This window comes from Draconibacterium sp. IB214405 (assembly GCF_033963885.1).
Classification (GTDB): Bacteria; Bacteroidota; Bacteroidia; order Bacteroidales; family Prolixibacteraceae; genus Draconibacterium.
This window is the reverse complement of the sequence record NZ_JAXBMA010000001.1, coordinates 576,713-634,383: the sequence shown is the minus strand read 5'-3', so window position 1 is coordinate 634,383 and position 57,671 is coordinate 576,713. Positions and strand designations below refer to the sequence as shown.

Sequence of the window (57,671 nt, the reverse complement as noted above, 5' to 3'; positions counted from 1 at the left end):
CCCTGTCAACAGATCTATAAATTCAGATTCTTTCTTTGGTTTTACTTTTACTGCCGCCATCTCCGTTTTCAAGTCGGTTGAATCTTTTGACTGATTTAATGCCTCCACCAACATTGGAACATCAGCTTCAGCATCGCCTTTCGCTTCTTTCATCAAGGCCGGCAAATACAGATCAGAACGCAGCACTTTTATCTTTCCGCCAAATTCAGGATGATCCTTGTCAGACTTCACAAAAGTATTGGCGTCGATCAATACCTCGTAGTTTCGATGCCGGGTGAGGAAGAAATTTTTCGCATCAACCTCCACCGACGAACTACTGATATTGCCTTTTATTATCGTGGAATCAAATGCCAGTTCTCCATTTACCGAGATCAGGCCGTTCTTCTGTTTCACCAAAACCGTGTCGATACCTATTTCATTGCCATTAAAACTTACCGATGCAGCTATCTCGTTGTATTCAATTCCGTAGGTTTTATTGCTGTACATCCCATCTTTCAAATGAAGATTTCCAAAAAACTGGGGATTATCAAGCGTTCCCTTTGTTTCAATTCGGGCATCGATTAGTCCTCTAACACTATCGTAAGGAGCATAAGATTTAACGGCGCGGGTAATGTCAATTGAATCGAGAATAAACAAACCTTCATAAGTTTTTGGAGGATGAAAGCCGAGTTGAAGCGAATCGAGTGAGAGCGACAACGGAGCATTGATACCCGCAAAAATTGTATTGCCCATCTCAGGAATGGTTAATTCGATACTGCCTTTTTCGCGGGCATATGTAAAATCCGACCGCAGCGATTGAAGTGCATAATTCCCGTAACGAGGGTCTGTAATTTCCATCTGTCCCTCGATAAATGGATTATCTGAACGGCCATACAGTCGGAAGTTGGAATTTAGCTTTCCTCCCAAAACTAATTCCTCCCCAAGAAAACGGTTTAGCTCACCAACGTCTAGATCATTTATTTTAATTTCAAAATTCCCGGTATCGCTCGTCGAGATATTTCCATCTACGGCGATCTTAAAATCTTTCAAATTCCGATCCTTCAACGTCAGATCATGGATTTCCAAAAACTCATAATTATCGAGTGTTGCTGTCATGGTATCAACCAGGTAAACATCAGCCCATTTCGAATTCACCTCCAATTCGGGCACCGTCAAAAAAATGGTATCGCCCACAACAACCGTACTTTTCAGCTTTGCTTTTAACATATCTGTCCAACTGGCTTTGGCTTCCACCCCCATCTCCTCTCCGGCAAAACTGTAATCGATTTGAACGGTGTCTAACTCGATATTTCCTGATTTTACATTGTGAACATCTGCATGAACAGCAACATTAAAAGAATCACTGACAAGAGCAACCTGATAATTTGCCTGGGCATCATCTGCACTAACCGAATAACCTTCTGCATGAAACAGGTCGAGAACACCATCAATTTTTAAAGCGGCGACCGGTCCAGAAACCGTTGCAACCGTTAACACAGAATCGAAAGTAACAGGCAAATCAACTATCGAATTAATAAGCTGGAGCGAGGTGATGTTCCCGTTTAATTTTGAATTTACAAACATTGAATCGAGTTCAAACTGCCCGCTGCCCGAAACTTCAACTCCTGTTGCAAAGGCTTGTAAAGTATCTACCTTTATCGATGATCCGTTAACATGAGCTAACGCGCTTGCACCCTCTATAGGATATTCATAAACCATGCTAGGTGAAAGTGAGATAACGGCCGTAGCCAGCAGCTTTTCAGGATCAAAACCTTTGCCTTTGGCAACAACCTTTCCGTTAAGCATAGTATACGCCAATTCGGGCATTACCTTGCTGAGCTCAAATTTATCCATATCAATCTCAGCTTCATACTCCGGCTCTTCCCTTAAGGTCAGTTTTCCCTTCACAGCAGCTTTTCCAACTTCCGACTGCACAAGGATATCAGCTTGTAAACTATCGCCGTAGTATGTTCCACCCAATACTAAAGTCTTTAACCGAACCTCTTCAAAAGAAGAATTTTCAAACCGGACTTTAACGCTTGCTTCCGATTTAAAATCCTTCAGATTTACTCCTGCAAGATCCAGTTCCCCATCCAAATATGATTTCTTAATTCCCAGATCAGCCCAGTTCCCAACATTTACCCTGTCGAATTTTACATGAGCCTGATACGGCACAACTTTATCTTTCAACTGAAGGTTTGAAAAGGGTTGAAGCGAGAGCTTTGCGCTGAGTTGCTCTTTCCCGTTTTGTAGTACAACACTTGCTTTCAATGAATCATTCGACACCTTCAGGTCAGCATTTACGGAAGGAGAACAAAGCATTTTGAAGGAAGGAACAAAGAGGGCCAGATCATTTTTATCGACGATCCCTTCACTGATTTTCCCCTCCAGATTTTCGGGAGAAAAGTAGGTTCCCTGAAAATTAACACCGGAATTATTGGCAACCAGCAGCAGGCTGTCAACCATTATTCCCGAATCGTTTAGTTCGAGTTTACCACTCAGTTTCTTTAAAGCGACAGCAGGATCTTTGCTTTTCAGTTGAAAACTGTTTAGCCTGACCAAGGTTTCTGCCTCACTGTAATTTCCTCCGGCTAACAAATTGATATCATTAATCTTCGAAGGAATCCCATTTATTAGCGAGGCAATATCAATCCGTCCATATTCGATGGCAAGTTTACCTACCGCTATTGTGTACAGAAAAGGTTTGCTGTTTGATGTTGACGGCTCCGACTTCGGCAGGATGGTACTGAAATTCCAGGTACTGTCGGCGCTTTGCCACAGATTCACATAAGGTTCGCGTAAGACAATTGAGTCGATACTGATCGTTTTGGAGAGCAAAGGCCATAGTTTATAATTTACCTCTAAACCGCTGAACGATGCCAGCAGCGAATCTGCATCACGAAGTTCCACGTTTCGCAGCAATATATTGTTGTAAAAGTTACCGTCCAGTTCTTCAATGTTAAAGACTAAGTTCAGTTGTTTTTCTATCAGTTTAACAACTTGCGATTTCACCTGCTCTCTAAAAAAAGAAGTTTGAGTTAACAGCAAAGCACCGGTAATCAGCAGAATAACTCCTGCTAACACAATTGCCGTATATTTTATCAATTTCCTCATTTTTTAGAAAGAGTGACCAATATTAAAATGTATCTGCCATTTCGTGTCACTATCGAAAACCGGCCGTGCAAAATCAATTCCGGCAGGCCCCATTGGCGTTTTTATGCGTAAACCTGCTCCGGCAGAGTAGTGCAAATCAGTGATGTGATATTCAAAACTCTTTTGCCACACATTTCCGCCATCGATAAATACATTGAATTTCATCCTTCGCCCCAAATCGAACCTGAATTCGGTAGTGGCTTCCAGCAAACTGTTCCCTCCAACCGGAGTGCCATACTCGTTGTGCGGACCAAGATTTCCTCTCGACCAACCGCGCACCGAGTGACTTCCGCCTGCAAAAAACTTCTCTTCCACCGGAATAAAATCTGCATTGTCGGTTCGTTTAATTCCTCCGATTTTACCTTTCAGAGCCAGTACCACACCATGATGAATTCCGAAATACGTTTTGTATTCCGTCAGGATACGGTAAAACGGGATATTTCCCGCAAACATGATATCATTGGTTTTTATATTGAACGAAACCGAATACCCCTGAACCGGGTCAAGAATCGGATCGGAATTGTTATAAATGGCACCTAAAACGACTCCCATTTTACTGTAAATCGATTCATCATACAAATCACTACTTTCACCAAAATACACCGAAGTATCTTGCTCAACATCTTCGTAGATAAGCCCGATGGAAGTATTCAGTTCTTTCGAGAAATTTTGCAGAAATGTCAGACTAGCCCCCATTTTTTGAAGTTTATAACCGGGCTCATCCTGCTCCAGAATAAACGGATGAATAGTTAAAGTATTTATGGGAACAATAAACGAGGGTTGCGAAAATTTCAGGTAAACATTGTAGGGTTCCAGTCCCGAATGTTTGGCATACAAATTCAAACGGCCGGTATTCGTTAGAAAACCCAGGTATTGTACATCGGTATAAGCCCTGAGTTTATCTTCACGTCCGTAACCGGCACCAAAACGCACCGACCAACGTGGTGCTTCCCTGATATAAATTTGCAGCGGAATAGTATCAGCTTGTTCTTCACCCATTTTTGTGCGAATAGAGGCCACCCTGTAGTTCCCCTGCCCGTAGATCTGTTTCTGTGTTTGATCGATCTTCTTTTTACTCCAAACTTCTCCTTCTTCATAAGCAACCTGACGAAGTATACTTTTTGATGGCACCCGCTCGTTTCCGGTTATGGTTGTTTTGCCAATGTACGCCATTTTTCCGCGCACAATATTCCAGTTTACCGACGTCGTGTTTGTAGCCGTATCAACATCCAGCTGGTGCTCTACTGCGGTGTATGGGTAACCATAATCAAAAAATGTTTCAGCAATTAACTGCTTATCATTTATAACCGCCTCATCACGAAATATTTTAGTCGGATTGATCTGTGTTTGAAGTAAAAGTTTCCGTTTGTCTTTTGGCTGTAATACATTATCCAGTTTGTTAGTACTGTCAACGTTGTACGAAATATCAGAAATTGTAATTGGTTTACCTTCGCGGATAAAGATTGTTAGCTCAAGCCGGTCCTTTTTTGTAATCACAATCTCCGGTTCATCAAATTGTACATTTAAATAGCCTTCCTTTTGATAAAACACACGGAGCCTGGTTATGTCCTCATTATACAAGGTTCGGGAATAATAAACCGGTTCTTTCCCAATAAGTTTACGTTTAAACCAGGTGCTTCCTTCAATGGCAATTTCATCCTTCAGTTGCGAGCCAGACACATGTTTATTCCCCTGAAACTTTACTTTACTTATCATCAGGTTCTCCTGCGCGAAACAAAATAATGTGCCAAAAATGAATGCTATTGTTATCAGGACGTGTTTCAAGCCAACGTAATTAAGGTTTTACCAAAGATATAACATGGCAATTTCAAAATGCAACTATTCTGTAAAAAGTTGGGGCAATACAACAGCTTAATATTTTGGCAGAACCACTACAAATTCTAACTTTAGCCAACACTAAATCTAAACCAAATGGGTACACCTTTTCTCATTTTCATTGTGCTTTCTGCAGTTGGGGTACTTTTGTTTCTGGTACTAAAACTCAAAATTTCGGCATTTATCTCCTTGCTTATAACTGCCATTTATGTTGGTATTATTGCCGGAATGCCGCTAAAACAGGTCACTCAATCAATTCAAGATGGAATGGCCGGAACATTGGGATTTGTTGCTACGGTTGTAGGCCTCGGTGCAATTTTCGGGCAAATGTTGGAAAGTTCAGGAGGTGCCGAATCGCTGGCTCATTACCTGGTTAAAAAACTGGGAACCGACCGTGCTTCGTGGGCTATGGTAATTACTGGCTTTATTATTGCCATCCCGGTATTTTTCGATGTGGGATTTATTATCCTTGTACCGATTATTTATGCCCTTTCGCGCGACACCAAAAAATCGTTATTGTATTACGGAATTCCACTGTTGGCCGGATTGGCAGCTACACATAGTTTTATTCCTCCAACGCCGGGGCCGGTTGCTGTTGCCGACATAGTAAATGTACAACTGGGGTGGGTAATTTTGCTCGGATTTATCATTGGTTTGCCAACTGCAATTATTGCCGGACCTGTTTGGGGAAAGTATATTTCGAAGAAAATATACCTGACACCGCCCGAAGAATTTATTATTGATAATGTAAATGAATACGACGAAAATAACCTTCCCTCGTTTCGCCTGATCGCCATAATCATTGCGGTGCCGCTCTTTTTAATTCTTGTAAATACTTTTACGGGGCTGGCAGTCGCTAAAAATGTTGTGGAACAATCCATTTACACAGATATCCTTGAATTTCTTGGTCACCCCTTCTCTGCTCTGATTATCGCCACACTGATCGCCATTTATTTCCTGTGCCTGAAACGGGGCATGGACAAACAAAAAATCCTTGATCTATCAACCAAAGCACTTGGCCCTGCAGGTATTATTATTCTGATAACCGGTGCAGGCGGTGTGCTAAAACAAATTCTGGTAGACAGCGGAATCGGAAAAATTATGGCCGAATCGATGTCGAATTCGGCGCTTCCGCCTATTTTATTAGCCTGGATTTTGGCTGCAATTGTTCGGGTAACTCAGGGTTCGGCAACCGTTGCGATGATAACAGCTGCTGGAATTATTGCCCCGGTATTGAGCGAGTTTGGATTAAACGATCCGCAACGTGCACTGGTGGTACTTTCCATAGCATCAGGAGCAACTTTGTTGTCGCATGTTAACGACAGCGGATTTTGGCTGGTAGGTAAATATTTTGGCATGAATGAAAAACAAACGCTGCAAAGCTGGACGGTTATGGAATCGATAATTGCTGTTTGTGGACTGGCTTTTACGATGTTGGTTAGTTTGTTTTTTTGATTGTTTTTTAAATCCATACCCTTTTGTCTATCAACATTTTCCCTTAAAAGGGAAAACAGCAATGATGCCTGGCTGGCAAAGTGCCCAAACAACAGGCTCCCCTGCAAAGGGGAGCTCCCGAAAGGGTGAGGGGTAAAGAAGTCCTTTTCTAAAATCACGGCCATTATTCTTTCCTCTGCCCCAAAGTCCCCTTTGGGGATTTAGGGGTCAAAAACCAGCTCAAAGAGTTCTCAAAAATTACTATCATTGCATCACTATGACATTTACATTCAAACATTTTACAGAACTCACAACAAACGAATTGTACGATATTCTGAAACTTCGGTCCGAAATTTTTGTGGTGGAACAGGATTGCGTGTACAACGACTTGGACGATCTGGATAAAGATGCAATCCACCAGTTTTTGGTAAAAGATGGGCAAATCGTAGCTTATTCGCGTTTACTAAAACCGGGCACACGTTTTAACGATTATTCCATTGGACGGGTTGTGGTAAAAGAATCGGAACGAAGAACGGGTTTGGGAATTCTGATGATGGAAGAAGCCAAAAGCTATATTCTAAAGAACTGGAATCCGGATAAAATAAAGATAAGTGCACAAAAATATTTGCGTAAATTTTACGAAGATCTTGGATTTAAAATTGTGACCGACGAATACATGGAGGATGGTATTCCGCACTACGGAATGCTGTTTGAAAAACAAGCCGATTAAACGAATGCGAAAAATTGCAATTCTTCTTTTCCTCCTAATTAACATACAAGCCTTTGCATCGCCAAAGGACAGTATTGTTGAGCGCATTTTTAACGAAATGTACAATCAACATTACACGCAGGCTGAAGAAATGCTTCACGCGAACCAGAATAATATCGACTCCATTTTTTTTGCGGTGCTTTCGGTTGACATGAGCTACTGGAAAAATGTTACCGGTACCAACTCGCCCAATTACGAGACATTTGAGAACGATCTACAACGGTTTTCGCTCATTAACACAACAACAAGCACACAACAGGCCATTCATTTGGTTACGCTCTCGTACCAGTTACGCTACGAACTCAAACGCTTTAAACTCATAAAAGCCATATCCACACGGCAAGAAACAAAGGCACTTTTCACTTCGCTAAAAACCAACGAAGAATTACCGCCCGAACAACAGGAATTGTATCAGCTGTATTCCGCGTTATTTCAATATTTCGACAATTATTTAAAACCGTTTTTTGTTGCAAATAAAAAAGAGAATTGCAACGAAGCATTAACAAAAATGACCCAATTATACCAATCGGAAAACCGGATAACCAAAACACTGGTTGCTTATTTTCTGGGGAAAACATGGCTGAAATACGAGAACGATCCTGAAAATGCCATCGAATATTTTCAGTGGCTGCACAAAAGGTATCCTGAAAATATCAAATTCGAAGAACTACTGGCTGAGTGCAACGAGCAGTTAAACTAGGTTTTAAAACATTTCGCTCATTTTTCTCTTTCGTCCGGAAGTTTTGAAAAAAGAATCTTATTACTTTACGGAAAATTTGTGAGATGATTCAGAGGGTATTCTTTTTTATTTTTCTATTGACCACCTTAAACTCTTCAGGCAGCACTTTAAACAACGACAGCATTGCCAACCGGGTGTTTACTTTAATTTATGAGCAAAATCTTACCGAAGCCGAAAAGATTTACACATCAGGGAAAGACGAGCTGAACGAATTTTACCGCACTTTTTTAAACCTCGATTTGCACTGGTGGAAATACCGAACCACCTATTCAAAAGAAAACTCCGATAAGCTTGATCAACTGATCGATGCATCGATATTGCCCGAAACAGATACCTACGAGAAAAAAATGCGCCAGATTATTGTGCGCTCCTACCAGTTACGATATGACAAAAAGAAATTCAACATTTTTGGAATGCTTTCGGCCCGTTCCGATATCAGAGACCTGATTGCAGATATTGAAAAAGAAGCCCCGCCTTTTACCGGCGACGAACAAAAACTTTTCGAAAGTTATGTGATCATGTATCAATACATTGAAAACATTAACTTTTTTGCCAACGCCAAAAAGTCGGAAGCGCGTGAGAAAAAACTAAAACGAATGGAAAAGTTCGCCGAAGAGGATAACGTTATTCTGAATACTGTGGCTGATTTCTTTTTAGCCCGGATGTACCAAAAAATTGAGGACAAGCCGGAAGTGGGGCTGGAGCATTTTAAAATACTCACCAGAAAATACCCGACAAACAAAACCTTTGCAGAGTACCAGGCCGAGTGCGAAGAAAACATTTAATCCCAAAGCTGATGCTGAACAGTATCACGATGAAAAGTACGCTTTTTACATCTCGGGCAGATAGCCTTTTTTAAACGGTGAATATTGGTGAGTTTTAACCGCGATCGGCAATCTTTACACCTGAATTCACTTTTATGAATCACCTTTTCGTTTTCATAAACAGTCACTTCTATCTTGTCGAATAAGGTTTTGCACTTGGGGCATTTATAAATCTGGAAGCCTGCTTTCAGGTGAGGATTGTTGGAAGTTTGCACCAAGGCTTTGAGTAGGTTGTGCGTTTTATAATGAAAAATGCGGGTGCGCTGTCCAAGGTAATCGCTAACTTCTTGCGAATGAACAAGAAAACCATGGCCCTGGTTAAAACTTTCGGTAAAGCCGCAATGATCACAACGATATAAATAGGCATGTCCCATTGCTTAAAATTATAAATTTTAAAACGGCTGGTAGATGTTATAAAGTATCATTCAAACATTTTTTAATTTTATCTGTATTACTGTCATACATAAACAAATAAATTATGAAACACATTGTAATCGCCACATTATTCGTTGTATTTACTTTGAGTGCATTTGCACAGGAATTAAAAGTTGGCGACAAAGCACCAACTTTTTCCACAAAAGCCGACGATGGTTCAATCTGGAATGTAAAGGACTACCTGGGCAACAAGTTTATTGTTGTATATTTTTACCCGGCAGCAATGACCGGCGGCTGCACAAAACAAGCCTGTGCTTACCGCGACATGAAAACAGAAATTGATGCGGCAAACGCTGTGGTTGTTGGAATTAGTGGCGACAATGTTGATGGCCTTCAACTTTTCAAAAAGGCAAACGACCTTAATTTCCCCCTATTATCGGATGCCAGTGGTGAAATTGCCAAAAAATTTGGAGTTCCTGTGCGCGATGGCGGAACAATAACACGTGAAATTGACGGGAAAGAATTCGATCTCACCCGTGGTGCAACTACTTCGCGCTGGACTTTCATAATCGACAAAAAAGGCAACATTGTGTATAAGAATACAGACGTTGATGTTAGTAAAGACTCAGAGGAAATTTTGGACTTTATCAAAAACAATTCTTAAATTGCATTGATTTACAAACCCATAAATAAGTGAAGATGATAAAATTAAGAGCAATTTTAATTATTAGCCTGCTGTGTTTTTTACTTCCGGTGAAAAACAGTTTCGCCCAGGCCGAAGTAGTAAAAAACGGCGACAATTATGTATTTGTGTATAACGAGGTAGGATCAAGCGACGATACCACTCGTTGGGAAACAGTAAACTATGCTTCGAAAAGCACAATCTCAGCATCCGGAAACATCGTAAAAACGCTTTATTACCAGTTACAGGACGACCATCCTCTATTGGGATACACGTTTGTGTTTGGTGCCAGCTTTAATATTGGTGATGCAAAATTGGTAGATGAGAGAGTCTTGATGAAAAAAGACGGAAGCTTTAAAGTTACCATTCATAGTAATGGTGCTGGAACTCGTCTTCCCATTGGATGGATATTGGAATAATAACAAATTTCGTGTTCTTTTTTACCGCCCAAAAAGGTTAAAAACTATCTTTGCGCAAAACTCAGGTTTTGGAAACAACCACGTTTCTAAAATATTTCGAGGGGCACAGTGCTACTGCCAAGGTGGTGAAAAAAGCCGCTGCCCCCCCGGGTGAAAAAATTCACCTGCACGGGCTTATTGGCTCTGCCAAAACCGTATTACTCGCCAATGTATTTCAGAAAGTTCAGCAAAACTGTGTTGTTTTATTAAACGATCGCGAAGAAGCAGCCTATTTTTACGACGATCTGAACAACCTTGGATTTGCCGAAAACACCTTATTTCTTCCATCGTCGTATAAACGATCGGTGCAGTACGATAATCCGGAGCAGGAAAATATTGTTCAGCGAACCGAAGTGTTGAACCTGCTTTCGTCGGCCGACAAACCGTATTTTGTTATATCGTATCCCGAGGCAATAATCGAGAAAGTAATCTCAAACGATAGTTTGGAGACGAACACCTTACAGGTAAAAAACGGCGACAAGATTTCGATTGATTTTATCAACGAATTCTTATACGAATATGGTTTCGAACGGGTTGATTTTGTGTATGAACCCGGACAATTTTCGGTGCGCGGAAGTATCGTCGATATCTTTTCGTTTTCGCACGAAGACCCATTTCGTATCGACTTCTTTGGCGATGAAATTGACTCCATCCGAAGTTTCGACATTGAAAACCAATTATCGAAAGATCGCTTAAACAAGATCACTATTGTTCCGAATATTCAGAATAGTTCGGTTGAAGGAGAGCGCGTTTCATTTGTTAATTTTCAGGAGAAAGATAGCCTGTGGTTTAGCAATAACTCGAACCAGTTTGTTGATCGGATTGCAGAATTGCACCGTCAAACCATTATCGCGCGCGAAGACGAAGATATTGTAGACTTGCTTTTAACTGCCGGCGAATTAGAAATGCAACTAAAAGCAAAAACAGTATTTGATTTTGGTAACGACCTGGCTTTTTCTCCCGATGAAAAAATAGAGTTTGCCAACTCGAGCCAACCGATATTTAATAAGAATTTCGAACTGCTTGGATCAAACCTGACCGAACACCGAAAAAACGGTTACGAGCTGTTTATTCTTTCCGGCCAGGAGAAACAAATCGAACGTCTGCAAACAATATTTAAAGATTCGAATGTCAAAGTCAGCTTCAATCCGGTAAATTTTGTGTTGCACGAAGGCTTTATCGATCACGAATTAAAAGCCTGTTTTTATACCGACCACCAGATTTTTGAGCGCTACCACCGCTTTAAACTGAAAAACCGAAAAGCGCAACGCGAAGCCATTTCTTTGAAAGAACTTAATAAACTGCACCCGGGTGATTATGTGGTTCACATCGATCATGGAATCGGAAAATTCGCAGGACTGGCACGCACCGAGGTAAACGGGAAAATGCAGGAAGCCATTCGTTTGGTTTATAAAGATAACGACTCGCTGTTGGTGAGTATTCACTCGCTTCACCGCATTTCGAAATACAAAGGAAAAGACGGTGGCGAACCTAAAATTAACAAACTGGGCACGGGTGCATGGCAAAAAATCAAGAGCCGCACCAAGTCGAAGGTGAAGGATATTGCCAAAGAGTTGATTGCGCTTTATGCAAAACGACGCGCTGAAAAAGGTTATGCTTTTTCGCATGACTCGTATTTGCAAACCGAGCTGGAAGCATCGTTCATTTACGAAGACACTCCCGACCAGGAAAAGTCGACCGCAGCCGTTAAAGAGGACATGGAAAAAACCATGCCGATGGACCGTTTGGTTTGTGGCGACGTTGGTTTTGGGAAAACTGAAATTGCTATCCGGGCAGCTTTTAAAGCCGTTGCCGACAGTAAACAGGTGGCTGTTCTGGTACCAACTACCATTCTGGCTTTTCAGCATTTTAAAACCTTTAGCGAACGACTGAAAGATTTTCCGGTAAAAATTGACTACGTCAGCCGCCTGAAATCAACCGCCCAGGTAAAAGCTGCATTAAAAGATGTTGCCGACGGAAAAACCGATATTATTATTGGTACACACCGTTTGGTGAGCAAGGATGTAAAGTTTAAAGACCTCGGTTTGCTGATTATTGATGAAGAGCAGAAATTTGGTGTTTCCGTTAAGGAAAAACTAAAGCAGTTTAAGGTTAATGTCGACACCTTGACATTAACCGCAACGCCAATTCCGCGTACTTTGCAGTTCTCGCTGATGGGTGCCCGCGACCTGTCAATCATTCAAACGCCTCCGCCAAACCGCTACCCAATTGTTACCGAGGTGCACGGCCTGAACGAGCAAATGATAAAAGAAGCCATTCTATACGAAATGGATCGAAACGGGCAGGTATTCTTTATCCACAACCGCGTTCAGAATATTTATGAGGTTGAAGACATGATAAAGCGTATTGTTCCGGGTGTAAAAACGGTGGTTGGCCACGGACAAATGGAAGGCCCGAAACTGGAAAAAGTGATGCTCGATTTTATCGATGCGAAATTTGATGTGCTGATTGCCACAACGATCATCGAATCGGGTCTTGACATACCAAATGCCAACACCATTATAATTAACCACGCGCAAAATTTTGGCTTAAGCGACCTTCACCAGTTGCGTGGACGTGTTGGACGCTCGAATAAAAAAGCGTTCTGTTACCTTATTGCTCCGCCACTTTCAACGGTTAGTGCCGAAGCTCGCCGGCGTTTGCAGGCCATCGAGCAGTTTTCGGAACTCGGAAGCGGTTTTAATATTGCCATGCAAGACCTCGATATTCGTGGTGCCGGAAATATGCTGGGTGCCGAACAGAGTGGTTTTATTGCCGACATTGGTTTCGAAACCTATCACCGAATTTTAAACGAGGCGATTCAGGAATTAAAACAAGATGAATTTAAAGACTTGTTTGCCGAAGAAGACAAGGCACAATCTCAGGCTTTCCTGAATATAAAATACGTTAACGACTGCACCATCGACACCGATATGGAACTGCTGTTCCCAAGTGATTATATTCCGGGAAACTCGGAGCGAATGATGCTTTACCGCGAACTCGACAATATTGAAAGTAAAGAAGAACTCGAAAGTTTTACCAAAGGATTGTTAGACCGTTTTGGCGAACTTCCGAGCGAAAGTCGTGAGCTGATAGATATCCTGCCGCTTCGCTGGAAAGCCATCGAACTGAGCATGGAAAAGATCATTCTGAAAAACAAAAAAATGATCTGTTATTTTGTTGCCGATCAGAAATCGTCGTTCTACCAATCGGGCGACTTTATTAAAATTGTACAGTACGTTCAGAAAGGAAAAACCAAAGGACGGATGAAGGAAACCAATGGGAAGCTAACCCTCAGTTTTTCGAATGTTCCGAATGTTGAAACCGCCGATTATATTTTGCGTGAAATTGTTGAGGACCTTAAAAGCTGAAGATTCAACAACTAATTTCCTGATAATAAGAAACTGCCACACAAATGCCAATTCTCTCAATTCTATACATTTAGAAAATGTCAATTAAAAAAAAATCACGATATTGGCATTCAAAGACAACCAAATAATAAAAAACAGCGTCTATTAAAAGTACTTCCGAAAAAACTATTAAAAATTAGAAATATGGACACAATGATGAAATTTGGAAAAATCCTGACAATTATTTTAGTGTTTGCCGGGTTATTTGCCTGTAACAAGGACGATAACTCAGTGCCGTTTGAAGTAATTGGCGATGTTTTTGTAATTAAACGCACCATCGGCGAAGAGGTTAAATACGCAAATTCGTATGTTGCATGGGGTAACCAGCCAATGAGCCATGCCGAAGTTACAACTCCGGGCGGGGCCAATATGACTTTATACCCTACTTCAGGCGAACAGAATATTTATGCAAAAGAACCCGCTTTAAATGAATATTATGCGTCGGCTCCGGTTGAAGGAAACTACCAGTTTCTGGTTATTAACGAGGACATTACACATCAGTCGGTTGATTTGCTCGACTTTGATGACATTGCTTTTACAACCCTTACTTCGGCAGAAATGGTAGATGGCGTTTTAAGCGTGCAGTGGGAAACCAACAGTATTGCCGAAGGATATCGAATCAGACTGATTAACCAAAGCAACGCTGTAGCGTTTTTAAGCCAACCTTTACCATCACAAATGGTACGTTTAGATATTGGTGCTGCAACAGCTTCTGGCTCATGGAGCGAAACCCCGGAAGCAGGTAATGTTTATACTGTTGAATTTCTTACAATCAGATACGAAGATGATGCCACCAGTAACGATGCAACCAAACATATTCAGGAAATTGCGGTGACAGAACAAGATATCACCTGGGAATAAGACCTTTTTAAACAATAGCTCAACCGTCTGAATTTCAGGCGGTTTTTTTATGCCCTAAATTTGCTTTACTATTTTTGTAGTAGTTTTTCTATTAAAATAGTTTTGTTTCTAAATTAATAGTACTATGTTTGTAGTAGAATATAATTTGGCACGATAATAGAACCGATAAATAAGATGAAGACATTAACAAAAGCAGAAGAACAGGTAATGCATATTCTCTGGGATTTACAAGAAGGAGTTGTTAAAGATGTGGTTGACGGAATTGGCGAAAATAAGCCGGCATACACTACCGTAGCAACTGTTTTAAATGTGCTGGAAAAAAAGGGATTTGTTACCCACAAAAAAATTGGCAACACAAACCTTTTTTCGCCTGCTGTTACTAAAAAGGAATATACTAAAGTCCAGTTTTCATCTTTGCTGAAAAACTATTTCAACGGCTCGTTCCCGAAAATGGCCACCTTTTTTGCCAAAGAAAACAACCTGGGAATGGAAGAGCTGGAAGAAATGCTAAAGATTACAGAAAACGAATTAAACAAAGAAAAGAAAGACTAGCCATGGAAACTTCGCTGTTTTATCTATTAAACGCATCCGGAGGAATTGTTCTTTTCTACCTGGTGTACTGGATGTTTCTTCGCAAAGAAACGTTTCATGTGGCCAACCGCTGGTTTTTATTGGGCTCATTGCTCCTGGCCATTCTGCTTCCAATGGTTCCGGTTCGTTACGAAGTTTTGCTTGAGGCCAGCAAAGAAGCAAAAACCGGTGCGCATACTATCGCCGATACTTTCAAAAACATTCCTGTTTTTAACGGAACAGAGGATAGTACCATAGCGTTTGGTTGGCAACAAGCCATTTTGCTGGTATACCTTACTGGAGCTGCTATTTTTCTGCTTCGCTTACTCACTCAAACTGCCATTCTTATTCATTTAATGATAAAATACCGCGTTAAATCGCTGCAGGGCATGCGCGTGGTTGAAAACGAAAAATACGGACTCCCCTTCTCATTTTTCAACGTTGTATTTATAAATCCGAAATTTCATACACAGGACGACCTGCCGGAAATTCTGGCTCACGAAAAAGTGCACATTCGTGAGAATCACTGGTTCGACCTGCTAATGATAGAGCTGTTAACAGTCATCTTTTGGTTCAACCCATTTATTTGGATGTTTGAACGAGCAATTAAACAAAACCATGAGTACCTGGCCGACAAAGGTGTTCTTGCGCAGGGACACACTGTAGGCCGCTACCAGGCTTTATTAGTAAACCAGCTGATGGGCATGCAAATTATTGGCATCACCAATAACCTGAATTTTGCCCTTAGCACAAATCGATTAAAAATGATGACGAAAAAGAAAACATCGGCCCGCCGGCTGATACGATTTACCTGGGCACTACCCGCTCTTGCGCTGTTGTTGTTCGCTTTTGCCGAACCGGAATACCGGATGCAGGAATTAAATGAACCAGAAATAGCCGATCTGCAAACTTCAGCCACAAAAACACTGAAAATTTCGGGTTTGGTTGTTGATGAAAACGACGAACCTTTACCCGGAACCTCCGTGGTTGTTAAAGGCGGAACTACGGGATGTGTTAGCGACATGCGAGGCAAGTTCATACTCGAAGTCCCTGAAAAGACAGCAATCGTACTTTCCTTTGTGGGTAAAAAAACCGTTGTTGACGATTACATGGGAATTCTGTCGGGAAAAGATGGTGAAGAGTACAAACGCACCTACAAAATGAATGACGAAATAATTGGTATTGGACTTGCCACCGAACTGCTTGCTGTAAACAATAACGACAAGATCGCTCCTCCTCCTCCGCCGCCACCACCACCACCATCAGACGCTGAAGTATTTTACGTTGTTGAAGACATGCCCGAATATCCGGGAGGTTCGGAGGCATTAAATAATTATGCCTACAAAATGCAACAGAAACTTGCTCAGGCAAAAGGAATAAAAGGAAAAGCTAAAGTATTGTTTACCGTAAATGCAAAAGGAAAAGTAACCGATATTAAAGTGGTAGAAAAAGAAAACGATGGTGCCGCAAAAGGCGCTTATGCTATTGCCAGCCAACTCGAAGATTGGAAACCCGGTAAACAACGAGGGAAAGCTGTTCCGGTAAAATACATGCTTCCTGTGGAGTTTAAATAAACAGAAGACAAGAATAAACATTTTTGATTCACCCGCTTTTCGTTATGGAAAGCGGGTGTTTTTATATAACTTGTTGGTATACAAATTCGACATGAAAAAGCAATACTTTAAAACATATAAAGATTGGGAAAAATGGCTCGATAAAAACCACAAGAAAGAAAATGAATTGTGGCTGATCTATTATAAGAAACACACAGGGAAACCTTGCATTGCTTACAACGATTCGGTAAAAACAGCACTGTGTTACGGCTGGATCGACGGTTTGGTAAAACGTATTGATGATGAATGTTACGCACGGAAATTCACTCCACGAAATGCTAAAAGTCTTTGGTCGGAATCCAATAAAAAACGTGTCACGGAATTATTAAAAGAAGGCAAAATGAAACCGCCGGGTTTAAAGTTGGTTGAAGCAGCAAAACAGAACGGAAACTGGGATAAAGTAATTGCACCTCCTGAAGTTAATACCGTACCGTCTGCCGAGTTTAAATCTGCCCTTAGCGAAAATCCTGAAGCCAAGGCCTATTTCGAGTCATTGGCTATCAACCAAAAAAACCAGTTTATTATCTGGATTAATATGGCTAAACGTGACGAGACAAAAGCGAAGCGGATAAAGGAATCGATTGATTTGCTGAAGGATAAAAAGAAGTTGGGATTGAAATAAAACCTTTATAAAAAACGAAAGGCCGGTTCAATAACCAGCCCTTTCTCAATCAACCTAAACCTAAACTAAACCAAAAACCAAACCATCTTTTATGGTATGTAAATCTTTATGAAGAAAGATTTGTAACAGTAAAACACAAACTGGTTAAAAAGGTTTACCGAATTGTGATTTTTTTTATTTGAACGTAAAATTTTCTCGCGGATCACGCTGATATCCGCAGATTTCGTCCTGTTATCTCAGTCCGATTTTATGCGTTATTCGGAGACATCTGAAAGCACATCCATTTTAAAAATGAACGATTCCAATCCTGCTAATGCCAGTTCAACCTCACCCTTTCCATTTTTCACTTCCAGTACAAATTCATCTTCACTTGCCAGTTGGTCAGTTAGTTTATACAAACCGTCCGTTAAATGCAGAGATTTCACTGTTTCCTCATCCAGTTTTAATTGAAATTTGTACGGTACTTCCTCGAAATTGCTCACCACAATCAAACGATTGTCGCCCTTCCAACGCACAAACGAAAATATTTTATCGGTGTATCCTTCCGTGTTATGTCGATTGTATGAATGAATCTCTTTGTACTCGCCCATTAAAGCAGAAGATTTTGCGGAGAAGCTCAGCAGGTTTTTATAAAACGCATTTAGTTCCTTCTCTGCATCAGTTGACTGCCCGCCATCAAATTTCCCATTGTTCATCCAACGTTGATGTGCCGGCACACCGCAGTAATCAAAAATAGAAGTTCGTGTTTCATCTCCAAATCCCATGTCGCCATCGCCCGGTTCGCCAACATTTTGACCAAAATAAATCATGGTTGGCGAAGTGCTCAAGCAGGTAGAAACTACCATTGCCGGTTTTCCTCTTTCTGCACTTCCGGCAAAACCGGCGCTGGCAATACGCTGCTCGTCGTGGTTTTCCAAAAAGTGCAACATATGGTGTTCTATATCTTTCAGTCCATCATAAATTGCCGGAAGATTATCAGTACTTCCGTGCCCCTGCATAATGTGTTTCAGCGTATCATACAGTTCCACTTTGTCGTACAGGTAATCCATTTTCCCTTTCTGAATATAATCGCGGTAAAGAGCCGGATTATAAACTTCAGCCAACAGAAAAGCATCCGGATTTTTCATCTTTATAGCAGAGTTCATGTAACTCCAGAATTCAACCGGAACCATTTCTGCCATATCATAACGGAAACCATCCACACCTTTTTCCAGCCAATAAATCGCTATATCCCTGAATTTCGTCCACGAATCCGGCACATCCTTATCTTGCCAGAATTCAAAATGTGCCTCGTAATCTTCTCTGTCAAAACCTTCGGGTAGCAAATCAAAATCGTAAGTTCCATCGGGCTTAACACCGTAATTTACTTTTACGGTTTCGTACCAGTCATAAAATCCGGGCTGTGCTAAGCGTGCTCCGTTACCAGTCCATTTGGCCGGATTCTCATCAAAATTTCCATCCGAAAGCGGATTTGGATCGCCTCCCAGAGGTTGGTAACCATTCAAAAATTCTGGTACCTGAAAAGCCTCATCGGGTATGTAATAGAAATTATTATCACGTATATATTCCACCGAAGTATCATCGTTTTCTCCAAAATCGGAAAAACCTTCAGGTTTCGAGATCGACTGGTAATTCCGCGCAACATGATTGGGAACAATGTCGATTATTACTTTCATTCCATGATTGTGAGTTCGCTCGATCAAAGCTTCAAATTCCTGCAATCGATTGGCAGGATCAACTGCCAGATCAGGATTGACATTGTAATAGTCTTTCACCGCATAAGGTGAGCCGGCGCGGCCTTTTACCACATCGGGATCGTCGTTTGAAATGCCGTATTCAGTGTAATCAGTTATCACATCATGATGCGGAACACCGGTGTACCAAATGTGCGTAACGCCCATCGATTTAATCTCGTCGAGTGCCCGGTCGGTAAAATCACTGAACTTACCAACACCATTTTCTTCAATGGTTCCCCACGGTTTATTAGTGGTGTAGGTATTTCCAAACAAACGGGTAAACACCTGATAAACCACAAATTTTCCTTCGGGCGCATCTGTTTTTGCAGGGCCTTTCTTTTGGGTAGGTTGACAGGCAAAAAGTGCCAGCACTAAAAAAAAGATGGAAACAAGATTTTTCATGGTTTAATGATTTGATGTGTATGCGGCGCATGGAACGGCATCATTTCATAAAACCGAGTGAATGCGCCTTTTCTTATGTATGTTAAAAACCCAGGGCGCTGCCCCGGGTTATACTATTTCTCCCTTACAGGGCTTTGTCTCTATTTACTCAACTCAACAATAATTGCTGATTTTGCAGGAACTGTAACTTCCGAAATATCCGAAATTGTGTTTCCTGAGATAATTTCTTTACCCGACTTATAACCGTCAATAACTTCACTAAAACGTTTGGTTTTAACGGTTGCTGCCCTGGTGTTTTTATTCAGAATAACCATTATTGCTCCATCGTCAGTGTAGCGGAAATAGGTGTAAGTGCCTTCCTGTGGAACAAAGTGCATCAGTTTACCGTTGTGAATTACTTCGGCATCTTTACGCCAGTTCTGAATTTTTGAAACGTATTGCTGCATATCTTTTGCAGCATCGCTCATTCCTTCCCCGGTAAAAGCATTTACTTTGTCGCCTTCCCAACCGCCGGGATAATCAGCACGAATATCGCCGTGTTCGCTTCCGTCGTGACGCATCAATATTTCGGTACCGTAATAGATCTGCGGAATTCCCCGTGTAGTCAAAAAGAAAGCCACACCCATTTTCAGCAGATCAACATCTTCACCAACCTGCACGAAAAAGCGCGACATATCGTGGTTATCCGGGAAAATGGTCAGATCGTACGGATTTGGATACAAAAAATCGTTGGCCAGAGCATTGTAAATCTGAATCAACCCAAAGTCGAAACTTTCTTCGTTACGTAAACCTTCAGCTGCTGCGCTCTGCAACGGAAAATCCATCATACTCGGGGCATAATTTTTATAGCCGTCCTGATTGAGTTTTCCTTTTTGCCAATACGATACAATCGCCGGATTTGTGGTCCACTCTTCGCCAACCACATTAAAATTCGGATATTCTTCCAACAATTCTTTTGTCCACTCACTCATCATATCTTTGTCGGGATATGGCCAGGTATCCTGACGAATTCCCTCCAGTCCAACATACTCTGTCCACCAAATACTGTTCTGAATAAGGTATTTTGCCAGAAATTGATTTTTCTGGTTCATGTCGGGCATTTCTTTAACAAACCAACCATCTACCATTGCTTTTTTATCTGCTTCCGAAACATGTGGATCTTCATTCACCGTACGGCGGTGACTGGTAATTTTTATATCGGGATAATTGTTGATCCAGTCGTTCATTGGCATATCGTGCATCCACCAGTGTTCCGATCCACAATGATTGAATATCAAATCCATGATCAGTTTCATGCCTCGTTTATCCAATTCTTCATTCAGTTCGCGGTATTCATCATTCGAACCATAACGTCTGTCAACCTGGTAAAAATCGGTACAGGCATAACCGTGGTACGACGATTCGGGCATATCGTTTTCTAAAACAGGATTTAACCAAACAGCAGTAAAACCCATTTCTTGAAGGTAATCCAGCGAATTGATAATCCCGCGAATGTCGCCTCCATGTCGGCCATAATTATAATCACGGTCAAGGCCTTCTTTCATTCCTTCAACCTCGTCGTTGCTTGTATCGCCATTTACAAAGCGGTCGGGGGTAATCAGGTAAATCACATCAGATGAATTAAAACCTTCCCGTTCTGAAGAACCTTTTTCACGATCCCACAATTGGTAGTTATAACTATCAACAACTTTTTTGCCCTGTTTAAATTGAATTTCGAATTCACCGGCTTTTACATCTTTTGCCAGTTTCAGATCGACAAAAAGATAGTTCGGATTTTCCACCTTTGTAGTCGCCTCCAGGGTAACTCCCGGGTAATCAATCACCACATCGGTTGTTGAAATATCCTCGCCGTATATCAGCAATTGCAAATCGGTACTTTTCATTCCGGCCCACCAGTTTGGCGGCTCAACACGTTCCACTTCCTGCCCCACAACATTCAGGGTAAGCAGGATAATAAACAAAGTGATTAGTTTCTTCATTTTATTGGATTTGTTTTTTCGACTACTTTTTAATTTCCAGCGTTGATTTTCCGGCAATTTTGTGTTCGGTTCCCCAAACCGTTGCTGCAACATCAACAGCAGAATGATTAATGATAACAAACTCCCCATGTTTCATTTTAACCTCGAGATGTGCACCACCAAAATCAATTCGGAATCCGTATGATTTCCACGATTCCGGCAGGAATGGATTAAATGTGAGTTTATTTTTTACCACACGCATTCCTCCGAATGCCATTACAAACGACATCCAGGTTCCACCCATACTGGTGATGTGCAAACCGTCTTCTGTGTCGTTATTGTAATCATCCAAGTCGAGGCGCGAAGTACGCAGATACATTTCGTAAGCCTTATCCTGATACCCGATCTTTGCAGCCAAAATTGAATGTACACACGGCGACAACGACGATTCGTGAACGGTCAAGGGCTCATAAAAATCGAAATGCTGCTTTAATTCTTCCGTGGTAAAATTCTCCTGGAACAGGTACAAACTCTGCAAAGTATCGGCCTGTTTAATGTATGGCGAACGCAAAATGCGGTCCCACGACCAATTCTGGTTAATCGGTAAATCTTCCGACGGAAGTTCTGCCACCGGTGTCAGGTCCTTATCCAAAAATCCATCCTGCTGCAGGTAAATTCCCCGCTTCTCGTCTCTCGGATAATACATCTTCTCAACAATATCCGTCCAGCGCGCAGTTTCTTGTAACTCGTTGAATTTCCACTTTTTTACCATTTCTTCAAACAGAAACGGGAATTCCTTTTTCAGGTATTCAATAACTTCGAGCGTGTATTTCAACGTCCACACAGCCATGTAGCTGGTGTGGAAATTATTGTTTACGTTGTTCTCGTATTCGTTCGGACCGGTAACGCCAAGCATGACATATTTTTCTTTGTCGGCCGACCAGTTTACGCGCTGGCTCCAAAAACGACTAATCCCAAGCAACACCTCAAAACCCATTGGTGCGAGGTATTCTTTATCGCCAGTATAATTTATATAGTCGAAAATGGCATAAGCAATGGCACCGTTACGATGAATTTCTTCGAAGGTAATTTCCCACTCGTTGTGGCACTCTTCGCCGTTAATGGTAACCATCGGATACAAGGCAGCACCATTTTTAAAACCAAGTTTTTCAGCATTCTCAATGGCTTTTTCCAGATGTTTGCGACGGTAAACCAATAAGTTCCGCGAAACTTTTTGCGGTGCTGTACTCAGGTAAAAAGGCAAACAATACGCCTCTGTATCCCAATAAGTTACACCTCCGTATTTTTCTCCGGTAAATCCTTTTGGCCCGATGTTCAGTCGCTCATCCTCGCCCGAATAGGTTTGATTGAGCTGAAAGATGTTAAAGCGAATTCCTTGCTGAGCAGCTACATCGCCTTCAATTTTAATATCGCTGGTTTCCCACTTTTGTAACCAGCAGTTTTTATGACTTTCGAACAGGGTATCGAAACCGGCTTCAACAGCCAGATCGACAGCTTCTTTTGCTTTTTGGGGCAGTAATTCTTTATCGTAATCGAGGGAAGAAACAGTAGAAGAGTATTTCTCAACTACTATTTCATCACCTGTCATTACCGAAACACATTGAGTTGCCTCAACATACTTCTCCCTTTCCCTATTAGTAATATCTGATTCTACTTTATTTCCATTTTTTGTTAGCTGAAACCACATTCCGGTACTTAACTGAAAGCCGGTTTTTAAGGTTTCAACTGTGAGATAACCTTCCGGTCCTCCGACAGCACGGGCCACTTCCACCCAAAATTTCTCGTCGTAGTTGGAGTCTTCATTCTCCACATCACCATCGAGATAAGGTGTAACTTTAATCTCACCTTCGAAATTCAGCGCTTTTATCGTGTATCTGATTGCGCCAATTTCGGTAGCAGTCGTACTTACAAAACGGTGCGAGCAGACTTCTACCTGGTTTCCGTTTTGTAACTCGGCAACAAAACTTCGCGTTAGCAAACCGTGTTGCATATCGAGTTCTCGCCTGAATGAAAGCACTTTTGCTTTTGCCAGATCGAGTTCTTCACCATTAATATTAACTCCAATTCCAATCCAGTTGGTTGAATTAATGATCTTGGCAAAATATTCCGGATAGCCGTTTTTCCACCATCCCACGCGGGTTCTATCGGGGTAATAAATACCGGCCACGTATGTTCCGTTCAGCGTATCGCCTGAATACTTTTCCTCGAAATTGGCGCGCTGGCCCATCTTACCGTTTCCGATACTAAAAATGCTCTCAGAAATTCGGTTGTGTTCCGGAACAAAATCCTCTTCAACTATTTTCCAGTCGTGATGAATGATATAATTCTTCATCTCAGTGTTTTTAATTTTTTAATTTTCTGTTGCAACGTCTTTTACAAAAAGTACCAGCACGGCAGCAATTACCATTGATACTCCGCCAAAAACGAGTGCTAAAATCGACTCTCCGCCAAACAAATCTTTCACCATAAAACCTAAAATGGTTGCCGCCAGAATTTGCGGTATTACAATAAAGAAGTTGAATATTCCCATGTAAATCCCCATTTTGTTCGATGGCAACGATCCGGTAAGAATAGCATACGGCATAGACAGAATACTTGCCCAGCCAATGCCGACACCAATCATTGGCAAAATCAGCCAGATTGGATCGTTAAACAGGTAAATGGAAGCGAGTCCTACTCCACCAATTACTAAACTGATGAAGTGTGTGATTTTTCGGTTGGTATATTTTGCCACAACCGGCAAAGCAAATGCCATTAGCGCAGCAACGCCGTTATAAACGCCAAAAAGAACAGTAACCCAGTCGGCACCGTCGTTATATAACTGCGATTGCGGATCGGTGGTTCCGTAAATATGACTGGTAATTCCCGACACAGAATAAATCCACAGCGAAAACAAACCAACCCAGGTAAAGAATTGCACCAACGCCAGTTGTTTCATGGTAAGCGGCATTCGGAGTAAATCGCTGAAAATCTCCACCAGGGCATTTTCGTCTTTCTTTTGTGATTTTAACCATGCTGCCATCATCATTAGTAAAAAGAACAGCATAAGAATACCTCCGAGAATGTACAGCTCTTTTTCCAGCTTCATCAATTTTGTAACAACAATAATTAGCAAACCAAGTAAGCCCAATATTCCGCCAACTTTGGCAAATCGGCTACTGACCACTTCTTCTTCGTTAACTACCTCCGCTTTATTTGTAGTTTGCCTTTCGTTTTCTTCAAACGCTTTCAGGTCTTCGGGCGGGTATTCTTTGGTTGAAAAAATAGTCCAGAGAATGGCCAAAAAGAAAACAATGCCACCAATATAAAACGACCACTGTACGGAAGGAGGAATGACTCCTTCGGGAGCTGTATTCGGAATGTTCAGCCAGTTGGTCATTGCATACGGAAGCACCGAGCCCACAACTGCACCGGTACCAATAAAAAAGCTTTGCATGGCAAAACCCCGGGTTCGTTGTTCGTTGGGCAACATGTCGCCAACAAAAGCACGAAACGGTTCCATCGAAATATTTATGGAAGCATCCATAATCCAAAGCGTTCCGGCAGCTACCCAAAGCGCCGGCGAGTTCGGCATTAAGAATAATGCCAGCGAAGCGAAAATGGCTCCAAACAAAAAGTAAGGCCTTCTTCTTCCCAGTCGGTTCCAGGTTTTATCGCTCATGTGCCCGATGATGGGCTGAACTATTAAACCGGTAACCGGAGCTGCAATCCACAGAATCGGGATATCCTCAACATTGGCCCCAAGTGTTTCGAAAATACGGCTAACATTGGCATTCTGAAGAGCAAATCCAAACTGGATACCCAGAAAACCAAAGCTCATATTCCAAATCTGCCAAAAACTTAGCGTAGGTTTTTTGCGCATAATTGTAATTTTTATTTCTAATATGGCTTTATGTATACAAAAGAAACAACAGCAAAAGAACTTTTGCCGTTAAACACGAAGTATGTACAAGTTGAAATTGCCAGTACAAATATAAAACAGAATCGAACTAAAATGCAAACCACGAATCTCTGCATCGGCTGCAAACAGGCGTTTTCGACCGAAAAAATCAATTTCAAACGTTTGCGGAAAGTGAAAATATATTCTACAACATGTTTTTGTGTAATTGCCGAAATTGGCAACCAATTACATAAAATCAGTAAAATCGGACTGGAATATTAGATAATGGATGATCCTCTCACAATCAGATTCGCGTTCAACACTTTGGTCTCAGCAGGATATTCATCGTCTTCCGAAAGAATTCGTTTGAGCAGCATTCGGGTTGCCAGTGTACCCATCTCGTAACCATGCTGATCGACCGAAGTTAGCGTAGGATCAGTTATGCCTGAAAAACGGCCATCGGAAAAGCCAACAACGGCAATCTCATCGGGTATTTTGTAGCCTTTTTTCTGGATGGTTTGCATGGCACCAATTGCCGTAAGATCGTTGGTAGCGAATACACCGTCGAACGTTATCTTCTGATTAATCAGTTTCATGATCGCCATCCGGGCTTTTTCAAACGAGTCGGCTTCCAGGATCAAATCGTCATCAGCAGGAATTCCGGCTTCGCTTAAAGCTTTTAAGTAACCATTTTTTCGATTTTGACCTATCAACAATGCCATTGGCCCGCCCAAGTGAGCAATCCGAGTTCTCCCGCTATCGATTAAATGACGGGTTGCACGGTAAGCTGCATCAAAATCGTCGATAATAACCTGATCGGCAGCAATATCCGGAACAATTCGGTCGTAAAATACCATGGGCACTTCGTTGTTCTGGAAATTATTGAGGTGTTTATAGTCGAAGGTTTCTTTCGATATCGATACCAAAACACCGTCGACGCGACTTGCCAGCAGGGTTTTTGCATTGGCTACTTCGCGCTCGTAACGCTCGTTGCTTTGGCAAATAATTACATTGAAACCTGCATCGTAGGCAACATCTTCAATTCCGCTAATCACCGATGAAAAGAAGTAGTGCACAATTTCGGGAATAATAACACCGATAGTGTTACTGCGCCGTTGCTTGAGGCTAAGTGCAACAGCGTTTGGCTGATAATTCAACTTTTTGGCCAGTTCCTGCACCGCGCGCTTTGTTTCTTTGCTGATATCGGGGTGGTCTTTTAACGCACGCGACACTGTTGATGCAGAAATATTAAGCTCACGAGCCAAATCCTTTATGGTTATCAGTCCACTTTTCATTTTAAAATAAGTACCCCTTGTGATTAATTAAAGAATTCAGTTTTGAATTGATCAAGGTTTATCACAAATGTAAACATTTAGCAGTAATCTGCACACAATTTTGGCCCGATTAACGAGCCCACCTGTTACCACCTGTTTTATAACATGTTGGGCGCAAACGACACCGCAAACGTTTGCATTAACCCGAGTGTTAAAAAACGTAATTTTTTCTTAACAATTATTATACATTCGCCCCAAGAATTAATTATTTGTTAAACACGAATCTCTGTAACAAGTTGATGTATTGCCAATTAAAGACAAGTTAAAGAGGATTTAACAAGAAAAAATTCATAAACTAATAACATGTAAAATGAGGATTATTCGTAAAAACCTTAAAGTAGTCTTGTTTTTGTTTGCAATGCTGAGCTTTAGTCTTGGTTATGCGCAGGTAAAAACAGTTACAGGTACTGTTAGCGACGCCGGCAACGACGAGCCTTTACCTGGTGTTACCATTGTAGTTAAAGGAACTACACAAGGAACAATTACCGATTTTGACGGAAATTTCAGCATCGATGTTGAAGAAGGACAAACTATTGTTCTTTCGTACATTGGCTACACTCCGCAGGAAGTACTTATTTCAGCTTCGAATCAGGTAAATGTTAAGTTGGAACAATCAATGGAAAACCTCGATGAGGTTGTAGTAATTGGTTACGGACAAGTTAAAAAGGAAGATGCTACCGGTTCGGTATCGGCAGTAAGTTCTGATGATTTTAACCAGGGTGCTATTACTTCGCCACAAGAATTGGTAACCGGTAAAATTGCCGGTGTGCAAATTACCAATGGCGGTGGTGCTCCGGGAGAGGGATCAACAATCCGTATCCGTGGTGGTTCTTCGCTTTCGGCAAGTAACGACCCGCTAATTGTAATTGATGGTGTACCTATTTCAAGCGAAGGTGTTTCAGGAATGAGAAACCCGCTGAACATGATTCACCCAAGCGATATTGAAACAATGACCGTACTAAAAGATGCATCGGCAACTGCCATTTACGGTTCGCGTGCATCAAACGGTGTTATTCTTATTACCACTAAAAAAGGCCGCAAAGGTGCCGGTTTAAAACTTAGCTACAACGGATTTAGTTCGTACAGCACTCCGTCGGGTAAAGTTGATATTTTATCAACCGACGATTTCAGACAAACAATTATCGACCAAAACGGAGCCGGTTCTAACGCAGCCAGCCTAATGGGTGGTGCCGATACCGACTGGCAAGATGTTGTTTTCGATCCATCGGTGAGCCACGACCACAACTTTAGCGTTACCGGGAATATTGCAGATATGCCTTTCCGTGCGTCAATTGGTTATTCCGATCAAAACGGTATTTTACTAAAATCGAGCATGGAGCGCTGGACCGGAACAGTTGGTTTAAATCCAAGCTTTTTCGATGATCATTTAAAACTGAACCTGAACTTTAAAGGAATGTTGATCGACAACAATTTCTCAAATCAGGGTGCCATCGGAACTGCAGTTAGCTTCGATCCAACACAATGGGTTTATTCTGACAGCGATCGTTACGGAGGTTATTTTACTTGGTTACAAGGCAACGGAAATCCAAACACCTTGGCTCCAACCAACCCACTGGCAATGATTATGATGCACGACGATACTTCAACCGCAAAACGCGCAGTATCGAATGCACAGTTTGATTATAATTTCCATTTTCTGCCTGATTTAAGAGCTACTCTTAACCTGGGTTACGAGTACACCAACTCTGAAGGAACAACAATAGACGACGACGATGCACCATGGACAATTGGTAACGGCGGCGGTTATTACGGCGAATATTCGCAGGAGAAGAAAAATAAATTGTTGGATTTCTACCTGACTTACGACAAAGATCTGGAATCAATTGAAAGCAGACTTAGCGTTATGGGTGGTTACTCGTGGCAACATTTCTGGAGCGAAAACTACAACTTCGCCAGAAGTGGTATTACCAACGAAATTATCAATCCTGAAAACTGGGACCCAACAGAATACTACCTGGTATCGTTCTTCGGACGTTTGAACTACTCGTTAAAAGACAAATACCTGCTTACATTAACTGTTCGTCAGGACGGAACTTCACGTTTCTCGCCTGACACACGTTGGGGACTTTTCCCATCTGCAGCTTTTGCATGGCGAATTAAAGAAGAAGAATTCCTGAAAAACAGTGCTGTTGTTTCTGACCTGAAACTGCGTTTAGGATACGGTATTACCGGTCAGCAAAACATTGGTAGCGGCGATTACCCATATTTGGCGCGCTACACTTACAGTCAGGAAAATGCACAGTACCAGTTTGGCGATACTTACTACACAACTATCCGCCCTGAAGGTTACGACTCTAATATTAAGTGGGAAGAAACCACAACGTACAATATTGGTGTAGATTACGGTTTTGTAAATGATCGTATTACCGGTACAGTTGACGTTTACAAACGTGTTACCAACGACTTGCTGAACTTTATTCCTGTTCCTGCAGGTACCAACCTTACCAATATGTTGTTAACCAACGTAGGTGACCTGGAGAACCGCGGTTTTGAGTTCTCAATTTTAGGTCGCGTTATCTCTAAACAAGATCTTTCGTGGGAAGTTGGTTTTAACGCCACCTACAACGAAAACGAAATTACCAAACTTACTGCAACCCAAATGTCGCTTGAAGAATATCCGGGTGTAGAAACAGGAGGTATTTCAGGTGCTGTAGGTAACAACATTCAAATTCACTCGGTAGGTTATCCGGCCAACTCGTTCTATGTATACGAGCAGGTTTACGACGACGCAGGAAAACCAATCCAGGGACTTTATGTTGACCGCAACGGCGACGGACAGATTAACAGCGAAGATAAATACCGCTACGAAAAATCGGCTCCCGACTGGTTTATGGGTTTCAACTCGAAACTGTACTGGAAGAACTGGGACTTCGGTTTTGCAGGAAGAATTAGCTTAGGCAACTACGTTTACAACAACGTTTGGTCGTCGAGCGGTTCGCTAAACAACCTGTACTGGTCGTCGAACTACCTGTTAAATGTAAACCAAAATGCACTTACTACAGGATTCGAAAATCCTGAATATTTCTCTGATTACTATGTGAAAAATGCGTCGTTCCTGCGTTTAGACAACATTTCGTTGGGACACACATTTAAAAATCTGAATTCAGACAAAATGAGTCTTCGCCTGTACGGTACGGTTCAAAACGTGTTTGTAGTTACAGATTACGAAGGTCTTGACCCAGAGGTTAGTAATGGAATCGACAACAACATTTATCCACGTCCACGCGTGTTTATGATGGGCTTAAGCATTGATTATTAATCTCTAAAAATGATAACCATGATAATAAAGAAATTTAAATATTTAAGCATAATCGTACTTGCAGCACTGCTTGCAATTACATCATGTACCAACGATTTGGACACCGTGCCAATCGATGAAGATGTGGTTACCTCGGAAAGTGTATACGAAAATCCGGAGAACTACATCCACGTTCTGGCAAAACTTTATGCAGGTTTGGCAGTTAGTGGCCAGCAAGGACCAAGCGGAAACAACGACCTTAGTGGTTTGGACGAAGGTTTCGGTCAGTACCTGCGTGCCTACTGGTATGCACAGGAGCTTCCTACCGATGAAGCAGTTATTGGATGGAACGATGCTACTTTACGCGATTTCCACGATATGGATTGGTCGGCCGACGACGGTTTTATTACCAACCTGTATTACCGTATTTTTTACCAGGTTTCGTTGTGTAACGAGTTTATTCGCGAAACAACTGCCGAAAAACTTGACGGACGCGGAATCGACGGATCTATCCGTACTGATATTGAATTGTACCGTGCCGAGGCTCGTTTCCTGCGTGCACTGAGTTACTACCACGCTGTTGACTTATTTGGTAGCGTACCATTTGTTACCGAAGAAGATAACGTTGGTGCATTCTTCCCTGAGCAGATTTCAAGAACCGACCTGTTTAACTATGTTGAATCGGAGTTATTGGCTATTGAAAGCGAACTTGCAACTCCCGGAAGTGCCGAGTACGGAAGAGTAGATCAGGCAGCGCTTTGGATGGTACTGGCAAAAATGTACCTGAATGCCGAGGTTTACACCGGAACAGGAAGATACAGCGATGCACTTACTTATTCGGAAAAAGTAATTACCGCAGGTTATTCACTTAATCCGGAATATTCGCACATGTTCCTTGCGGACAACCATACATCAAGCGAAACCATTTTCCCAATTATTCAGGACGGAACCAACATTCGTACCTGGGGTGGAACAACTTTCCTTGTTCACGCACCTGTAGGAGGAACAATGGATCCTGCTGAATTTGGAATCGACGGTGGTTGGAGTGGTTTAAGAACTACCAAAGAGTTTGTGGGCAAATTCCTTGATTTGGAAACTTTGGCTCCAAAACTGAAAAGTGTTAATGCAACTACTGATTATCCGGTAATTTATGTTCCGGGTGGTTACCAAAGTGCAGCCGGTTACAGCGAAGGCGACTGGGCTCCGGATGTAGCACCAACACTGGCTTCGGTTAATTCTGACGACAACTACGAAGGTTATATCTATTTTGCCGATGCAGGTGAGTTTAAATTCACTGCCGGACCAAACTGGGATGTAAACTGGGGAGGTTCTAACGGAGTTTTGGAATCTGGTGGCGCAAACCTGACAGTTGACGAAGCCGGATACTACAAAATGAATGTAAATACAGCCGATCTAACCTATTCAATCACTAAAACTGACTGGGGAATTATCGGATCAGCTACTGCCGGAGGTTGGGACTCTGACCAAAACATGGAGTTTGATGTTGCCAGCAAAACATGGGTTGCAGAAATCGACCTTGCTGCAGGCGAAATTAAGTTCCGCGCTAACGACGGTTGGGATCTGAACTATGGTGATGCGGGTACAGACGGTATTCTTGAAGCAGGTGCCGACAACATTGCAATTGCAGAAGGTGGTAGCTACAAAATTACCATGAAACTGGAATCTCCTGATTATACTTACACGGTTGAGAAATTCAGCTCTGATGGCCGCGCCTTGTTCTTCACCGACGGGCAAACACTTGAGATTGACGACCTGTTTGAATTTACAAACGGTTATGCAATTACCAAGTGGAAAAACGTAACTTCTACCGGCGTAACCGGATCGGATTTAACACATCCTGACACTGATTTCCCAATGTTCCGTTTGGCTGATGCTTACCTGATGTATGCCGAGGCTGTTTTACGCGGCGGTGGCGGAAGCATGAGCACTGCGCTATCGTACGTAAACGAATTGCGCGAAAGAGCTTATGGCGACGACTTTGGAAACATGACCGAAGCCGATCTTACACTCGACTTTATTTTGGATGAACGTGCACGTGAATTGTACTGGGAAGGACACCGCAGAACCGACCTTATTCGTTTTGACAAGTTCACCGGTTCAAACTACGTTTGGGCATGGAAAGGAGCTGAAAAAGAGGGTATTGGTGTTGATGCGAAATACAACTTGTATCCACTTCCTTCTTCAGATGTAAGTGCCAATCCAAATTTAACTCAAAACTCAGGATATTAACCACTTGCAAAAATTTAGATCATGAAAAAGATAAATTATATATTAAGTATTCTGGCTGCTTTGCTGGTGTTTGTTTCTTGCGAGGACGAGACATTCGACCCGGTGATTAGTTATGGAAACAGCCCGATTCTTACCGCCTCAGAGGCTTCGGGTGGCACTTATTTGCTTACTGAAGAAGAAGTAGACAATGTGTTATTCTCCTTTGACTGGACGGAAGCTGACTTTGGTTTTCAGGCAGCAATTTCTTACTCGCTAAAAATTGACGATGCCGGTAACGACTTCGCAAATTCTTCAATCATTGTTTCTTCAGCTGAATTAGGCTACGAAATCACAGTTGGTGAATTGAACTCGTTGTTAACATCGATGGAATATCCAACTGGTGTTGAAACTCCGCTTGAAATCAGAGTTGAAGCATCGGTTAGCGATTATGCTCAGGCATTATCATCGGAAGCATTCAGTTTTAATGTAATTACTTATTCTGTAAAATTGCCTCCAATTTATTTATTGGGTGATGCAACCGATGCAGGATGGGATAACAATACTACACTAGAAGCACCTTACATGTCGAGTGGCAAATACGGAATTGCAGCACATTTAGTTCCTGACGCATGGTTGAAGTTCATCAAAACTCAAGGCCAGTGGGCTCCGATGTGGGGTTCTGATGGTACAGGTGACGCTTATAGCGGTGTTCTGGCTTATAGACCTACCGAGGACGATGACGACCCTGCTTCTATTCCATCTCCTTCGGTTGAAGGCGACTACCGCATTGATGTAGACATTACCAACCTTACCTACGCGGTTTATCCAATTCCGGATGAAATTTACCTGGTAGGAGGTGCAACAACAGTTGGCTGGGATCCGGCAAACGGAATTGCATTCACCAAAGACGGTGTTGGTATGTACTCAGTGGTAACCGATCTTTCTGTTGGTAACGGCGGAATGAAAATTATGGCTACCAACAGCGGTGCATGGGCTCCACAATGGGGTTCTGACGGAAACGGAAACAGCTTGTTGGGTAAACTTGCTTACCGTTCGGGCGACGCTGATCCTGATCCGGCAGAAATTCCGGAACCGGCTACAGCAGGCACCTATAAAATCGAGATCAATTTCTCGGAATATACCTATAAAATTACAGCACAATAACTGTAAGCTATAATACAACAGGTAGTGCTTTTTAGTAGGCACTACCTGTTTTTTTTATTCTAAAACAATTACAATGTACAAGTCGTTTTTCTTTCTGATAAGCCTGATCGTTTTTGTTCTAAATGCATCGGCACAAGTTACCACCGACCCTGAATTTCCGGTGGCCAGCCAATCTGTAAAAATTACGTTTAACTCGGCTGAAGACAGCCGGCTAAATTATTTTACCGGAGATTTGTACGCACACACCGGAGTCACAATTGGTGAAGACCGTTGGCAATATGTAATTGAATCGTGGGGAAACAACGAAACTCAGCCTCAGCTGACTTACATTGGCGATGGTATTTATGAACTGGAAATTACTCCAAACATCAACAGTTTTTATGGAGTTGAAACCGGTGATGTTGTCACTGAACTTTGTATGGTTTTTCGCTCATCAGATGGTAGTCAGCAAACAAACGACATTTTTATAACGATTTTCGAAGAGGGACTGGTTGTAAATATTACGGAACCTTCCGGCTCTTCAATTCTCAACACCAACGAGGAAGTAACTTTCTCGGCTCAATCATCGGTAGAAGCCGATTTAAAACTCAGCCTCGACGAAACGTTTTTAACCGAAACCACAGGCACCGGAATTACCACCACACACACTTTTACCGAGAGCGGAAACTATTGGCTGATTGCAGAAGCCACCGCTGATGGCGAAACAGTTTACGATTCGCTGAATATTTTTGTGGGCAGCGAAGTGATTAACGAACCGCTACCCGCCGGATACAAAAAAGGAATCAACTACATCGACGACAACACCGCAGCACTGGTACTGTGGGCACCCCTAAAAGAATTTGTGTACGTACAGGGCGATTTTAACAACTGGGAACTTTCCGACGACTACCTGATGAAAAAAGACGGCGATTATTTCTGGCTCGAACTTACAGGTTTGGAAGCCGGAACTGAGTACGCCTACCAATACCTCATCGACGGAAACATTCGCATTGCCGACCCGTACAGCGAAAAAATATTAGATCCTTGGAACGACAGCTACATCGACGAAGCAACTTACCCCAATCTGAAAGCTTATCCCGAAGGTTTAACCGAAGGAATTGTTTCGGTGTTGCAAACTGCTCAAACCGCTTACAACTGGCAGATTACCGATTTTGAAACTCCCGACAAAAACAAACTGGTGATTTACGAACTACTGGTTCGCGATTTTATGACCGAGCACACTTACCAGTCTGTTATTGATCAACTGGATTACCTGGAAGACCTGCGCATAAATGTGCTGGAACTAATGCCGGTAAACGAGTTCGAAGGAAACAGCAGTTGGGGTTACAACCCATCGTTTTACTTTGCGCCCGATAAGTATTACGGGCCAAAAGAGAAACTGAAAGAATTGATAGATGAATGCCACCAGCGTGGAATTGCTGTGGTAATTGATATGGTCTTGAACCACAGTTACGGGCAAAGTCCGTTTGTTCAAATGTACATGGACAACTGGACCATTACATCTGATAATCCGTGGTACAATGAAGAAAGCAACTTCCAGAATCCGGATGCGCAATGGGGCTATGATTTTAACCACGAAAGCGACGCAACAAAAGAGTTGGTAGACAGTGTTTCTGCCTTCTGGATGAACGAATACAAGGTCGACGGTTTCCGTTTCGACTTTACAAAAGGATTTTCGAATACGCCTTACAGTTCTTCGAGCTGGGGTAGCGATTACGATGCCGATCGCATCGACAACCTAAAACGAATGAGTGACGAGATTTGGAAACGCAATCCGGATGCACTGGTAATTTTCGAGCATCTGTCCGATAATTCGGAAGAAACAGAACTGGCCAACCACGGCATTCTTCTTTGGGGAAACATGCACGGTAACTACCAAAATGCAGCAGCCGGACAAACCGGTGATTCAGACCTTAGTTGGGCTGTGTATTCGGAAAGAAACTGGGATGAGCCGAACCTGGTTTCGTACCCTGAAAGCCACGACGAAGAGCGTATTATGTACACCATTAAAAACTCGGGGCTTAGCAACGATGATTACAACATAAAAAACCAGACAACCGCCTTACAACGAATTGAGCTGAATTCACTTTTTCATTTGTTGTTGCCCGGTCCAAAAATGATCTGGCAATTTGGGGAGCGCGGTTACGACCTGTCGATAAACCGCTGCACCGATGGTTCGATCAGTAACGATTGTCGCCTGTCGGAAAAACCTCCGTACTGGCAGTACCTGAATAATACCGATCGTACGGACCTGTTTCAGGTGATGGCAAAACTGAACGAGTTAAAACAAAACTATGATGAGTTTTCGCCTGAGACTTTCACGCACAGTCTTTCTGGTACAACAAAATGGTTTATTTCAAGTAGTGCCGGTAATCACGCAATTGCACTGGGGAACTTTGGTATAACAGAAAACGATATCACTGTTGATTTTCCGGAAACAGGAAAATACTACGAATTTTTTAGTGGTGATTCAATTGATGTAACAAGTGCAAATCAAACATTTACATTTGCTCCTGGCGAGTACCGCCTGTATTCAAACCAGCAGTTTGAAGAGCCGAGCATTGTAACTGATATTGATGAGATTGAAAACTATTCCGATAATTTGCAGGTTTATCCGAATCCGGTTACCTCAACATTAACAGTAGCCTCGGATAGAATCATTTCTTCCGTTCAGCTCTATTCGGTTACTGGAACTTTGCAATATGCAACTACTGATGTTCGCGAAAACAAAGTGGAAATTGATGTGCAGAATTTTACTCCGGGTGTTTATTTAGTCCGCGTTGTAGAAAACGGGAGCAGCACTACAAAAAAGGTTTTGGTCAAATAAATTATAGAAAAGGTAAAGATGGGCCGGGGTAACACCCGGCTTTTTTTATGCCGAAAAGTTACTTCTCAGCAGTTTCCGGTTCACGGCTACGGCCAAACAAGTCGAGATCGTAGCTGAACATGATCTCGTGTGTGCCGCTGTTAAAAGCACCCAACTCCGAAATGGTAATATCGTACGAATATCCGATCGTCAATTTTGGCGTAGGTTTAAATTGAGTCAGTAAACCCAAGGCATCATCAAAACGGTACATGGCACCCACCCAGAATTTATCACGGAAACCACCCAAAACAGTCATGTCGAACGAAACCGGTGCACCACTTACCCAACGCATCATTCCATTTGTTTTAAACTGAAAATCTTCGCTTAAGGCAAAACGGTGGCCCGCCACAAAATAAAGGTGCATCAGCTGTTTATTGATGTAATCAACTGTAACATCCTCGTGTGTAATTGTATTTTCGATAAGCTTTGGAACTGACAAGCCGAAATAAGTGTCTTCTGAATACAAAAACATTCCCACTCCAACATTCGGTAAAAAGTTCTCGTAAATATCGCGGCTAAATACCGGGTCGGAGTCCACGGTCTTCAGTGCTACAAGATTCGCCCGGTAAAAACTCACTCCTCCTTTTAGTCCGAGTCCGAGCTTAAATTTTTCCGATACCCGCAAAAAGTAAGAATAATCAGCATAAAAACCGGTCTGTTTCAGTGGCCCGATTTTGTCAGACATCAGCGAAAAACCAATTCCAACATTTTTATTGTCGTCGCCAACATTGTACGTAAACGAACGTGTAGCAGGAGCGCCATCAAACTCCACCCACTGACTGCGTGCCACCATTAAAACGTTACCAACACCTTCGGAACCTGCATACCCTGGATTGATTACCTGCAAATTATCCATGTACTGCGTGTACAACGGATCTTGCTGGGCACTGGCCTCTTTTCCCTGCAATAAAACCACAAGGAGAAGAATCAAAAATGCTGCTATTTTTATTCGTCTTCCCATTATCTGTCAATATATACCGAGCCGGCAATTGGCTGTTCTCCATTTCCTAAGTCGAGCACATAAAAGTAAGTCCCGGTTGGCAGGTCGTTGTTTCCGCCACCCTGATTCGATTTACCGTCCCAAAATTGAGGAGAGGTTGAAACGCCATAACCATGGGCTTTGTACACTTTTTTTCCCCAGCGGTTTATTATTGTTATTGAATTCTGCTCGAATAACTCAATTCCCTTAATTTCAAAATAATCGTTTACGTTATCGCCGTTTGGTGTAAAAGCTTCCGGAATGAAGAAATCGGCCGCGGTTACATACACAAAAACATTGGCGTTGTCGCATTTTTCGTAATAGTTACAAATGCGATACTGAAATACATCACCACCCAAAAAGCCATCGTTTGGTGTGTAAGTCACTGTACCGTCGCCATTCAAATCCACATAACCATTTGCCGGGTCTTGCAAAATCTGTAACGACGCCTGATCCAAATCTCCCTGTTGATCCTCATCGTTGGCTAGCAAATCGATTGTTACCGAAGTTTTATATTCTGTGGTATCGTAATCATCCCGGGCAATTGGCGCTGTAATTAAACGGCTAACCACAACCGAATCGATTGAAGTACATCCATAACTATCGGTTATTGTAAGTACATAGGTACCCGGACCATCAATTTCGGGAGTTGCTGTTTGCGCTCCAGCAACAAAATTCCCATTTTCAGTTGTCCAGCTGTATTCAATCTGCTCTCCAAAACTACCCGATCCGTTTAACAGGGCTGTCGATTCATATTCCAGCATAAAATCCTCACCGGCATCGGCCACCAGCTCCGACACATTAATTGTTAGCGTATCGGAATAAGCTTTTCCCTGCGAAGTTGTTACAGTTAAAATATATGACGTAGTTTCACCTGGCGTAAACACAGGGTTTGCGATGGTTGGGTTATCCAACCCTGTAGTTGGTTCCCACTGATAAGTGTATGTATTTTCGGTAGGATAAACCGTACTAAACAGGTAAGGTTGACAGCCTCCGATTAAAGTATCGGGACCGGCATAAACACTAATTTCTTTCGGATGAATAGTTGCAACCTCAACTTCCTTGCTTATGGTTTCAGCCACACATCCGTTTCCGTCGGTGGCAGTAGCGTAAAGCGTATAAGTTCCTTCCGGTCCGTCCCATAAAATATTTGCAGTCGATCCACCAATCGCCTGCAAATCGGTACTGGTTCCGTTTGTAGGCTCCACGCTCCAACTGTAAACAGCCCCCGCAGAATTTCCCTGGGTCATTTCAAGCTCATAAAAGCCAGCTTCCTGATTGTCAACCGAATCATCGGCATAGATGTAGCTAATTTCAGGTTGAGCATAAACAGTAATAAGGTGCACATCGTTTCCGTCGAGCGGCTTAATACTTTGCCCTTTTGCATCGATTGCCTCCAAAATTTTTAGCTCAATTTCCTGATCTCTTTCCGGCGAAGCCACCATAAAACTATCGGGCATGGCAATTCCCTGATCATCAAAATTTAGTTGAAATATAAATTCCGATCCGTTAATTTCAGTTTTTATAGTAACAGGAAACCTCGAAGGATCAAGTTCGGTTCCGCCATTTTCAACAAGTTGTAATAACCTGGATTCATTTGGGTCTGGATTAAAACATACTGAACTTGACCTGTTGGCAAAAGCGACACTCCGGGTATTGGCTAAAACAGTAATAGCTACTGCTTTTCGGTTAAAACTTCCTTCAACATCGGTCTCTATTACATTCAGATAGTACAAACCTGCCTTGTTCCAACGGATGCCAACTTTGCTTGTTTGTGCTGTCGTAAAAGTATAATCGCCCGGATCTGCTTCTATGTCGGGAAGAAACCCGGTTAAAACTTTCCAGGAATAACTATTCCCGGGATGATCATCTACAAAATAGTTGTGTTCGGCACCTTCATAAATGACAAAGTCCTCCTGTGCCGCCCCGCAAAGGGCAGCCAGAAGGGTTATTATCATTATAAAAAATGCCTTGATGCTCAACTAGCTGAGTTTAATCAGTACTAATGTCAGAAGTTGCAGGACGCGCCTTAACAATCTGAGTTCTGGTGTCGTTTCCTGTTGACGTTACATCGTTTCCATTCTCATCCTCACCAGATTGATTGGAATTGTCGACAGCATCATCCGGATCTTCTACCAGGTTAACGACAATACTATTCGCAACCAAACCTTCGTTTAGTGTTGAGTTGTCGACAACCACTTTAATCCAGATTTCACCGTTGGTAGTTGCTGAAGTTTCAACAACAAGGTCATTCACACCGCCATCGGTATCCAATCCCATTGTATAGGTTCCATCGATTGCAGTGGCCCAACCTGCAGAAACAACTGTTCCTGTAATGTCCTCGTGCGAGATTGTAAATTGAGGACTCCAGTCGGTAGTCGCCAAATCAATACCGGCAGCTGTAATCTTGTAAAATACCGAGTCTTTATGGTAATTATAGGTGAATGTACTTGCGGCTGCATCGTAACCATCTATTGAGATACTTGACGGAACAATTGCGTAGTTATCTTCGTTGTCTGTGTCTGCATCGTCTAGATCTACACTAACAATATCCAGGGTAAAATTATTTACAGGTGTTACAGCCAATACTTTTCGGTTCGAACAGTCGTCAGCTGTTTCCGTTACATGAACAAAATAGGTTGTTCCGGGAACCGCGTTATTCCATGTTACATCAATATTTGCGTCGTCGGTTCCTGCAGTAATCGTAACAAGAGTTCCAACCACAGTAGTATTTCCTGCAAAATCACTGGTTACGTCCCAAACATAAGAGTTACCAGCAGTATATGTTACCGCGTAATTGTGTTTACTACCCACTTGCGGGGCAGTTCCCGATCCTTGTGCAAAAACACCCGATCCGGCTGCGGACATTAAAACCGCTATTAAAAGAATGACTCGTTTTTTCATAATGATAAATTTTATTGTATGATTGAAGTATTAATCTGTAGTTATATCTGTAGTATTTGGTAGTGGATTCAGCGTTAGTATCTGTGTTTTATCACCCGATCCGTTATCTGGGGTTACAACCACTCCTTTTATAGCCTCTCCATTGCTGATAGTAACCGTCACATTAGTTCCGGCGGTAACCGGGCCATCAATAACTACAGCAATTTCCGAGGTACTTTCTGTGCCGGTCACTGAAATATCTGAATAGGAGCCTCCTGTTCCCAGCTCGGCGCCATCATCAACTTTAACAGATGATAGTGAGTAGTCTGAACCATCAACAGAAACCGAAAAATCGTATTCCCAGGTATCAATTGACCAAGCGTTGTCTTTATTTAAATTCACCGTAAAGTACAGGGTTGTTGGTCCTGATGCTCCTGAAGCCAATATCAGTCCGGTTGAATCGTGACAAGCCGATGCATCGGAAAACATGTTCAGATAAAAAGTGTTTGAAATAACTTCAACTTCCAATTCTCTGATCGTTGAACATGATGTACTTTCATCCTTTTCGGTAAACGTAACTGTGTAAGTTCCAAGAGTTGTTCCCCAATCAATAGTAACAGAGGTACCATCAGCAGCTCCGTTAATTGTACCTCCTCCGGATACTGACCATAAATATGTCTTGTTTGTTGCATCCGCATCGGGTGTTACCGAATAGTTGTGAGAAGTTCCAGCATAAGGACTTTTCCCATCCTGTGCCATTGCCACACTACTGATAGCCAGAAACGCAATGGTCGTAAGTAAATAAGTTAATTTGTTTTTCATCTTTTTGTTTTTTTATCTTGTTTGTTTTTTGTTAGTCGGGTTCTATGTCGCCGGTGATTGGAACAGGATTTACCACCACCGTTCTTGTTTCGTTTAAAATTTGGGTGCAGCTTCCATTAATGACAGAAACCAGTGTAACCAGCTGGTCTTCGATTGGATCTTCGACATTTATCACACCTGATCCTCCATCGAGTTCCAATGTTTCATTGGCACCGCCATTAATTGTGTAAGTAAGCGTGGCTCCTGCGGTACCAGTCAAACTAAAAATGACCTCATCTCCTTCGCAAACCGGTCCGTTATCTGCTGAGATTGTCGCCGTTGGAATAGCGTTAACAGTAATTGAAGATGTGAGGTTGATTTCGCAGGCCACTGAGTCAGTTTCGGCGGATATGATGGTTAACGTTTGATCAGTTTCCACATTTGACACCGAAACGGTTGTCGTGCCACCGCCTAATACAACAGACTGACTACTGCCTCCGTTGATATGATAAAATACGGTTGCTCCGTCTGTTCCAACCAGTGTAAACTCCGCAGTTGCATCGTAACAAACGGAAGTCTCATTCTCAACTATATCTACATTTAAAGATGTGCCCACTACCTTTGCCCGGTGTGAGATGGTTGGGTCTTCATCTAACGAGGCAAGATAGATTTTTACGAAATATTCGCCAGCTTCAGTAGTTGTATAGTTAACACCTGTTGCTCCATCAATTTCGACGCCACTTGAATCGCACCATTGATAAGCAAAAGCCGTGTCGTAGACTGCAGAAAGAACAGCAGCTCCACCGGCACATAATTCGGAATATACAGGATACACACCTTTTTCGGCATCGCCTAAAACAAACAAATCGTAAATACCGGTGCTGTCGTTTTCATTGTCTTCCAGCGAAATTATATCTCCGTAAGTACATTCTTCTTCTCCTGTATAGGGAATATAATCTTCTGTATTTGGACAATTAAATCCTTCAATTTGAGCGGTATCTACTTCACCTAACACATAAACAGCGGCAGTAGAATCGATTGTTGCTACAATTTTGTCGCTGTTGGCGGTTGATGTTAAATCTCCTCCAACAATTAAATGGGCGCCAATACTTAAGCTAACTTTGTTGTTGAGATATAAATCGCCGTATATAATACACAAAGCGTTCTCATAAATATTTAGCAAGCCATCCGTACCAATATCAAGGTTTCCATGAATGATACATACTGCATTTTCATTAATGTTTAATACGGCACCCTGACTTAGCGTTAAATCTCCTTCTACAACCAAAGTGTCATTAACCGAAAGGGTATCTTTATTACTAATTGTTGTGGCCGGCCAAGTGGTATAAATATCGATTATATAGTTGTCGTTTGCCTTTTGGGCGTGTGAATGGCTGAAAGTAAAGAAACTAAAGACAAAAGTCAGTGTTAGAAACACCAACCTATGCTTTAGAATTTTTCTTAAACTAAACGGGAGTTCATGCCATATATCATGGGCATGGGGAATAGTCAATATGTCCCTACAGCACACTGTCCTCACAATTCTTTTACTCTTACTTTTCTATCTTTTTGTTCGTGTTGCTACTCCCTGCACATGAGAATAGTAACATTGCAGCTCTTGTGGTAAAATATTACTTTACCATTTTGGGTCATTTCAAATAAAGACCTCCAGCCTATTCTTCCGAAATTTTTGAAATAACCTTTCCCAAGATGTTACAACCATTCCAAATATAACGAATCCAAGCTCTTAAGCTGCAGTCGCCAAAAATAAAGAATTAACATAAACGTGTGAATTCAAAACCCTTTATTTTAGCGGGTTGTTTCATTATGGGACAAAATTTAACATTAAAACAAGGTAGAAAAGTACAGTTATTCACAAAACAAAGAGGTCGTTATAAGCACATTTGCTTACAACGACCTCTTTTAATATCTGATTCTTCGTTTTTATTCCGACATATCTTTGCCCTGCGACTTCAGTTTGTCGATATCTTGAACGTTAAAATCGCCATAAAAAGACACGATAAAACTATTGCCTTCAGGATTTTCGTTTGTAATAAAGATATGGCACTCGGAGTATTTTTTCTTACCTCCCAACAAATAGATCTGTGCATCCGAATCTTCGTCGTCGTCCACATATTTTTTATATTTCGATGGAAGCAAAGCAATTGCTTTTTTAGTGAACGCGCTATTACTAATGCTGCCTTTTTCAGGATTGTATGACATAAACCGAACCCGGTGTAAATCGCCGGTAACATTCTTTTCATCATCATCGCCCAGATCGAGATCAATGGCATCGATCATATCTTTTGAAAAGGAAAAGCTGGTTACGCCATCTTTATTGGCAAACGTATCGTACATATTATCAGACTTACTTTGCCCCGATGCCAGTAAACTGGCCAGTAAAAGCCCCAGGGCAAAAAGAAATGTTGTTATTGTTTTCATGAGATTAAAATTGTTTGTTTTCGTTCTATTCAATCATTAAAGCAATGGCACAAAGATTTTCTTAAGTTTCTCTTTGTGCCGATCTACCTTATTTTGTGGTTTTTTCAGTCAGCCCTTCAGGTTTCATTTCCCAATATTTACCAACCATATCACGATCCCAGGTGTTCGATGTATTTTCTATATCATGAATGATTTTGTCCATATCATCGCCAAGAAATACAGTTTTTCCTTCAGGAACTTTTACTTTAATATCCACTTCCTGTCCTCTCCATTTTGCCTTATCGCCAATATAAAAGTACGGATCGAAATAAAGCGTAGAGTCTGATCGGTCAAAAGTGTAAACCATTTCCTCGCACCACTCTTTGGCATTGTCGCGGGTATTTCCCCTTGAGAAATAACGCACTGTTACTACAAAATCATCGCCCGACGAACGAACAACATCCAGTTCCGGATAACCAACCACAACTTCTTCTCCGTCAATCACCGCTACTTTAAAACCTTGCACATTCCAATCAACTTCAGCATAATCATCCAGCTTGTCGTCTGCTAATCGAAGATACAGGGTCTGGCAAGAGTCGCACGAAACTGTTTCGGTTTTTGTTATCGACGAGCTCTGTTTGTAATTTCCTACCTGACTAACCGAAATGATTAACAAGGCAAAAAGCGAAACCAGCCAAACACCGGCCATCGACAAGGCTACAATAGCATTATTGGCTTTATACCTGAAAACCAATTTGGTTCCGATATAAACAAGTGCAAGCAACGGGATTCCTGTAAGCAGTCCAACCAATATTAATCCCCAGGTTACGGTACCCGGTTCAACAAAGTGGTTCAACATATTTGGCATATGAATTTCTGGTCCCCAAATCAACGGCAGTCCTTCTACAAACGAATGGCCAATTATCATTGACGAAACCAATCCCAGTATACCGAAAAAGCCGGAAAGAATAAGGAACACCCCAAACACGATTACAAATACTTTCAGTATTACTTTAAATATATTGTAAACCACATCACCGGCGCCCTCCATCGACTTTTTTCCTTTCGAGTAGGTATCCGATTCTTTAAATTTCTTATAGCTTTCTTTTACTTCTTTTACCTCTTCTTTAATCGATTTTTCGATGTTTTTTACTGTTGCTTCCTGACCTCGCATTTCGAGTCGCTGAGCAGTACTTACTGCTTTAGGCACAGCGATCCATAAAATTAAGTAGGCCAAACCGGCAGCTCCCGATGTTACAAAAAAGAGGATGGCAAATATTATTCGTAAGATTACAGGATCCATATTAAAATAGGCTCCCAATCCACCGCAAACACCACCTAAAACACGGTGATCAGGATCGCGGTACAAACGACGTTTGCGTTTTGCTTCCGATGCAATGGAAACATCTTCTTCTTCACCTTCTTCCTCAGCAAAGTCTTCCGGAGTTCCCATAATTTCTATCATATCATTTACCCATTCAGCGGTAATCACCTTTTTCTCCTCTGTACTTTTCGAGCTGAAAATCTCAGCAATACGTGCTTCAATGTCAGCGATAATCTCTTTTCCTTCCTCATCAGTTCCAAAATGGTTTTTCAGATTGATCAGGTATCTTTGCAGCACCTCGTAGGCATCCTCTTCAATGTGAAATATTGAGCCGCTTATATTTATTGTGAATGTCTTTTTCATCTTGTCTTTTGTTTGATATTTTTAGGATGGACTAAGCTTTGTTATCTCTAATTGTTTGTACTGCACCAACCAATTCGCTCCACGAACCTTCGAGTTCGACTAGAAATGTACGCCCTGTTTCGGTTAGCTCGTAATACTTTCGGGGTGGTCCCTGTGTTGATTCTTCCCAGCGGTAAGCCAGTAACCCTGCGTTTTTCAATCGGGTTAACAACGGATACAATGTTCCTTCCACCACAATCATTTTGGCTTCTTTCAGCGATTGAATAATATCGCTGGCATAAAGTGGTTTTCCGTCGAGAACGAGCAGGATACAGTATTCCAGTACGCCCTTTCTCATTTGTGCTTTTGTGTTTTCTATCTTCATTTTCTGTCCCTTTCTATCTGTTAGTCCTCTATATTTTTCGTTGTTAGTTAGTTGGTTTGCAAAGCACGTTTAAATCTTCCATGTTTTATCAGAAACCATCCAGGCTTCCAACTCCAATCCGGCTTCCTCGTCAACTACCGGCTGAAAAAATGTTTCGTTCATCATCCAGTTTTCAAGCTCCAGGTTTTCGTCGATTGCTTCTTCGAACACAAACTGGCTGGTGTTAAATCTTGAATCATCGGTCATCCATGCCTCAAGTTCCATTGCCGGTTCTACTTCGTTGGCATAATAATAAGTTGCCGCTGTTTCTGCAGGAACTCCTTTTTCAATAGTGTTATCAGCAGGTGCCGCCATTGCCATGGCAATATCGCTGAATCCTGTGTTTTCAAGTAATCTTTTCCAAAAAGTTTGTGCGCTTACGGTAAAACTTATAAGAACAAAACTTACTACTACTGCTGCTGAACGTAAAGCTGCTTTCTGAACATTGTTTTTTGTTTTCATGACTTTGAGTTTTTGTTTTTTGTTTTTTGGCTTCGCGATTTTTTCTGAAGTTCGCTCTTCGTTTCTGCTTTCTAATTGTTTTCTGTTTCCGTCATTAAGACGATTGTTTTTTGTTTCCGTTACAAGTTGCAAAGAACTTTTTTTAAGAATGTACTTTTTTTTACATTGTTATTTGCATTACAAATATATGTCATTAATCTAGTACTTTGCAACACATAGTACCATATTTTTTCAATATTTTTTAGCAAAAACACCCTATCTTCCTGTTTTACTGTCTTTTATGATTTATTATTTTTTGAAATAATTTTCAGATGAAAATCTAAATATCGATTCTACTTAACTATATATTGTAATTTTTGGAATTTGAAACCGATTTGCATGAGTTAAAATGTGGATAAAATTGTTAATAACTCAGGCAAATCATTTAACAACTTAAAACCTGTTAACTTGTTTTTACTGTGCATTAGTTAGAATTTTAAGTAGAAATAATTAGCGCGAATGTTAAGGCATAGTACACAATTAAATAACATCAACTTAACAAAAAAAGCTAAAAGAAAAGTTTCCTTTGCTACGCAATTTAAGCTAGTGTGAGGGTATTTGATTTTAAAATCAATTAACTACACAGAGATAAAAAATGAGAGCCAATTCAGGATACGCAAAACATTATGCGCAGTTAAGCCATTCAAGCCCCTGTAGCAACAGGGGGAACAAACACATACATTCTATTCGAAAATTGATATAATTTCAATATTTATTTTTAATCCAAATCAAAAGTTTTATGAAAAAAGCATTTTTTTCGATTGTATTACTGGCTGCATTCAGCCTGTTTTCGCTCGCAACCTATGCCCAAACAATCAAGGGGGTAGTTGTTGATGCCGAAACTAATGAAGCCCTTATAGGGGCGAGTGTAGTACTGGACGGAACAACAACCGGTACGGTTACTGACATTGATGGAACATTTTCATTGTCGGTAAAATCTGGCGATCAGAAAATCATCATTTCTTACATTGGTTACACTCAACAGGAAATTAGTGTTAACGTTTCTGGAGGTCAAACCAAAGATTTAGGTGAAATTATGATGGAGTCGGATGCAGTAGGTATTAATGAGGTTATGGTACTTGCTTCGGTAGCTATCAGCCGCGAAACACCGGTTGCTGTATCAAACATTCCTGCCGAAATGATTCAAACCAAATTAGGTACACAGGAATTTCCGGAGATTTTGAAATCTACTCCTGGTGTTTACGCAACCAAATCGGGTGGTGGTTTTGGCGACGGCCGTGTTAACCTTCGTGGTTTTGAGTCTGAAAACGTTGCGGTAATGATCAACGGTATTCCTGTAAACGACATGGAAAATGGTCGTGTATACTGGAGTAACTGGGCAGGTCTGGCCGATGTTACCCGCACCATGCAGGTACAGCGTGGTTTAGGAGCTTCTAAAGTTGCCGTACCTTCTATTGGGGGTACAATCAACACTATTACTAAAACTACCGATACTGAACAAGGTGGTAATTTCTTTTCCGGCTTTGGTAACGATGGTTACAAAAAATTCGGAGCAACACTTTCAACCGGTTTAATGGATAACGGTTTTGCCATTACAGGTTCTTTTTCTCAAACATCCGGAAACGGATATATTGACGGAACTGAATTTAAGGGATTCAACTATTTCGTTAATATCTCAAAGAAAATTGGAGAAAACCACCGCTTATCACTTTCTTCTTTCGGAGCAAAACAAGTTCACGGACAAAGACAAAATAAAAGTTTGATCTCAACTTACAGAAATGCCGAAAGTGAAAACAAATTTAATCCTGACTGGGGTATCCTGAACGGAAATGTTACACACGTAGAAGACAACTTCTATTTTAAGCCTTTAACTTCGTTGAACCACTACTGGACAATTACACCTAACACCAATTTATCTACCTCGTTGTACGTATCATGGGGTACCGGTGGCGGCGGTGGCCAGGGTGGCGAAAGCAGCTTGTTTAATGTTAGATTGGGAGGTGATGACCAACCTATCGATTTAGATAACATTATGGCTACCAACCGTGCAAGTGGAGCAAACGGAGCAGTTTCGTGGTTAAGAGCATCACACAACGACCACAGCTGGTATGGAGTTATTTCTTCGTTGAATACCGACATAAGTGAAAATTTAACTTTTGTTGGTGGTGTTGACTTAAGAACTTATACCGGTCACCACTATTACGAGGTAACAAACTTAATGGGAGCTGATTACATTTACAACGACGACGATATTAATGACCCAAACAGGGCATTAAAAGTTGGCGACAAATACAACTATTATAACGACGGAGTTGTAGGCTGGCAAGGTCTTTTCGGTCAGCTTGAATATTCGAACGATGTATTGTCAGGATTTGTTTCAGCGTCTGTTTCAAATACTTCTTACAAACGTATCGACTACTTCCAGTATTTAGACTCTGATCCACTTCAGGAATCTGATCGTTATAACTTCCTTGGATACATGGTTAAAGGTGGTGCAAACTACAACATTAACGAGCACCATAATGTATTTGCCAATATTGGTTATTTCGAAAAAGCTGCCGGTTTTGATGCAGTTTTCCTGAGATACAACAACACCGACATCAACGAAGATGCTGAAAACCAAAAGATTTTCAGTATGGAATTGGGTTATGGTTACATTGGCAAAAACTTCTCTGCTGATGTTAACCTGTATCGTACAGCATGGAACGACCGTACATTTACCAGGTATTATCCGGGAACAGCTACTACAAGCCCAATTTACCTTAACATGTTAGGTGTAAATGCACTTCACCAGGGTATTGAAGTTGATGCAAAATGGAACCTGACTAACAACCTGAAACTTACTGGTATGTTATCAATAGGCGACTGGAGATGGGCAGACAATGTTAAAGATGTACAAGCGTATGACGAGGACCAAAATCCAATTGGCGACCCGGTTAACCTATACATTAAAGACCTGAAAGTTGCGGATGCTGCACAGACAACAGCTGCCCTTGGACTGGAATACCAATTGCTGAGCAAATCATATGTTACAGTTGATTACTTCTATTTTGCTGATTACTATGCTGATTTCAGCCCTGAAACAGTAACAACAGAAGGCACTTCTCAACCATGGAAATTACCATCATACGGATTGTTTGATGTTGGTTTGCGCCACGGATTCAAAATCGGAGACTTTGATGCAACACTTATTGGTACCTTAAACAATGTATTTGACACCGAATACATTGCCGATGCAACAAATGGTTCTGGCAACAATGCCGAGACAGCCCTTGTTTGGTACGGTTTCGGAAGAACATTCAGTGCCAGTTTAAAAATTGATTTTTAATTAAAAAGATATTAGTACGATGAAAAAAATAATATTTCTTTTCTCGATTGCTGCATTATTTACAATTACGTCGTGTGACCCGATGGGGGATATTAACGACACAATTGATGCACAAGACAATCCCATTGTTGGCGATGCAGAATACACATTAACCGACGATGATTACGACGCGCTGGACCTGAGTTATGGAAACTTCAGCAGCGAAGATGATGCCAAAGCCATGCTTCCTGATTTCTTAACCGATAAATATCCTATCTGGGGAAAAGGTTCTTCGGTATTGGTTGGCTATAAATTATATGTTGGTTCAGCCCCTGGCGTAAGCGATTATACTTATGCTGACGACTACAGTTTAGCAAACGACGACTATCCACAAGGATCAATTGGTGCTATTGCATTCTTCCCGAATGAAGACGCAGAGGATTATTTAGCCGACATTCTTGCTGATGGCGTTGAAGGTGCTGCTGATGGCGACAATATTTTAGTTAAATACAAACAGTACAGCACTGAGCCTGTTGCTGGTTACTCAAATTTCTACGAAGTTGATTTCACAAGTGGAAGTTTAAACTCATTCGAAGCATTTAGCGTTGTTGGAGACCAGGCATGGGTAGGTAGCAACTATGGTGCAAAAATGTCGGGTTATTCTGGCGGCAGCCAAACAAACGAAGACTGGCTGGTTTCTCCTGAAATCGACTTAACTGATGCATCAAATTTAACGTTCCAGATCAGCCAGATTGCAAACTACTCTACACAAATTGAACTGCTTAACGTAATGGTTTCAACTGATTATACTTCAGGTGCACAACCATCAACTGCAACATGGACTGCTTTAACAATTGAAACAAAACCTGCAGGAAACAACTGGGATCCGGTTCTTTCAGAAGCTATTGATTTCTCAGCTTACGAAGGTGAAACAATTCACATCGCATTTAAATACGAATCTACTACCGAAACCTCAGCTACATGGGAAATCGAAAGTTGCGTAATTAAAGCTGCCGGTGTTGAAGGAACTACAGTTAATAAAGAAATCTTCTACACTTTCGATGGCGAAGAATGGGAAGCTTCTGAAGGCGTTTACTTTGTTAGCGATGCCGACTTCGATTCAATGGGAGAAGCTTACGGACAACCTGGATATTACAACAACTTCAGTAGTTCAATTACTCCTACCGATTACCTGGGAACTTTCTTAACGATGAAATATCCATATGCTCAGGATGACGACGAAATTATCATCGTATACGATTATTATTCAAGCTCGAGCGGCGCACAACTACGCGGTAACCTGTATACATTTACCGAAGGTGCCTGGACCAACTATGAGTCAACACAAAGCACTTCGCTGCAGTTTGGCCACGATGGAACAACCTGGGTACCTGACAATACAATAAAATATACGCTGACTGCTGCCGATTATACCTTTATTGTAGATAATTACTCCGATAAATATGCATCTTACATTGCAACAATTGCAAACTATCAGGACTTCGACTATAACTGGACAGACGAAATGATTCTGGATGTATTAAACGGTGTTTTAAAGAATAATTTCCCTTCTTCTGAAGAAGGACAAAAATTTGCAGTTACCTATTTAATGTATGATGGTGGAGCATTTTACGAAACCATGTACGTAATTTTAAGCGGTGGAGAATACGTTCTTCAGTAAGAAATTACTTTAACTCAATATAAAGAAAGCCGCTTTTATGCGGCTTTTTTTATGCTTCAAAACCAAACATTTAACCGATATCACTGTTTTTTTTACAGGAATTTATATTTTTGCGCCCTGTTTATTCAGAACAAGAGAGATGGAACAGCTTCAGATAGATAAAATGTTGGTGGAGAAGGGTTATATTGAGGAAACAATTGACCCAACCTTGAAACTGGTTGAAGAAATTAAACGCCTGAAAAAGGAAAAGAATGCCGTAATACTTAGTCATTTTTACGTTGAAGGTGCTCTTCAGGACATTGCCGATTACGTTGGCGACAGTCTTGGACTGGCACAGGCAGCGGCAAAAGTAGATGCCGACATGATCGTTTTTGTGGGTGTACACTTTATGGCCGAAACAGCAAAGATTATCAATCCGGATAAAAAGGTTATCCTTCCCGATTTGAAAGCCAGCTGTTCGTTGGCCGAATCAGCACCGGCCGATAAATTTGCCGCATTTAAAGCCCAATATCCCGAGCATAAGGTAATTACCTATGTAAATGCAACTGCCGCGTTAAAAACGATGTCCGACATTGTTTGCACCTCGGCCAATGCTCAAAAGATCGTCGACAGTTTTCCAAAAGACGAGAAGCTGATTTTTGCTCCTGATAAAAACCTTGGAAATTATATTAACAGTATAACCGGCCGCAACATGGTGCTCTGGGACGGTGCATGTATGGTTCACGAACAATATTCGGTTGAGAAGATTATTGACCTGATGGATAAAAATCCTGATGCTGAATTTATCGCTCACCCCGAATGTGAAAAACCGGTACTGTTGCTGGCAAAACATATTGGCTCTACAACTGCCCTGCTGAATTACGTACAAAGCAGCGACGCTAAGAAATTTATTGTAGCAACCGAAAGTGGTATTCTGCATCAGATGACAAAAGCATGTCCGGATAAGATATTTATTCCGGCACCGTCAAACGATTCAACATGTGCCTGCAACGACTGCGAATACATGAAACTAAACAGCCTGCAAAAGCTGTACATCTGTTTAAAACACGAACAGCCAGAGGTTAACCTTCCACAAGAAGTAATCGAAAAAGCCCGCATCCCAATTCAACGGATGCTGGAGATATCGAAATAGATTCCTTAAATAAAAAGTAAGCCCGGTAACTAATAATTACCGGGCTTACTTTTTATATCATATTCCTGATTTAGTTTATGCCAACCACCGAATCGGTAGCCACCACATTTGCAACCATAAGGTTTTGCTGCGACACTTCGATGGCACGCAACAAGGTTTTGTCAATTTGTTTGATGATAGGATAAAAACCCTCTTCACCCATAATATTTCGGGCAATATAGGCTTTCATTTGTGTATTGAGCACCAGCCTCGATTCACTCAATCCTTTTGCATCTTTTTTAACTCCTTTTTCCTCGGCATAAGCCACAAAATCATTCAGGGCACTGTTCTTATCCAGGTAATTTTCAATTTCATCGGCCGAGTTAAGCTTTGTAAGTTCATCGCGATGTGAATCGGCATAAGCATAAGCAAATGAATATACGAGTCCTTTTCGGTAGATCAGGTTGTAATAATCCGAAGTTCCTGCAGTATCAACCGGAACAAAAAAGTCAGGCATAATACCACCGCCGCCGTAGACAACACGTCCACCTTTGGTTTCGTAGCGCAACGAATCGGCAAAATGAATACTATCGGCCACCAACTGCTCCATATTATGGAAACGCTCGTAAATGTGGTTGTAATACTCCTCGTTACCATCTTCGTATGAGCTTTGAATACAACGTCCGCTTGGCGTATAAAAACGGGCTACGGTGAGGCGCAATGCCGAGCCATCCATCAGCGGAATTTGCTCCTGTACCAAACCTTTTCCAAACGATCGACGCCCGATTACCAATCCTCGGTCATTATCCTGCATAGCGCCGGCAAAAATCTCGCTTGCCGATGCCGAAAACTCATCGATCATTACATAAACACCAATATCAGCGAAAGTAGCTTTAGCCGAAGCATTGTATGTTTTTCGCGGCTGATTTAGCCCTTCTGTGTACAAAATAGGTTCTCCCTTTTTTAGAAACTCATCCACCATTTGCAACACGCCCACTAACGATCCGCCGGGATTACTCCGCAAATCGATGATCACCTTTTTGGCGCCTGCGTTCTGCAGTTTTAACATACCTTCAACAAACTCGCGGTAAGTTGTATTCGCAAAACGGCTAACTTTTATAAATCCGGTCTCATCGTCAATCATGTACGACACATCAACGCTGTACAGCGGAATATCGCCTCTGGTGATCTCAAATTCGAGTTCACCATCATAACCTTTTCGCATCACACCAATTCTCACTTTCGAATTCTTTTCGCCGCGCAAAAGCGACATCACTGTATTGTTATGCACATCAACACCGGCAATTACCGAGTCGTTTACCGCTACAATCCGGTCACCGGGCAGCACTCCTACTTTACTTGATGGTCCTCCGGAAATTACCTCAATAACACGCACTGTATCTTCCTGAATCGAAAACTGTACACCGATTCCGGAAAAGTTTCCACTCATCTCTTCCTGCACTTCTTCCATATCTCTGGCAGGAATATAACTGGTATGCGGATCCAGGTTTTTTATTATTTCAGGAATGGTTTGTTCCACAATATCGCCCGTATTTACACTGTCAACATATCCTTTATTTATAAGATCGAGAATAGTGGAAATTTTATTGGGCTGAGCAAAACCGAAGCTATTAAACGACGGCTGGGCATTTCTGTTTAGCATGTTGCCAATCAGAACTCCTATTGCTACCGCCATAGCTATTATTACGGGTAAAAGTATTGTCGTTTTCTTATTCATACACTTTGTTCTTCAACCAACATTGCACTCAATGCCGGTTTATGTTTTAATTGTTTCTCATGTGCCTTAAAATAGACGCTTTAAATATCAACCTGTTTCACTTCAATATCGGCACGTTTTAACAGGTTTATGCCATCCTCAAGCCGGTAACTTTCGGTGAATACCACTCGTTTTATTCCTGCCTGAATTATAAGTTTCGAACACTCTAAACAAGGCGAAGAGGTTACATACAAAGTAGCACCGTCGCTACTGTTGCCCGATTTGGCCACTTTAGTAATGGCATTTGCCTCGGCATGCAGCACGTATGGTTTTGTTTTGTTGTCTTCGTCTTCACAATTATTTTCGAATCCCGACGGCGTACCGTTATATCCGTCAGAAATAATCATTTTATCTTTTACAATTAACGCTCCTACCTGACGGCGTTTACAATACGAGTTCTGCGCCCAAATATCGGCCATCTTCAGGTAGCGCTGATCGAGTAATTTTTGTTTTTCGTCTTTACTCATAAATTGTTTTCTTTTAACTGAATGGGTATCGTTTTTATGCAACGATTACAAATGTAATACTGATTTTCAATAAATATTGATATTATAACACCGATAGGGGTATTGTGGTTGATTTTAAGAATTTTTAAAGATTACAATCTCAGGCTATTGATGAGGGGAAACAAAAAACGCCGCAAAATGCGGCGTCTTCAAATCAATTTGAAAATATCTTCTATTCTTTAATTAAAAGCCAAACATCTGAATATTTCGGGAATGCATTGCGTACCTGCGCTACACGGCCACGAGCCTCACTTTCGCTCTTATACGAATTCACACAAACACGGTAATAACCTGTTTCGCTGTGAAGAATAATTGGTGTAAAACCTTCGTCGATTAGTGTAGTACGGTAATTCTTAGCATTATCTAACTGACCGAACGATCCGAGAATAACAAAGAATGTATTTCCGGCATTGGCAGTCTGGTCGGTCTGATTGGTAAAAGACACCTGTTCCTTACGCACAGCAATTGGTTTCACGTCGGCCACAGGCTCCGACTTAGTTACAGCGGTAGGCTGGGCATCGGTAGTTTCAGTACCCGGAACGGTAAATACTTTTGTTGGCGCAGTAGTATCGGTAGTATACTCCGATTCGGCCTGAGCCGGTTGCTTAAATATTTTACATGATGATGCTACTGTTGCAACAACCACCAAAAGAATAACTATCCTCTTCATATTATTTCTGTTTATCTGTTAAAATCTAAAGCGAAGATAAGCATAAGCGCTGCCATCGTATTTCTTATCAAACGCAAGTTTTGCACAGCTTGTTGTTTGCAACTGAAAATTATGTAGGTTGATGCGTTACTTTTTGCACTTGGCTCCTGCACCTCCGCCACCAAAAAACAGCATCACTCCTATTAAAAATCCAAAGTTATACCAGCCTCCTGCATTTGGAAAAGCATAAATCTCGTAATCGGTAAACAAGCTGGCAATAAAACTGAATAACAGGATAAAACCATGAAAAACACCTCTAATAAATCCCGGTGGATCGCCAATATTTTCGAACGATTGTGTGGCGCATCCGGCAAAAAGAAGAACTGCAGTTAACACCACTGCTAGAAGGATTAATGTACGTTTCATTTGTAATCTATTTTTAGTTTAACTCCGGAGATTTCCAGACTTTGCTAACAAGTTAAACTATCTAATCGAGACAGAAAAGTTAAAATGACTGATTATTCCTGAATAATTTGTTTCATAAACTCAACAAACTCCGGAGTATTGAGCCTTTCGTTGAGCATAACAAAATACGGATTTATAAGGATCGGCTTGTTGTAGGCCATGGTTTCGAAGGTATCCTGCCTGAACACAACTCCACCAAATTCTTCCACCATCAACTGTCCGGGCGCCGTATCCCACTCCGAGCAAGGTCCTGCTTTAAGGTACATATCGGCGTTGCCTTTTATTATTTCAATCTGTTTTTTTGAACTGCCACAGTGCAGAATTTCCAGTTCAAAAGTACGTTTCATTTTTTCGATCAGCTCGGCCTCGCGTGGTTTAAAGAACGAGCGACTTGTTGCCACGCGAATTTTACCCGCATAAATTCCGGGCTTCTTCATTTCAGAAAAACTACCCTTGCTGTCGAACTCAAAAATCCCCTCTCCCTTACTACAAAACCAGCCCTTTTGTTTTAACGGTTCATAAATCCAGCCGGTAACCGGAGTCGTTTTATTAATCAACCCAATATTGATACAAAATTCACCGTTTCGTTTGATAAACTCTTTTGTACCATCAAGTGGATCAACAAGGAAGTAACTCTCCCATGATTTCCGAACTGCATATTCAGGGAAATTTGTCTCTTCGTCTAATACCGGAAACTCAGGAAATATTTTGGCAAGGCCAGCATTAATAATCTTGCTCGAAGCTTTATCGGCGCGGGTAACCGAGGTGTTATCAGATTTTAACTGCTCGTCAAAATCGTTGCTTTCATATACATCGATTATTGCCTTCCCAGCCTCGGTAAGCACATTTATAACACTATTTACCTTGTTAATTTTCATCGGTTTTTTAGTAGTCACGTAAATTTAATCGTTCCGTTCTTTCTATGTAATTACTCCCTCTACAAATGGATGGTATTTAAATGTTTCTTTACACTGGAGAACAACCTATTTTGTTTACCTACGTAATAAAATTACTATCTTTTAAGCAGTTAAGATGCGTATGAACTTCAGTAAAAATAAAAACAGGGAAACAGCAGTGGCGGGTCAGTTTTACCCCTCATCTGCCGGTTCGCTGCGCAATCAACTGGAAGAGTTTTTTCGGGAAGAAAAAGAGATAGTAAGTTCGCACACTTTAAGGGCCATTATTGCACCTCACGCTGGCTATATTTTTAGCGGACAGGTGGCTGCTTCGGCCTACCAACAAATTCCACCAAACAAAACGTATAAGAATGTTTTTGTGATCGCCTCCAGTCATCGGTATTCGTTTGGCGGCGCTTCAGTTTATACCCGGGGAAATTACGAAACGCCGCTGGGTGAAGTTAAGGTGAACAGGAAACTTGCGAAAGAACTTTTGGCTTTATCGACGATTTTTACCGATCACACCGAATCCCATCTCTACGAACACAGTCTGGAGGTTCAACTCCCATTTTTGCAATATCGGTTGGATCACAATTTTCAACTGGTTCCAATAATTATGGGCACCAACTCCGCCAATGATTGTAAAAAACTTGCAGAGGCACTTCAACCTTATTTTACCACTGATAATCTTTTTGTGGTAAGTACCGATTTTTCGCATTTCCCAAATTATGACGATGCTTGCAAAGTTGACCAGTTAACGGCTGATTCCATTTGCCAGAACAATGCTGACGAGCTCTTAGACACACTCGGAAAAACCAAAAAGGAACACATTAACCATCTTTCAACTTCGTTATGCGGCTGGACATCGGTGCTGACTTTACTTTATCTTACACAAAACAACAATTTCATGATAAAACAGCTGGATTATAAAAACTCAGGCGACAGCAAATTGTATGGCGAAAAAGACCGCGTTGTTGGATACTGGGCACTGGCTGTTTATGAAAAACCGGCTTTTTCAATTAGTCCATCCGAGAAACACGATATCTTACAATTGGCACGAAATACAATTAGCCGATATCTTGGTAAGGACACGGAGAAAATTAAGAAAGCTGAAAAAGGGCAAAGTATTCTGGATGAAAAAGCAGGTGCATTTATCAGTGTTTATATTGATAATGAACTGCGTGGTTGTATCGGTGGATTTGCCGGGGAAAAAACATTACGCGAAATGATTTCCCGCCATGCTGTTTCAGCAGTAAACGACCATCGTTTTGATCCGGTTGAGCCAATCGAACTCGACCGAATGACGCTTGAAGTTTCAGTGCTTACTCCATTAAAAAAGATCAGTTCGATTGATGAGTTTGAATTGGGCCGACATGGAATTTACATAAAAAGTGGATTTAATTCGGGAACTTTTCTGCCACAGGTAGCAGAAAAAACAGGTTGGAGCAAAGAGGAATTTCTTGGAAGAT

41 protein-coding genes (2 of these 41 running past the window's edge) are annotated in these 57,671 nt (G+C 41.6%); 19 read left to right on the top strand and 22 right to left on the bottom strand.

The window, feature by feature from the left end; translation table 11 throughout:
- Positions 1–3,093 carry the 5' portion of a translocation/assembly module TamB domain-containing protein gene (locus tag SLH46_RS02225; protein ID WP_320279511.1) on the bottom strand. 765 nt of this gene lie to the left of the window's left edge, so only the first 3,093 of its 3,858 coding nucleotides appear in the window; it begins with the start codon at positions 3,091–3,093; the stop codon falls past the left edge of the window.
- Positions 3,094–3,096: 3 nt separating this feature from the next.
- Positions 3,097–4,848, bottom strand: coding sequence for a BamA/OMP85 family outer membrane protein (locus tag SLH46_RS02220; protein ID WP_320279510.1), 1,752 nt, complete (start codon positions 4,846–4,848; stop codon positions 3,097–3,099).
- A gap of 216 nt (positions 4,849–5,064) precedes the next feature.
- On the opposite strand from SLH46_RS02220, the gene SLH46_RS02215 reads away from it, so the two are divergent.
- The 4 genes from SLH46_RS02215 to SLH46_RS02200 all read left to right on the top strand — a co-directional run bounded on the left by SLH46_RS02215 (position 5,065) and on the right by SLH46_RS02200 (position 8,695).
- Positions 5,065–6,423, top strand: a complete 1,359-nt coding sequence (locus SLH46_RS02215; RefSeq protein ID WP_320279509.1) for a GntP family permease — start codon at positions 5,065–5,067, stop codon at positions 6,421–6,423.
- Positions 6,424–6,679: 256 nt separating this feature from the next.
- The gene (locus SLH46_RS02210; RefSeq protein WP_320279508.1) at positions 6,680–7,132 is read left to right on the top strand and encodes a GNAT family N-acetyltransferase; all 453 of its coding nucleotides are present in this window, start codon (positions 6,680–6,682) and stop codon (positions 7,130–7,132) included.
- Positions 7,133–7,136: 4 nt separating this feature from the next.
- Positions 7,137–7,871 carry a hypothetical protein gene (locus SLH46_RS02205; protein WP_320279507.1) on the top strand — a complete coding sequence of 245 codons (735 nt, stop codon included), beginning with the start codon at positions 7,137–7,139 and terminating at the stop codon, positions 7,869–7,871.
- 83 nt (positions 7,872–7,954) lie between these two features.
- Positions 7,955–8,695 carry a hypothetical protein gene (locus SLH46_RS02200; protein WP_320279506.1) on the top strand — a complete coding sequence of 247 codons (741 nt, stop codon included), beginning with the start codon at positions 7,955–7,957 and terminating at the stop codon, positions 8,693–8,695.
- Here SLH46_RS02200 and SLH46_RS02195 read toward each other — a convergent pair.
- Complete coding sequence (locus tag SLH46_RS02195) at positions 8,692–9,108, bottom strand: LIM domain-containing protein (protein ID WP_320279505.1); 417 nt, start codon at positions 9,106–9,108, stop codon at positions 8,692–8,694. The two genes, SLH46_RS02200 and SLH46_RS02195, sit on opposite strands and share 4 nt — an antisense overlap.
- A 104-nt stretch (positions 9,109–9,212) precedes the next feature.
- Here SLH46_RS02195 and SLH46_RS02190 point away from each other — a divergent pair, with 104 nt between their 5' ends.
- From SLH46_RS02190 to SLH46_RS02160, 7 genes are all read left to right on the top strand, one after another.
- Positions 9,213–9,773, top strand: a complete 561-nt coding sequence (locus SLH46_RS02190) for a peroxiredoxin (protein ID WP_320279504.1) — start codon at positions 9,213–9,215, stop codon at positions 9,771–9,773.
- A 35-nt stretch (positions 9,774–9,808) separates the two neighbouring features.
- The gene (locus tag SLH46_RS02185) at positions 9,809–10,210 is read left to right on the top strand and encodes a hypothetical protein (protein ID WP_320279503.1); all 402 of its coding nucleotides are present in this window, start codon (positions 9,809–9,811) and stop codon (positions 10,208–10,210) included.
- A 68-nt stretch (positions 10,211–10,278) separates the two neighbouring features.
- Positions 10,279–13,620, top strand: a complete 3,342-nt coding sequence (mfd, locus tag SLH46_RS02180; RefSeq protein ID WP_320279502.1) for a transcription-repair coupling factor — start codon at positions 10,279–10,281, stop codon at positions 13,618–13,620.
- 192 nt (positions 13,621–13,812) lie between these two features.
- Complete coding sequence (locus SLH46_RS02175; protein WP_320279501.1) at positions 13,813–14,520, top strand: hypothetical protein; 708 nt, start codon at positions 13,813–13,815, stop codon at positions 14,518–14,520.
- Positions 14,521–14,694: 174 nt separating this feature from the next.
- Positions 14,695–15,072, top strand: a complete 378-nt coding sequence (locus SLH46_RS02170) for a BlaI/MecI/CopY family transcriptional regulator (protein WP_320279500.1) — start codon at positions 14,695–14,697, stop codon at positions 15,070–15,072.
- Between the two features lie 2 nt (positions 15,073–15,074).
- Positions 15,075–16,664, top strand: coding sequence for a M56 family metallopeptidase (locus tag SLH46_RS02165; RefSeq protein WP_320279499.1), 1,590 nt, complete (start codon positions 15,075–15,077; stop codon positions 16,662–16,664).
- A gap of 91 nt (positions 16,665–16,755) precedes the next feature.
- Entirely contained in the window at positions 16,756–17,325 is a 570-nt protein-coding gene (locus SLH46_RS02160; protein ID WP_320279498.1) for a YdeI/OmpD-associated family protein, read from the top strand.
- Positions 17,326–17,579: 254 nt separating this feature from the next.
- Here the strand turns inward: SLH46_RS02160 and SLH46_RS02155 are convergent, their stop codons facing one another.
- The 5 genes from SLH46_RS02155 to SLH46_RS02135 form a co-directional block, all read right to left on the bottom strand.
- Complete coding sequence (locus SLH46_RS02155) at positions 17,580–19,463, bottom strand: alpha-amylase family protein (RefSeq protein WP_320279497.1); 1,884 nt, start codon at positions 19,461–19,463, stop codon at positions 17,580–17,582.
- A gap of 140 nt (positions 19,464–19,603) precedes the next feature.
- The gene (locus SLH46_RS02150) at positions 19,604–21,442 is read right to left on the bottom strand and encodes a glycoside hydrolase family 13 protein (protein WP_320279496.1); all 1,839 of its coding nucleotides are present in this window, start codon (positions 21,440–21,442) and stop codon (positions 19,604–19,606) included.
- A gap of 22 nt (positions 21,443–21,464) precedes the next feature.
- Positions 21,465–23,774, bottom strand: a complete 2,310-nt coding sequence (locus tag SLH46_RS02145; RefSeq protein ID WP_320279495.1) for a family 65 glycosyl hydrolase domain-containing protein — start codon at positions 23,772–23,774, stop codon at positions 21,465–21,467.
- Positions 23,775–23,792: 18 nt separating this feature from the next.
- On the bottom strand, positions 23,793–25,304 hold the full coding sequence (locus SLH46_RS02140) for an MFS transporter (RefSeq protein WP_320279494.1): 1,512 nt from the start codon (positions 25,302–25,304) through the stop codon (positions 23,793–23,795).
- A 296-nt stretch (positions 25,305–25,600) separates the two neighbouring features.
- On the bottom strand, positions 25,601–26,617 hold the full coding sequence (locus SLH46_RS02135; RefSeq protein WP_320279493.1) for a LacI family DNA-binding transcriptional regulator: 1,017 nt from the start codon (positions 26,615–26,617) through the stop codon (positions 25,601–25,603).
- Positions 26,618–26,966: 349 nt separating this feature from the next.
- Between SLH46_RS02135 and SLH46_RS02130 the strand changes: the two genes are divergently transcribed.
- The 4 genes from SLH46_RS02130 (at position 26,967) to SLH46_RS02115 (ending at position 36,135) form a co-directional block, all read left to right on the top strand.
- On the top strand, positions 26,967–29,936 hold the full coding sequence (locus SLH46_RS02130) for a SusC/RagA family TonB-linked outer membrane protein (RefSeq protein ID WP_320279492.1): 2,970 nt from the start codon (positions 26,967–26,969) through the stop codon (positions 29,934–29,936).
- 18 nt (positions 29,937–29,954) lie between these two features.
- Positions 29,955–32,165, top strand: coding sequence for a RagB/SusD family nutrient uptake outer membrane protein (locus SLH46_RS02125; protein ID WP_320279491.1), 2,211 nt, complete (start codon positions 29,955–29,957; stop codon positions 32,163–32,165).
- 21 nt (positions 32,166–32,186) lie between these two features.
- The gene (locus SLH46_RS02120; protein ID WP_320279490.1) at positions 32,187–33,308 is read left to right on the top strand and encodes a SusE domain-containing protein; all 1,122 of its coding nucleotides are present in this window, start codon (positions 32,187–32,189) and stop codon (positions 33,306–33,308) included.
- Positions 33,309–33,381: 73 nt separating this feature from the next.
- A complete protein-coding gene (locus SLH46_RS02115) occupies positions 33,382–36,135 on the top strand; it encodes an alpha-amylase family glycosyl hydrolase (RefSeq protein WP_320279489.1) in 2,754 nt (917 codons plus the stop codon).
- Between the two features lie 58 nt (positions 36,136–36,193).
- Here SLH46_RS02115 and SLH46_RS02110 read toward each other — a convergent pair whose 3' ends face one another.
- The 9 genes from SLH46_RS02110 to SLH46_RS02070 form a co-directional block, all read right to left on the bottom strand.
- A complete protein-coding gene (locus tag SLH46_RS02110; RefSeq protein ID WP_320279488.1) occupies positions 36,194–37,135 on the bottom strand; it encodes a PorP/SprF family type IX secretion system membrane protein in 942 nt (313 codons plus the stop codon).
- Complete coding sequence (locus tag SLH46_RS02105) at positions 37,135–39,135, bottom strand: gliding motility-associated C-terminal domain-containing protein (RefSeq protein ID WP_320279487.1); 2,001 nt, start codon at positions 39,133–39,135, stop codon at positions 37,135–37,137. Before SLH46_RS02105 ends, SLH46_RS02110 begins: the two co-directional genes overlap by 1 nt.
- 10 nt (positions 39,136–39,145) lie before the next feature.
- On the bottom strand, positions 39,146–40,057 hold the full coding sequence (locus SLH46_RS02100; RefSeq protein ID WP_320279486.1) for a hypothetical protein: 912 nt from the start codon (positions 40,055–40,057) through the stop codon (positions 39,146–39,148).
- 30 nt (positions 40,058–40,087) lie between these two features.
- Complete coding sequence (locus SLH46_RS02095) at positions 40,088–40,858, bottom strand: hypothetical protein (RefSeq protein ID WP_320279485.1); 771 nt, start codon at positions 40,856–40,858, stop codon at positions 40,088–40,090.
- A 31-nt stretch (positions 40,859–40,889) separates the two neighbouring features.
- Positions 40,890–42,275 (bottom strand): hypothetical protein, encoded by a 1,386-nt coding sequence (locus SLH46_RS02090; RefSeq protein ID WP_320279484.1) that lies wholly within the window; start codon positions 42,273–42,275, stop codon positions 40,890–40,892.
- A gap of 506 nt (positions 42,276–42,781) precedes the next feature.
- Complete coding sequence (locus tag SLH46_RS02085; protein ID WP_320279483.1) at positions 42,782–43,279, bottom strand: DUF4252 domain-containing protein; 498 nt, start codon at positions 43,277–43,279, stop codon at positions 42,782–42,784.
- Positions 43,280–43,367: 88 nt separating this feature from the next.
- Entirely contained in the window at positions 43,368–44,945 is a 1,578-nt protein-coding gene (locus SLH46_RS02080) for a PspC domain-containing protein (protein ID WP_320279482.1), read from the bottom strand.
- A 31-nt stretch (positions 44,946–44,976) separates the two neighbouring features.
- Complete coding sequence (locus SLH46_RS02075) at positions 44,977–45,309, bottom strand: PadR family transcriptional regulator (RefSeq protein ID WP_038557465.1); 333 nt, start codon at positions 45,307–45,309, stop codon at positions 44,977–44,979.
- Between the two features lie 69 nt (positions 45,310–45,378).
- Positions 45,379–45,810, bottom strand: a complete 432-nt coding sequence (locus tag SLH46_RS02070) for a hypothetical protein (RefSeq protein ID WP_320279481.1) — start codon at positions 45,808–45,810, stop codon at positions 45,379–45,381.
- 778 nt (positions 45,811–46,588) lie between these two features.
- Between SLH46_RS02070 and SLH46_RS02065 the strand changes: the two genes are divergently transcribed.
- The 3 genes from SLH46_RS02065 to nadA all read left to right on the top strand — a co-directional run bounded on the left by SLH46_RS02065 (position 46,589) and on the right by nadA (position 51,930).
- A complete protein-coding gene (locus tag SLH46_RS02065; RefSeq protein WP_320279480.1) occupies positions 46,589–49,138 on the top strand; it encodes a TonB-dependent receptor in 2,550 nt (849 codons plus the stop codon).
- Between the two features lie 19 nt (positions 49,139–49,157).
- Entirely contained in the window at positions 49,158–50,798 is a 1,641-nt protein-coding gene (locus SLH46_RS02060) for a choice-of-anchor J domain-containing protein (protein ID WP_320279479.1), read from the top strand.
- Positions 50,799–50,937: 139 nt separating this feature from the next.
- Entirely contained in the window at positions 50,938–51,930 is a 993-nt protein-coding gene (gene nadA / locus SLH46_RS02055; RefSeq protein ID WP_320279478.1) for a quinolinate synthase NadA, read from the top strand.
- A 70-nt stretch (positions 51,931–52,000) separates the two neighbouring features.
- Here the strand turns inward: nadA and SLH46_RS02050 are convergent, their stop codons facing one another.
- The 5 genes from SLH46_RS02050 to SLH46_RS02030 form a co-directional block, all read right to left on the bottom strand.
- Complete coding sequence (locus SLH46_RS02050) at positions 52,001–53,647, bottom strand: S41 family peptidase (protein ID WP_320279477.1); 1,647 nt, start codon at positions 53,645–53,647, stop codon at positions 52,001–52,003.
- A gap of 80 nt (positions 53,648–53,727) precedes the next feature.
- Positions 53,728–54,153, bottom strand: coding sequence for a deoxycytidylate deaminase (locus tag SLH46_RS02045; RefSeq protein WP_320279476.1), 426 nt, complete (start codon positions 54,151–54,153; stop codon positions 53,728–53,730).
- Between the two features lie 211 nt (positions 54,154–54,364).
- Complete coding sequence (locus SLH46_RS02040) at positions 54,365–54,862, bottom strand: SPOR domain-containing protein (protein WP_320279475.1); 498 nt, start codon at positions 54,860–54,862, stop codon at positions 54,365–54,367.
- A gap of 126 nt (positions 54,863–54,988) precedes the next feature.
- Positions 54,989–55,267: a hypothetical protein gene (locus SLH46_RS02035; RefSeq protein WP_320279474.1), complete on the bottom strand. Its 279-nt coding sequence runs from the start codon at positions 55,265–55,267 to the stop codon at positions 54,989–54,991.
- A 92-nt stretch (positions 55,268–55,359) separates the two neighbouring features.
- Positions 55,360–56,184, bottom strand: a complete 825-nt coding sequence (locus tag SLH46_RS02030; protein WP_320279473.1) for a 3'(2'),5'-bisphosphate nucleotidase CysQ family protein — start codon at positions 56,182–56,184, stop codon at positions 55,360–55,362.
- Between the two features lie 160 nt (positions 56,185–56,344).
- On the opposite strand from SLH46_RS02030, the gene amrB reads away from it, so the two are divergent.
- A protein-coding gene (amrB, locus tag SLH46_RS02025; RefSeq protein WP_320279472.1) for an AmmeMemoRadiSam system protein B crosses the window boundary here: on the top strand, positions 56,345–57,671 show its 5' portion. The gene runs 104 nt beyond the window's last position; the window shows 1,327 of its 1,431 coding nt (coding positions 1–1,327); its start codon is at positions 56,345–56,347; the stop codon falls past the right edge of the window.

Coding starts and splice junctions, on each gene's coding strand:
- SLH46_RS02220 (WP_320279510.1), bottom strand. CDS start 4,848: ATGATAAGTAAAGTAAAGTTTCAGGGGAATAAACATGTGTCTGGCTCG.
- SLH46_RS02215 (WP_320279509.1), top strand. CDS start 5,065: ATGGGTACACCTTTTCTCATTTTCATTGTGCTTTCTGCAGTTGGGGTA.
- SLH46_RS02210 (WP_320279508.1), top strand. CDS start 6,680: ATGACATTTACATTCAAACATTTTACAGAACTCACAACAAACGAATTG.
- SLH46_RS02205 (WP_320279507.1), top strand. CDS start 7,137: ATGCGAAAAATTGCAATTCTTCTTTTCCTCCTAATTAACATACAAGCC.
- SLH46_RS02200 (WP_320279506.1), top strand. CDS start 7,955: ATGATTCAGAGGGTATTCTTTTTTATTTTTCTATTGACCACCTTAAAC.
- SLH46_RS02195 (WP_320279505.1), bottom strand. CDS start 9,108: ATGGGACATGCCTATTTATATCGTTGTGATCATTGCGGCTTTACCGAA.
- SLH46_RS02190 (WP_320279504.1), top strand. CDS start 9,213: ATGAAACACATTGTAATCGCCACATTATTCGTTGTATTTACTTTGAGT.
- SLH46_RS02185 (WP_320279503.1), top strand. CDS start 9,809: ATGATAAAATTAAGAGCAATTTTAATTATTAGCCTGCTGTGTTTTTTA.
- SLH46_RS02175 (WP_320279501.1), top strand. CDS start 13,813: ATGATGAAATTTGGAAAAATCCTGACAATTATTTTAGTGTTTGCCGGG.
- SLH46_RS02170 (WP_320279500.1), top strand. CDS start 14,695: ATGAAGACATTAACAAAAGCAGAAGAACAGGTAATGCATATTCTCTGG.
- SLH46_RS02165 (WP_320279499.1), top strand. CDS start 15,075: ATGGAAACTTCGCTGTTTTATCTATTAAACGCATCCGGAGGAATTGTT.
- SLH46_RS02160 (WP_320279498.1), top strand. CDS start 16,756: ATGAAAAAGCAATACTTTAAAACATATAAAGATTGGGAAAAATGGCTC.
- SLH46_RS02155 (WP_320279497.1), bottom strand. CDS start 19,463: ATGAAAAATCTTGTTTCCATCTTTTTTTTAGTGCTGGCACTTTTTGCC.
- SLH46_RS02150 (WP_320279496.1), bottom strand. CDS start 21,442: ATGAAGAAACTAATCACTTTGTTTATTATCCTGCTTACCCTGAATGTT.
- SLH46_RS02145 (WP_320279495.1), bottom strand. CDS start 23,774: ATGAAGAATTATATCATTCATCACGACTGGAAAATAGTTGAAGAGGAT.
- SLH46_RS02140 (WP_320279494.1), bottom strand. CDS start 25,304: ATGCGCAAAAAACCTACGCTAAGTTTTTGGCAGATTTGGAATATGAGC.
- SLH46_RS02135 (WP_320279493.1), bottom strand. CDS start 26,617: ATGAAAAGTGGACTGATAACCATAAAGGATTTGGCTCGTGAGCTTAAT.
- SLH46_RS02130 (WP_320279492.1), top strand. CDS start 26,967: ATGAGGATTATTCGTAAAAACCTTAAAGTAGTCTTGTTTTTGTTTGCA.
- SLH46_RS02125 (WP_320279491.1), top strand. CDS start 29,955: ATGATAATAAAGAAATTTAAATATTTAAGCATAATCGTACTTGCAGCA.
- SLH46_RS02120 (WP_320279490.1), top strand. CDS start 32,187: ATGAAAAAGATAAATTATATATTAAGTATTCTGGCTGCTTTGCTGGTG.
- SLH46_RS02115 (WP_320279489.1), top strand. CDS start 33,382: ATGTACAAGTCGTTTTTCTTTCTGATAAGCCTGATCGTTTTTGTTCTA.
- SLH46_RS02110 (WP_320279488.1), bottom strand. CDS start 37,135: ATGGGAAGACGAATAAAAATAGCAGCATTTTTGATTCTTCTCCTTGTG.
- SLH46_RS02100 (WP_320279486.1), bottom strand. CDS start 40,057: ATGAAAAAACGAGTCATTCTTTTAATAGCGGTTTTAATGTCCGCAGCC.
- SLH46_RS02095 (WP_320279485.1), bottom strand. CDS start 40,858: ATGAAAAACAAATTAACTTATTTACTTACGACCATTGCGTTTCTGGCT.
- SLH46_RS02085 (WP_320279483.1), bottom strand. CDS start 43,279: ATGAAAACAATAACAACATTTCTTTTTGCCCTGGGGCTTTTACTGGCC.
- SLH46_RS02080 (WP_320279482.1), bottom strand. CDS start 44,945: ATGAAAAAGACATTCACAATAAATATAAGCGGCTCAATATTTCACATT.
- SLH46_RS02075 (WP_038557465.1), bottom strand. CDS start 45,309: ATGAAGATAGAAAACACAAAAGCACAAATGAGAAAGGGCGTACTGGAA.
- SLH46_RS02070 (WP_320279481.1), bottom strand. CDS start 45,810: ATGAAAACAAAAAACAATGTTCAGAAAGCAGCTTTACGTTCAGCAGCA.
- SLH46_RS02065 (WP_320279480.1), top strand. CDS start 46,589: ATGAAAAAAGCATTTTTTTCGATTGTATTACTGGCTGCATTCAGCCTG.
- SLH46_RS02060 (WP_320279479.1), top strand. CDS start 49,158: ATGAAAAAAATAATATTTCTTTTCTCGATTGCTGCATTATTTACAATT.
- nadA (WP_320279478.1), top strand. CDS start 50,938: ATGGAACAGCTTCAGATAGATAAAATGTTGGTGGAGAAGGGTTATATT.
- SLH46_RS02050 (WP_320279477.1), bottom strand. CDS start 53,647: ATGAATAAGAAAACGACAATACTTTTACCCGTAATAATAGCTATGGCG.
- SLH46_RS02045 (WP_320279476.1), bottom strand. CDS start 54,153: ATGAGTAAAGACGAAAAACAAAAATTACTCGATCAGCGCTACCTGAAG.
- SLH46_RS02040 (WP_320279475.1), bottom strand. CDS start 54,862: ATGAAGAGGATAGTTATTCTTTTGGTGGTTGTTGCAACAGTAGCATCA.
- SLH46_RS02035 (WP_320279474.1), bottom strand. CDS start 55,267: ATGAAACGTACATTAATCCTTCTAGCAGTGGTGTTAACTGCAGTTCTT.
- SLH46_RS02030 (WP_320279473.1), bottom strand. CDS start 56,184: ATGAAAATTAACAAGGTAAATAGTGTTATAAATGTGCTTACCGAGGCT.